Below are 46220 nucleotides of genomic sequence, written 5' to 3'. Positions count from 1 at the left end.
AGGAGGTGCACCTGGGCCTGGCCGACCCCACCACCCCGACATTCAAAACCAAGGAAATCCTGCCAACTACTTGACGCGGGACAAACGTACACCTTTAACCGCTCCGTTTCGCTGATCTGACCGCGACGACCATCGCCTGCCATATTCCGTCTCCTCACCAATCGACCACCGGTGAGGTTCGAGACTCCGCGGGGTACCTCTTCGCGCTGACGAACGCGCGATCTTGTCACCTAGCGTATCGAATAGGTCTGACGAAATCCGGGCTGCTGAAGTGTACTGGGTTTCGTTCCCCTCGGTTGTGAGAATGTTGGCTCTCTGACCAGAGAGTGCGCGACACTCTGCTGAACGGTTGGCGGACCTTCGGAAGTGATCGATCTGTCGGAGTCGGCAACTCTCCCGCCGTGATCTTCACCGCTCTAATGCATCGAACGCCACTGCGTCAGCCTCGCGCAGCACCCGCGCACTTTCCTCGAGCAGCGCCTGCTCCTCTTCGGTGAGTTCGGGCCGCAGGATGCGGACCACGCCTTCGCGTCCGAGCACCGTCGGCATCCCGACGAAGGTGTCGAACTCCTCGAGGTAGCTGGCCACGGGCATGATCGCGTGGCTGTTGCCGACGATCGCCTCTGCAATATCCGCGACGACCGAGCCGATCCCGTGCTGGCTGGCACCGATGCCCTCGATGATCGAGATGTTCGAGTACTTCACCGATTCCCGGATCCGTTCCTGCACCTCGACGACATCCGCGCCTGATTCCACGAGGAGATCGAGCACCCGCCGGCCGCCCACCCGGGCCGACGACCACGCGTAGACCGCTGAAGTCCCGTGTTCGCCGAGAACCACCGCATCGACCTCGCTGGCCGGCACGCCGAGCTCCCGGCCGATCCAGTAGCGGAACCGCAGCGAATCGATCGTCGTGCCCGAGGACAGCACCGTCATCTCCGGGGCGATCCGCCGCGCGAGCGACGCCAGCGGGTCCGGCGGGTCGGTGACCACGAGCACCGTCGCCTTCGGGTCGACCTCGCTCAGCTGCCCGATCATGTCGATGTACGCCCGGGCGTTCGCCGGGATGAGCTTCCGTCGTCCCTCGTCATCATTCCGGTCCGTGGCCCCGCCGTCCTTCTCGTTGACTCCAGCGGTGATGATGACGAGGTCGGCACCGGCGAGGTCCGCATACGACCCCGCCCGCACCGTTGCCCGCGACTCCGCGGCAGCCGCGTAGGTGAAGTCTTCGGCCAGGCCGACGGCTCGCTTGTGCGTGCGGTTGACGATGATAATCTCCGGGTCGATCCCGGCAGGCGCGATGAGCGACGAGACGGTGGCCGCCGTGACGGCTCCCGCGCCGATGATGCCGATGCGTTTCATGTAGTGCTCCCTCGGTGGGGGACAGGACGGTTCCACCCTATTCCGGATCCGGCTCGTGCTCCCCGGGTGTCCATCGCCGACTCACCTGCACAGAACACGCGCCAACGGGCCTGCGCATTCCGCTCGACGCCCGGGCCTGCGAGAATCGGGTTCACGACCAGCATTGACAGCACACGAAGGGACATCGGCATGACCACCGAGGCGAACCCCGAACCCACATCCGCACCGAGAACCATCACCCAACGCGGTCTCTGGTTCGACGAGATGGAGGTCGGCACGGTCTACAAGCACGCGCCGGGCCGCACCATCACCGAGGCCGACAACACGTGGTTCACCGCGGTGACCATGAACACCCAGGCGCTGCACCTCGACTCCGCCTTCGCGGAGACGGAGCCGTTCGGCCAGCGTCTGGTCAACTCGATGTTCACGCTCGCCACCCTCGTCGGGCTCTCCGTCTCCCAGCTCACCCAGGGCACGATCGTCGGCAACCTCGGCTTCTCCGAGGTGGCCTTCCCCAAGCCCGTGTTCCACGGCGACACCCTCTACGCGGAGACGACGATCCTCGACAAGCGCGAATCGAAGTCCCGCCCTAACCAGGGCATCGTCACCCTCGAGCACATCGGCCGCAACCAGCACGGCGAGGTCGTCGCCAAGGCTGTCCGTCAGACCATGGTCTTCACCTCCGCCCACGACCCGCAGAACCCGGAGATCACCGCATGAGCCCCGTCGACTCCGCCGGCACCGGCACCAACCCTGACAATGCGACCACGACGCAGCCCGCCGGCTTCGACTTTGGGCCGGCCTGGCTCTTCGTCCCCGCCGACCGCCCCGATCGCTACGCCAAGGCAGCCGAGCGCGCCGACATCGTCATCATCGATCTCGAGGATGCCGTCGCCCCCGCGGACAAGGCCGCCGCCCGCCAGTCAGTCGCGGAGAACCTCCTCGACCCGGCCCGTACCGTCATCCGCATCAACCCGCGCGACACCGAGGAATTCGCCGCCGACCTCGATCTCCTCGCCACCCTGCCCTACACCCACGTCATGCTCCCCAAGGCGGAATCCGCCGCGGACTCCGCACCGCTGTCCGACTACCGCGTCATCGCCCTCATCGAGACCGCACGCGGTGCCATCAACCTCCCCGAGATCGCCGCTGCACCCGAGGTCGTCGGCCTCATGTGGGGCTCCGAGGACCTCATCGCCGACCTCGGCGGCGGCTCCTCCCGCCTGCCCTCCGGCGGCTACCGCGACGTCGCGCTCCATGTCCGCTCGCAGACCCTGCTCACCGGCCGCGCCCACGGCACCTGGGTGCTCGACTCGATCTGGGCCGATATCCACGACCTCGACGGCCTCGCCGCCGAGGCGACCGACGCGGTGGAGAGCGGCTTCGACGGCAAGGTCTCCATCCACCCCAAGCACATCCCCGTCGTCCGCGACGCCTACCGGCCCACCCCGGAGCAGCTCGCCTGGGCGCGCGCCGTGCTCGAACTCGCCGAGACCTCGGCCGGGGCCTTCAGCTACGAGGGCAAGATGATCGATGCCCCGCTGCTCAAGCACGCCGGCCACATCGTCGCCCGCGACCGCTGACGCGCAGCCGCCCAGGTGCTGGCCGTCACCAACCCGGGCCGGCCGGCGCCTTGGCATCGCACTACCTAACCGCCACCCCACCACCCGAGGCCCCACGGAATAATCGCCGGGCCGCGGGTGTCCTACACGGTATGCAGACTCTCACTCTGGCCGCCGGGTGCTTCTGGTGCCTCGACGCGGTCTACCGCCGCACTCGCGGCGTGACCGACGTGATCTCCGGATACACCGGGGGAGAGGTCGAGAACCCGGACTACTACTCCGTGTGCGCGGGCATCACCGGCCACGCCGAGGCCCTCCAGGTCACCTTCGACGAATCGATCGTCCCCGCCGAGGTCATCCTCGGCCAGTTCTTCACCGGCCACGACCCCACCTCACTCAACCGGCAGGGCCACGACGTCGGCACCCAGTACCGCTCCGCGATGTTCTACCGCGACGAGCACGAGCGGCAGATGTTCCAGACCGCGATCGACCAGGCGCAGAAGCTCTTCGACAAGCCCATCGTCACCACCCTCGAACCCCTGGGCACCTTCTACCCCGCGGAGGAGGTCCACCAGGACTTCTACTCGCGCAATCCGTACAACGGTTACTGCACGTACATCATCGACCCCAAGCTCGCCCGGGCCCGCGCCGGCTTCGCGGAGTGGATGTCGTGAAGCACTTCGAGGACCCCGTCCTGCAGGCCATGGCCTCCCGCCGCTCGGTGTCGAAGGTCGGCCCCACAACCCCCACCGACGCGGAGATCGCCGACCTCCTCGCCGCCGTCACCCCGGTGGCCGATCACAAGGCGCTGCGCCCCTGGCGGCTCCTGCTGCTGCGCGGCGACGACCGCCTGCGCCTGGGCGAGGCCCTCGACACCGCCTCCGGCACCGAGCGCACCCCCGGCGAGGTCAACCCCAAGCCGCTGCGCGCCGAACTCCTCATCGCCGTCATCGCCTCACCCACCGAGCACCCCAAGGTCCCCACGTGGGAGCAGCATGCCACCGCCGCCGGTGCCGCCCACCTCCTCGAGCTCGCGCTGTGGCAGGCCGGCTGGGGCGTCATGTGGCGCTCCGGCGTCCAGGCGAACGCCCCGGCCGTCCGCGCCCTCCACGGGCTCGCCGAGGACGAGCTCCTCATGGGGTGGCTCTACGTCGGCGACATCGACCCCGCCTTCCGCGAGAAGCTCGCCGCCTCCAACCGCCCGCCGCTCGACCCGGCCCCGTTCCTCGGCCGCCTTCCCGGCGCCGAGGGCGTGCCGGATCCAGGTGCCGAGGCCGAGGCTGCCCCGGGTCCCGCTGCCGACCCGGATCCCGCTGCCGCACCAGGCCTCGATGGCGGTGCGGCGCCGACCACCGGCCCGGACGCGCCCCCGGGCGCGACGCCGAGGTGACCCGCACCCGCCCGGACTCCGCCGTCGACGAGACGAAGCTCCCCACCGACATCTGGGTGCTCGTCGCCGGGGCGTTCATCGTCGCGATCGGCTACGGGATCATCGCGCCCGTCCTCCCGCAGTTCGCCGAATCCTTCGGGCTCGGGGTGACCGCCGCGACGATCGTGGTGAGCTCCTTCGCGTTCTTCCGGCTTGTGTCCGCACCCGCCGGCGGCAGGCTCGTCAACCGGTTGGGCGAACGGCCCGTCTACGTCACCGGCCTCCTCATCGTCGCCGCCTCGACCTTCGCCGTCGCCCTCGCCCAGACGTACTGGCAGCTCCTCCTCTTCCGTGCCCTCGGCGGGCTCGGCTCGACGATGTTCACCGTGTCCGCGATGGCGCTCATCATCCGCCTCGCCCCGCCCACCGCCCGGGCCCGCGCCGCCGGCCGCTACGCCACTGCCTTCCTGCTCGGCAACATCTTCGGCCCCGTCGTCGGCGGCCTCATGGCCGGGTGGGGGATGCGCGTGCCGTTCCTCGTCTACGCGGTCGCCCTCGTCATCGCCGCCGCCGTCGTGTACTTCCGGCTCGGCCGCAATGAGCGACTCCTCGCCGCCGAGGCCAAAGCAGCCGAGGAGCGGGCGGCCGAGGACGGGGACCCGGAGCCGGATCCCGCGAACGGGACTGCCGCCGGGGAGTCCCCCGAACCCGACACGGTCGAGCCCGACCGCTCGACCATGCGCTTCCGCGAGGCATGGCAGGACTCCGCCTACCGCGCCGCCCTCGTGTCCGTCCTCGCCCACGGCTGGACGTCCATGGGCATCCGGGTCGCGATCTACCCGCTCTTCGCCCTCCACGTCCTCGGCGCGGGAGCTGGGGTGTCCGGACTCGCGCTCACCGTGTTCGCCCTCGGCAACACCGTCGCCGTCGCCGCGGTGGGCCGCTGGGCCGACCGCCTGGGCCGCCGCCCGTTCATCCTCACCGGCCTGCTCATCATGGGCGTGAGCACGATCGCCCTCGGCTTCTCCGGCAGCGTCGCGGTGTTCTTCGTCCTGTCCGCGATCGCCGGGATCGGCGCCGGCCTGCTCAACCCGTCCCAGCAGGCCGTGGTCGCCGACGTCGTCGGACCCCACCGCGCCGGCGGCGTCGTCCTCTCGCGCTACCAGATGGCGATGGACACCGGGGCGATCTTCGGGCCGATCATCGCCGGCCTCCTCGCCGAATCCCTCGGCTACTCCGCAGCCTTCGCGGTGTCCGGCGCGGTGGTCCTCCTCGCGTTCGTCGTCTGGCTCTCCGGACGGGAGACGCTGCCGTCCCGCGAGGACGGGTCCCAGCCGGCCCAGCGGTAAGAGCCCACCGCCTCGCGCCCGGCCCGCGAGAGCGCACCGTTGTCGGCCGAGCTGCGGGAGCCACCGCCTCGCGCCCGGCCCGCGCTCACGTCTCGCGACACCACGCCGCCGGGTGGGGAAACCCCGACCCGGATCCGGGGAGAACCCTGAGCGCCCCCGCGCGCACCGACTCCTAGAATGAGGGGGACCTGCCTCCCGGACGAAGGACCTCCCCCTGTGAACCAGCTGACGTTCATCAGCCTGAAGAACCGGGCGCTCATCGCGCTGATCTCCGTGTGCGCGGTGGTCTTCGGCGTCATCGGGGCCGGCGCCCTCAAGCAGGAGCTCTTCCCCTCCTTCGAGCTCCCGCAGTCGTTCATCTCCGCCCAGTACGAGGGCGCCTCGCCCGAGGCCGTGGAATCCGAGGTCGTCGAACCCCTCGAAGCTGCGCTGGGCGGCGTCGAAGAGGTCGAGTCGGTGTCCTCGGTGTCCTCGACCGGGTCGGCCCAGATCACCGTCGAGACCGCCTACGGCACGAGCTCCGACGACATCGTCCGCTCCCTCCAGCGCGCCGTGTCCCAGGTCGAGTCCCAGCTGCCCGACGGGGTCGAGCCCACGGTGATGTCCGGTGGGCTCGACGACTTCCCGATCATCGTCTTCTCCGTCACCGGCGGGGAGGACACCGACCAGCTCGCCGCCGACCTCGAGGACATCGCGGTCCCGGAGCTGCGCGACATCGAGGGCGTCCGGCAGGTCGAGGTCGCTGGTGACCTCCCGCAGGAGGTCGCGATCACCGTCCGCGAGGACGACCTCGAGGACGAGGGCGTGTCCGTCGACCAGCTCGCCTCGATCCTCCAGGCCAACGGCGTGCCCACCTCGGCCGGTGCGCTCGAGACCGGCGAGGGGTCCGCCCCCGTGGAGATCGGCACCCGGATCCGCAGCGTCGAGGCGATCGCCGACATCGCTCTCGCCGGCCCCGACGGCCCCGTGCTCGTCCGCGACGTCGCTGACGTCGAGCTCCGCGACGAGGAGGCCACCTCGATCTCCCGCACGAACGGCGAGCCCTCGCTCACCCTCTCGGTGTCGAAGAAGCCGGACGCGAACACCGTGGAGATCTCCAACGCCGTGATCGCCGCGCTGCCGGAGATCACCGACACCATGGGCGGCGACGTCGAGTTCGTCACGGTGTTCGACCAGGCGCCGTTCATCGAGCAGTCCATCGAGGACCTCATGACCGAGGGTCTGCTGGGCCTCGTGTTCGCCGTCGTCGTCATCCTCGTCTTCCTCTTCAGCGTCCGCGCGACGATCATCACCGCGATCTCCATCCCCCTCTCGTTGCTCGTCACCCTCATCGGCCTGTGGCTGGGCGGGTACACGCTCAACATGCTCACCCTCGGAGCGCTGACGATCTCGATCGGCCGCGTCGTCGACGACTCGATCGTCGTCATCGAATCGATCCGCCGCCGCCACTCCCTGGGCGGCTCGAAGTTCTCCAACATCCTCGCCGCCGTCGGCGAGGTCGCCGGCGCCATCACCGCCTCGACCCTCACCGCGGTCGCCGTGTTCCTCCCGCTCGTCTTCGTCTCCGGGCAGACCGGCGAGCTGTTCCGGCCGTTCGCGATGACCGCGACGATCGCGCTGCTGAGCTCGCTGCTCGTCGCGCTCACCATCGTCCCCGTCCTCGCCTACTGGTTCCTCCGGGCCCGCGAGAGCCGGGTCAGGCTCACCCGGGAGCAGAAGGCCCGCGTGAAGTCCGACCGGAAGTCCGCGCTCGCGGAATGGAAGGCCGAGCGGAAGGCCGCCCGCTCCCGTGAGGTCGACGTCGAGAACCCGTCGGGTCGGCACTCGACGTCCGAGCTGCCCATCGTCGGCCCGCGGACCGACGACGAGGCCGCCGAGGTCGACGAGCTCGCGAGCCTCAAGGCGCCGGTCACCCGTCTGCAGAAGACGTACCTCCCGGTCATCGGGTTCACCACCCGGCACCCGGTGATCACCGTCGTCGCCTCGCTCCTCGTCCTCGTCGCGACCTTCGCGATGACCCCGCTGCTCAAGACCGAGCTGTTCGGCGACACCGGAGAGGACAGCGTCCAGGTCATGCAGACCTTCGAGCCGGGCACCGAGCTCGAACAGGCGGGCAGGGACGCCGAACCGGTCGAGCAGGTCATCGCCGACCACCCCGACGTCGAGTCCTACCAGCTCTCGATCGGCGGCGACCTCGCGTTCGGCGGCGGTGCGACGACCGGCAACTACTTCGTCAACATCGCCCCCGGCACCGACACCGGTGCGTTCGGCACCGAGCTCCAGGAGCAGCTCGACGAGCTCACCGATGTGGGCGACGTCGAGGTGCTCGCCGGCGGCACCATGCCCGGTGGCTCGACGATCGACGTCACCCTCACCGCGAACGACCCCGACGAGCTCTCCGCGGCCGCCGAATCCCTCACCGGTGAGCTCGACGGGCTGACCGAGGTGCAGACGGTGACCACCGACCTCGAAGCGGTGCAGCCGGTCATCGAGGTCGACATCGACCGCGAGGAGGCCGCGGACAACGGCCTGTCCGAGGCCGAGGTCGGCAGCATCGTGTCCCGTGCGATGCGCGGACAGCAGCTCGGCTCCGTCGTGCTCGACAACGTCACCCACCGCGTGCTCCTCTACGACGGCAGCATCGAATCCGTGCAGGAGCTGCGCGAGCTCGAGATCACCGTGCCGGCGTCCGCCGCCGCTGCTCCCGCTCCCGAGGCGCCCGGCCCGGGTGCCGGACCGGGCACCGGTCCCGGCGGCGGTGCCGGAGCCCCGGGTGCGCCCGCCGCCCCGGCGCCGGAGCCGGAGACCATTGAGCTCGACGAGATCGCCGACGTCAACGAGATCATGACCCCGCCGACGATCACCCACTCCGACGGCCTGCGCTCCGTCACCGTGAGCGTCACGCCCGCCGGGGACGACCTCGGCGCGGCGAGCACGGCCGTCACCCAGGGGATCGAGGACGCGGACCTGCCGGCCGCGGTGAGTGCGGACATCGGCGGTGCCACGGCGGAGCAGAACGAGTCGTTCCGCCAGCTCGGGCTGGCGATGCTCGCCGCCGTGCTCATCGTGTTCATCATCCTCGTCGCGACCTTCAAGTCGCTGCTGCAGCCGGTCATCCTGCTCGTGTCGATCCCCTTCGCCGCGACCGGCTCGATCGGCCTGCTGCTGCTGACCGACACCCCGCTGGGCCTGACCGCGATGATCGGTCTGCTCATGCTCATCGGCATCGTCGTGACGAACGCGATCGTGCTCATCGACCTCATCAACCACTTCCGGGCGCGCGGGGTGCCGCTGCGCACGGCGGTGGTGCACGGCTCGCGGCTGCGCTATCGGCCGATCCTCATGACCGCGGCGGCGACGATCTTCGCGCTCGTCCCGATGGCGCTCGGACTCACCGGCGGCGGGGTGTTCATCTCCAAGCCGCTGGCGATCACCGTGATCGGCGGGCTCGTGAGCTCGACCCTGCTCACCCTCATCCTCGTGCCCGTGCTCTACCAGCTGCTCGAGGGCGTCAAGGAGCGCCGGTCGGAGAAGCGGGCGATCCGCGACCTCACCCGCGGGCAGGTCATCGACGAGGCCGAGGCCGCCGAGGACGCCCGCCGCGAGCAGGCGCGCTCCGAGCGGATCCGCGCCGAGGCCGCCGCGAGCGGGGACCGTGAGAGCGCCGGCAGCGGGAGCGCCGACAGCGCGAACGGTGACGCGGGCGGGACCGACTCGGCTGAGCCGGGTCCCGCCGCTGAACGGTGACGCGGATGGATGAGCGCCTCGGGCGGCCGCGCTGGGGGTGGGAGCTCACGCTCGTCGCCGCGCTCGCCCTCGGCCAGTCGGCGGTGTACGCGCTCGTCCGGCTCATCGACATCTCCACCCGCGGACCGCTCACCGAGGCCCAGGCCCGGCTCAACGTCGAGGCATCCCCGCGGCCGTGGTTCGACCTCGTGTACCAGCTCCTCGGCATCGGGTTCGCGCTCGTGCCGGTGCTCCTCGTCCTGTTCCTCCTCAACCGCGACCGGGTGTGGGCGGCCACCGGTGCCGACCTCGGCGGCGGGCCAGTTGCCCTGCGGGGGCTCGGCTTCCGAGGGAGCCGGAAGGCGGACGCCGTGCGCGGTGAAGGCGCGGCGGACATCCGGCCGGCGACCACCCGCATGGGATTCGATCTGCGGCGTCCCGGCTGGGACCTCGGGACGGGCACTGCGCTGTTCCTCGTCATCGGGATCGGCACCCTCGGCGTGTACGCGGCCGGCCGGGCGGCCGGGCTGACCGCGGAGATCCTCCCGAACAACCTCTCCGCCTACTGGTGGACGGTGCCGGTGCTCCTGCTGTCGGCGGCGAAGAACGGGATCCTCGAGGAGGTGCTCCTCCTGGGCTACGGCGTCGACCGGCTCGAGAAGCTGCGCGTGCGCCCGTGGACGATCATCGTCGGCCTCGCGCTGTTCCGCGCCTCCTACCACCTGTACCAGGGGGTGGGGCCGTTCGTCGGGAACGTCCTCATGGGGCTGCTGTTCGGCTGGCTCTACCTGCGGTGGCGGCGTGTCATGCCGTTCGTCGTCGCCCACACCCTCATCGACGCCGTGGGCTTCCTCGCGCCGGGCATCCTCGCCGCCGTCGACCCGCTCTGAGAGCGCCGGCCGCTCAGAGGGTGATGGGGCCCCGGGGGGTCTCGAAGGTCACCGACATCAGCCCCGGGGTGCCGTGCGGGGCGGTCCAGGCGATGCTGATCTCCGGGATCGGCTTGGGCTCGTCGGTTCCCAGCCACTCGCGCAGCCGGTCGCGGTCGCCGGCGATCTCGAGTGCGGAGATCGTCACGCCGGACTCCGCGCCACGCGCCGAGGGGTGCTGGGTTGCGGGGGAGAGCCAGTGGATGAAGAACGGCAGCTGAGGGTCGGCGATGAGGCCCTTGACGCCGATCTGCTTCCACAGCAGCTCGACCCCGTCGTCGGGGGTGCGGTTGCCGTCGACGGCCTTGCGCTCGAGGCGGTCCTCGACGGAGCCGAGGTCGTCCACGGAGACGCACCAGCCCATCCAGCCGCCGCCGAGCTCGCTGCGGGCGCGCACGGCCTGCCCGAACGGGGTGCTCAGCGCGGCGGGGTGCTCGAGGGCTTCGACGACCTCGAGGTAGTGCCCGTCGGCGAGCGGGAAGATGAGGTTGCGGGTGCCGAACCGCGGGTGGACGCCGCCGTCGTACGGTTCGATCCCGAGCTTCTCGGAGATCCGGGCCGCGGTGGCCTGCAGACCGTCGTGTTCGCTGGCGAAGGAGACGTGATCGAGATGCATGCCACGAGAATCCCATATCGCCGCCGCGTCTGTGAGTTAGGTCACCCTAACTTGCTTTCTGTGGCGCGCGTCACTCTCTCGTGCGCGCCCGGCCGAGCACCTGCGCCCGGCTGATCCCTGAATACGACTGAGGTGTCGATCCAGTGCGGATTCCCGTGCGGAACCGTACTGGATCGACACCTCAGCGGAGGAGCGGGAGCGCGGCAGGCGCCCGGCCGGAAACCCGACTCGACTCGCCGCTGCGCGCGGGGAGCTCAGCTCACTCGACGTCGCGGCCCTGGCGGCCTTCGCGGTCGTCGGGCTCGGAGGGCTCGCCGGCGGCCTGGAAGCGCTCGAGCGAGGCCTTGACCTCTGCCTCGGCCTCCTCGCGGCCCACCCAGTTCGAGCCCTTGACGAACTTGTTCGGCTCGAGGTCCTTGTAGTGGACGAAGAAGTGCTCGATCGCGTCGCGGGTGAAGGAGTCGACGTCGTCGATGTCCTGGATCGCGTCCCAGCGGGGATCGCCGGCGACCACGGCGAGGACCTTGTCGTCGCCCCCGGCCTCGTCGGTCATCTTGAACATGCCGATCGGGCGGACGTCCACGCCGCAGCCGGGGAACACCGATTCGGTGAGCAGCACCATGACGTCGAGCGGGTCGCCGTCGAGGCCGAGGGTGTCCTCGAAGTACCCGTAATCCGTGGGGTAGGCCATCGAGGTGTAGAGGTAGCGGTCGAGCTTGACGTGACCGGTCTCGTGGTCGACCTCGTACTTGTTGCGCGAACCCTTGGGGATTTCGACGGTGGCGAGCAGTTCCATGCGGACTCCTAGAAATGATGTGCGAACGGGGTGCACGACGTGCTGTGTGCGGCGCCACGAGCATTGTGCGACTCCACTAGCATAATGAAGGGCGAGCCGCGGCCCGCAATCGGTCCATGCGCCGCGCACCGCGTCATCACAGCGGCGCAGGGCCGGTACCGCTCCCCGAGGTGCCCGCCGGGACCGCCCGGCCCGCACCACCGCACAGCGCACCACTGCACACGACAGGACAGGACGGTCACGTGGAGGACACCCGAGGCAGCCGCCGCGACGCCCGGCGCCGCGACCGGCGCCGTTCGCGTGCCCTGCCGCTCACCGCCGGCGCGCTCGCCCTGGCGCTCGTGGGCTACGGGACCGCCGACGCCTTCGACGTCGCTCCCGGAATCCTCACCCTCGACCCGCCGATCACCGTCCAGGCGCTGCCGCAGCCCCGGGCTGCCGCGGTCCCCGCCGAACCGGTGAGCCCTCTGCCGGAGTCCGCCCCGATCCCGCAGGACCTCGCCTCGCGCATCGATCCGATCCTCGACCAGGACGGGATGACCGGCGGGCTGAGCATCGACATCCGCGACGCGATGACCGACGAGGTGCTCTACACGGCGGACGAGAACAGCGCCAAGACCCCGGCCTCCGTCACCAAGGTCCTCACCGCGGCCGCCGCGCTCGGCACGATCGGCGCCGACACCCGCTTCCGCACCGAGACCCGCCTCTCCGGCCAGTCCGACGCCGGCGCCACCGTGCACCTCGTGGGCGGGGGAGACGTGCTGCTGGGCACCGGGGAGTCGAAGCCCGACGGCGTCATGGGCCACGCCGGGCTCGGCACGCTCGCCGCGGACACCGCCGCCGCCCTCAGCGAGGCCGGTATCGACACCGTCACCGTCGCCGCCGACCTCTCCCGCTACTCCGGGCCCGCGTTCAACCCCGGCTGGGACCGCGCGGACATCGGCAACGGCTACATCTCACCCATCGAACCCCTCATGACCGATTCCGGGCTCACCTCCACCCAGCGCGGCACCCCCCGCCAGGAGGACCCGGCGCAGGTCGCGCTCGACGCCTTCGCCGCAGCCCTCGAAGGCCATGGCATCGCCGTCGACACCGCCGCACCCGCTCCTGCACCCGAGGGCGCCACGGACCTCGCGTTCGTCGAGTCCGCGCCCGTCGCCGGGGTGGTGCGCCACCTCATGCTCGCCAGCGACAACGTCGTGTCCGAGGCGATCGGCCGGGAGGTCGCGCTCGCCCTCGGCCGCCCCGGGGCCGCCGCCGAGGCGCCCGCCGCGGTCATCGACGCGCTCGCCGCCCAGCAGCTCGACACCGGCTCGATCGAGCTCTCCGACACCTCCGGACTCGACTACGCGAACCGGATCTCCGCGCACGACCTCACGACGATCCTCCAGGAGGCCGCCTCCACCGACGGCGACCTCTCCCTCCTCCTGCCGAGCATGCCGGTGGGCGGACTGTCCGGCACCCTGTTCGACCGCTACCTCGACGAGGACACCCGGGACGCCGCCGGGAAGGTGTCGGCGAAGACCGGCACCCTGCGCACCGTGACCTCGCTCGCCGGCTCCGTGCTCACCGCCGACGGCCGGCTCATCGTGTTCTCGATCCTCGCCGACGACCTCGACCCCGGCACCGCCGGCCGCGCCCGGCAGGTCGTCGACGAGGCGGTCACCGCGATCGCCGACTGCGGGTGCCCGTGAACCTCATCTCCGTCCCCGCCGTCACCGCTGCCGCCCGCGAGCTCATGCCGCCCGGCGCGCTGCCGGACCCCGCCGAGGCGCGCGCCCTCGTCCACGACCTCCGCGAGGCGGCCGAGACCTCGACCGACCTCGTCCTCGACGCGATGCGCCTGGCGCCCGCGGTGGAGGACGCCGCCCGGGCGCGCCTGGCCGCCGGGGAGACCCGCGTGGTCGACCGGCTCGGCTGGGTGCAGGCCAACGCGGAGACCTTCGCGAGCCTTCTCTCCGGCGCGCAGCCGGGCGAGTCCGGCGGGGCGCGGGAGCGCGGCACGGCGCACGGAGGAGTGCCCACGCCGGGCGGCACCGCCGGGACCGGACCCAGCGGCTCGCGTGGAACCGGGCCCGAGGGTTCGCGCGGGACCGTGCCCCAGGGTTCGCGCGGGACCGTGCCCCAGGGTTCGCGCGGCCCCGGCATGCTCCGGCGGCTGCGGGACCGCTCGGCGCGCACTACGGCCTCGGTGGAGCTCGGCGGGGCGCTCGCGCTCGTCGGCTCCCGGGTGCTCGGCCAGTTCGACCCCTTCGCCGGGGAAGCCGGGGTGCTCTACCTCGTCGCCCCGAGCGTGTGGGAGGTCGAGCACGCCCTCGACGTCCCGCCGCGCGACTTCCGGCTCTGGGTCGCCCTCCACGAGCGCACCCACCACGTCCAGTTCGCCGCCGCGCCCTGGCTCGCCGATCACCTGCGCTCCCGGATCGACGGACTGCTGAACCCGCTGCTCGGCGCCGAGGCCGGCGACGAGTTCCTCGACAGCCTGCGCGCCCTGCCCGATGCGCTGCGCGAGGGCGAGAGCCTCCTCGATGCGGTCGTCGGACCGGAGCAGGCCGCCGCGGTCGAGGAGATCGGCGCCCTCATGAGCCTCCTCGAAGGCCACGCCGACGTCCTCATGGACACCGTCGGCCGGAAGGTCATCCCGCGCGTGGGCCGGATCCGCCGGGCCTTCGACGCGCGGAGGCGTTCGGCCACCGGGATCCGCGCGATCGTCTCCACGCTGCTCGGCATCGACGAGAAGATCGCCCAGTACGCCCGCGGTGCCGCGTTCGTCCGCGCCGTCGTCCGCGATCGCGGCCACGACGGGCTCGCCGCCGTGTGGGAGGCCCCCGAGCTCCTGCCGAGCGCGGCGGAGATCGCCGAGCCCGCACTCTGGCTCGCCCGCGTGCCCCGCCCCGGCGACGCCTGAGGCTGCTCCGATGGCAGGACCACGGCCGAGGCGGCGGCGATGACGGGACCGGCAGGATGACCGGGTCGGCAGGAAGTCGACTGCCGCGCCTGGACAGGGCCACCGCGGAGATCCGCAACGCGGTGCGCGCCCTGCTCGCCGAGGCGCCCGCCGACTCACCGGACCACCCCGCCGTCGCGGCCCCGGCCCCGCAGCACGGGCAAGAGCCCGCGCCGCGGCCCGCGCCGGAGTTCGTCCTCGCGGTGTCCGGGGGAGCGGACTCGATGGCGCTCGCCGCCGCCTGCGCCCACCTCGGCACCCGCCCGGATCCGGGACCGAGCCTCCCCTCAGGAGCTGGCACCGCTGTCGGCACCCGCCCGGACCTGGCACAGAACTCCGCACCAGCAGCACCCGCTCCCCGCTTCCACGCCGTCGTCGTCGACCATGGCCTCCAGGACGGCTCCGCCGCGACCGCCGCCGCAGTCGTCGAGCGCCTCACCGGCCTCGGCCTGTCCGCCGAGTCCGTGCGCGTCGCCGTCGACCCCGCTCACGGCGGCATCGAGGCCGCCGCCCGCACCGCCCGCTACACCGCCTTCGAACGCATCCGCACCAGCCGCGGAGCGGCGGCGATCCTCACCGGGCACACCCGCGACGACCAGGCCGAGACCGTGCTCCTCGGGCTGCTGCGCGGCTCCGGCGCCCGGTCCCTGGCCGGCATGCGGCCCCGCTCCGGGCACCTGTGGCGGCCGCTCCTCGACGTCACCCGCGCACAGACACAGGCCTCCTGCGCCGCCTCCGGCATCCCCGTATGGGAGGACCCGATGAACGCCGACCCCCGGTTCGCGCGGGTCCGCGCCCGGACCCGCGTCCTGCCCGTGCTCGAGGCCGAACTCGGCCCCGGCGCCGCCCGCGCGCTCGCCCGCACCGCCGCCCTCCTCGCCGCCGACTCCGACGCCCTCGAGGCGCAGGCGGCGGCCGCCCGCCCGGCCCATACCTCGGGCCCGGAGGTGCACGCGAGCGCTGCCGGACTCCCGCAGGCGGTGCGCACCCGGGTGCTGCGCGACTGGCTGCGCGAGCACGCCGGCACCGCGCAGGAGGTCGGCGCCCACCACGTCGAGGCGGTCGACGATCTGCTCACCGGGCGGCGCCGCGGCGCGGTCTCGGTGCCCGGCGCCGCAGAGGTGCGGCGGGCTGCCGGCGGAGGGCTGATCTTCACCCCGCTCGGCCCGCCGGCCCCCACCGGTTCTGGGATACGCTGAGACCGGACCCCGAGCATCGCGCACAGCACCGAGGAGCTGACACAGTGGATCAGAACGACCTGGGCACCGACATCGAGAAGGTGCTGGTGACCGAAGCGCAGATCGCGCACCGCCTCACCGAGATGGCCTCCGACATCGACCGCGACTACCAGGGCAGGGACGTGCTCCTCGTCGGCGTGCTCAAGGGTGCCGTCATGGTCATGGCCGACCTCGCCCGCGCACTCCACTCCCCGGTCCGGATGGACTGGATGGCCGTGTCCTCCTACGGCTCGGGCACCAAGTCCTCCGGCGTCGTGCGGATCCTCAAGGACCTCGACACCGACCTCAAGGACCAGCACGTGCTCATCGTCGAGGACATCATCGACTCCGGCCTCACCCTGTCGTGGCTGCTGTCCAACCTCCGCTCCCGCGGCGCGGCCTCGGTGGAGATCTGCACGCTGCTGCGCAAGCCGGAGGCCGTCAAGGTCGAGCTCGACGTGCGCTACGTGGGCTTCGACGTGCCCAACGAGTTCGTCATCGGCTACGGCCTCGACTACGCCGAGCGCTACCGCAACGTCCCCTTCGTCGCGACGCTCGCCCCGCACGTCTACCAGTGACCCGCCGCGGCCGCGAGCCGCGGCACGAGGCCGAGGCGCGAGGCCGAGGCGCGGGCGCCTCGGCACCGGTGGCCCACCGGCGCTGCGGTCCGCTGCCACCTGGCGGCTCCAGCCCTTCCGCTCCGTCACAGGGATTCCCAACCCACTCGGGTAGGCTGACCGTGCTCCGAACCGATCCGTCTGCCTGAGAGGACCCATGGCCGAGACCAAGAAGAGCGGCACCGACGTCAAGAAGCTGGCGCGCGGGCCGCTGATATGGATCATCCTGGCCATCATCATCGTGTCCTTCGGCACCATGCTGCTGTCCGGTGGCGGGTTCCAGCGGATCGACACCGATCAGGGGCTCAAGCTGCTCTCCGACGGCAAGGTCGAGCAGGCGAAGATCGTCGACAACGACCAGCGCGTCGACCTCGTTCTCACCGAGGACTTCACCGTCGACGACCGCGAGTACGGCACGCAGGTGCAGTTCTACTACGTCGAACCCCGCGGCGAGGCCGTCGTCGAAGCCGTGGAGCAGGCCGCCCCGGAGCAGGGCTACACCGACGAGGTGCCCCGCCAGTCGTGGCTCACCACCCTGCTGCTCAACATCGTCCCCTTCATCATCATCATCGCGATCTTCTGGTTCCTCCTGTCCCAGATGGGCGGCGGCGGCAAGATCATGAGCTTCGGGAAGTCCCGCGCCAAGCTCGTCAACAAGGAGAACCCGGACGTCACCTTCGCCGACGTCGCCGGCGTCGACGAGGCCCTCGAGGAGCTCGAGGAGATCAAGGAGTTCCTCGCCGAGCCGAAGAAGTTCCAGGACGTCGGGGCGAAGATCCCCAAGGGCGTCCTCCTCTACGGCTCCCCGGGCACCGGCAAGACCCTGCTCGCGCGCGCCGTCGCCGGCGAGGCCGGGGTCCCGTTCTACTCGATCTCCGGCTCCGACTTCGTCGAGATGTACGTCGGTGTGGGCGCCTCCCGCGTGCGCGACCTGTTCGAGCAGGCGAAGAACAACTCGCCGTGCATCATCTTCATCGACGAGATCGACGCCGTCGGCCGCCAGCGCGGCGCCGGCATGGGCGGCGGGCACGACGAGCGCGAGCAGACCCTCAACCAGCTCCTCGTCGAGATGGACGGCTTCGACGCGACGAGCAACGTCATCCTCATCGCCGCGACCAACCGCCCCGACGTCCTCGACCCCGCGCTGCTGCGCCCGGGCCGCTTCGACCGCCAGATCTCCGTCGAGGCCCCGGACATGAAGGGCCGCCAGCACATCCTCGAGGTCCACTCCCGCGGCAAGCCGCTGGCCCCCGACGTCGACCTCGCGATGGTCGCCAAGCGCACGCCCGGGTTCTCCGGCGCGGACCTGGCCAACGTCCTCAACGAGGCCGCGCTGCTCACCGCGCGGATGAACAGGACCGTCATCGACAAGTACGCCGTCGACGAGGCGATCGACCGCGTCATCGCCGGCCCGCAGAAGCGCACCCGGCTGATGAACGACAAGGAGCGGCTCGTCACCGCCTACCACGAGGGCGGGCACGCGCTCGTCGCCGCGGCGATGAACCAGACCGACCCCGTCACCAAGGTCACGATCCTGCCGCGCGGCCGGGCCCTGGGCTACACCATGGTCATGCCGACGGAGGACAAGTACTCGACCACCCGCAACGAGCTGCTCGACCAGCTCGCCTACGCGATGGGCGGCCGGGTGGCCGAGGAGATCGTCTTCCACGACCCCACCACCGGGGCGAGCAACGACATCGAGAAGGCGACCGGGATCGCGCGGAAGATGGTCACGCAGTACGGCATGAGCGAGAAGGTCGGCATGGTCAAGGTCGGCGAGGACAACTCCGAGCCGTTCGCCGGCAAGGGCTACGGCCACGGCATCGACTACTCCGAGGACACCATCGGGGTCATCGACTCCGAGGTCCGCAGCCTCATCGACGAAGCCCACGCCGACGCCTACTGGGCGCTGACGACCAACCGCGACGTCCTCGACGCGCTCGCCCACGAGCTGCTCGAGAAGGAGACGCTCGACCAGCACGAGCTCGCCGCGATCTTCGCCCCCGTCACCAAGCGCCCCGTGCGCGAGGTGTGGCTCGCCAACGACGACCGCCCGGTGTCCGAGCGCGGCCCCATCCCGATCCCGGAGCGCCGCCTCAACCCCTTCGAGCCCGAGGTCATGGCCGGCGGCTCGCACGCGCCGGGTGCCGGAAGCCCGGGTGCCGGTGGCTCGCACGCGCCCGGTTCCGGTCCCGAGGGGCCGGGCGCCCCCGGTGCCGGCGGGCAGCCGCCGGTGCAGCCGGGCCCGACCCCGCCGGACGCCGGCCCGCAGCCCCCGCACGAGGGCCACGGCGGCGTGCCCCCGCAGGGCCCGACTCAGCCCCCGGAGAGCGGACCCCAGGGCCCGGTGCACTGACATGGTCGACCAGCCGCGCATCGAGGCCGCCGTGAGGGAGATCCTCGCCGCGATCGGCGAGGATCCCGACCGCGACGGCCTCAAGGGCACACCGGCCCGCGTCGCCCGCGCCTACGAGGAGATCTTCTCCGGCCTCGGCCGCGACGCCGCCGAGGTGCTCGGCGTGCACTTCGACGTCGGCTACGACGAGATGGTGCTCGTCCGCAACATCGAGATGTACTCCACCTGCGAGCACCACCTCGTGCCCTTCCACGGTGTGGCCCACATCGGCTACATCCCCGGCACCGACGGGTACGTCACCGGGCTGTCCAAGCTCGCCCGGCTCGTCGACATCTACGCCCGCCGCCCGCAGGTGCAGGAGCGGCTCACCGCGCAGATCGCCGACGCGATGGTCACCCACCTCAACCCCGCCGGTGTCATCGTCGTCGTCGAGGCCGAGCACCTGTGCATGTCGATGCGCGGCGTGCAGCGCCCCGGCGCCTCGACGATCACCTCCGCGGTGCGCGGCCAGCTGCGCGACGGGGCCTCCCGCGCCGAGGCCATGAGCCTGATCCTGGGGAAGTGAGCCGATGCGGACGCAGATCATGGGCGTGCTCAACGTCACCGCGGACTCGTTCTCCGACGGCGGCCGCTGGCTCGACTTCGACCAGGCGGTCGGCCACGGCATCGCGCTGCTCGAGGCCGGTGCGGACATCATCGACATCGGCGGGGAGTCCACCCGCCCCGGCTCCGTCCGGGTGCCCGAGGACGAGGAGCTCGCCCGCGTCGTCCCCGTCACCCGCGAGCTCGCCCGGCAGGGTGCGGTGATCAGCGTCGACACCATGCGCGCCGCCGTCGCCCGGGCCGCACTCGACACCGGCGCCCGCATCATCAACGACGTCTCCGCCGGGCTCGCCGACCCCGCGATGCTCGGCGTGGCCGCCGAATCCGGCGCCCCCATCGTCCTCATGCACTGGCGCGGCCTCCTCACCGACGCCCACGGGGAGTACACCTACGACGACGTCGTCGCCGAGGTGCGCACCGAGCTCAGCGAGCGGATCGACGCCGCGCTCGCCGCCGGGATCGCCGAATCCGACATCATCCTCGACCCCGGCCTGGGGTTCTCGAAGAACGCCGAGCACAACTGGCAGCTCCTCGCCGGCCTCGACGCCTTCACCCGGATGGGCTTCCGGCTGCTCGTCGCCGGCTCCCGCAAGCGCTTCCTCGCCTCCCTGCTCGACCCGCAGGACCCGGCCGGCGTGACGAACACCGACCGGGACTCAGCGACCGCCGCGATCAGCGCCTACTGCGCCCGCGCCGGGGCCTGGGCGGTGCGCGTCCACGAACCGCGCAGCTCCCTCATCGCCGTGCAGGTCGCCGAGGCGCTCGCCGAGCACGCCGCCCGCGCACCCGAGCTGCCGCTCGACCCGGCCGGGGCGGAGGACTCCCCGAGCCCGGAGGCGGCAGTCGGGCCGCAGACCTCCCGCCCGGCCCCCGGCACCCGACCGGACTCCGAGGTCCCCTGATGGACCGGATCCGGCTCACCGGGCTGCGCGCGTTCGGACACCACGGGGTGTTCGACCATGAGCGCACGGACGGGCAGGAGTTCCTCGTCGACCTCGAGGTGCCCGGAGACCTCTCCACGGCCGGGCGCGGCGACGCGCTCGCCGACACCGTCGACTACGGGGTGCTCGCCGAGGAGGCCGTCGCGGTGATCACCGGGGAGCCCTTCGACCTCATCGAGAGCGTGGCGGAGGAGATCGCCCGCCGCTGCCTGGCCCACTGCGCGCAGATCACCGTCACCGTCCACAAGCCGCAGGCCCCGATCCCGCACGCCTTCGCCGACGTGTCCGTCACCGTCACCCGCTCCCGAGGTGCGAGCAGCGCGGTCAGCCGGCCCGCCGGGACCGGTGAGGCGCAGGCCGGGATCGCGCGCGGCGGAGACGCGGCGGGGGAGGGATCGGCGCGCGCTGTCCTCGCCCTCGGGGCAAACCTCGGCGAGCCGCTCACCGCGCTCCGCACCGCGGTCGCTGCGCTCGAAAGACACCCGCACATCACCGTCACCGCGGCCTCCCACGTGTACCGCACCGCACCCGTCGGCGGGGTCGAGCAGCCCGACTTCCTCAATGCCGCCGTCCTCGTCGACACCGCACTCACCCCGCTCGAACTCCTCGGCGTCGCCCAGGGGATCGAGGTTGCCGCCCACCGCACCCGCGACGTCCGCTGGGGCCCGCGCACCCTCGACATCGACCTCATCCGGTATGCCGCACCGGGTGCCGAGCTCGACGACCCGGCGCAGCAGATGCGCCTCGCGCTGCCCCGCCTCGACCTGCCCCACCCGCGGGCCGCCGAGCGCGCCTTCGTCCTCGCCCCCTGGGAGGAGATCGCCCCGCACGCCCGGGTGGAGGTCGCCGGTGCGGCCGTCGGCCTCGCCGAGGCGATCGCCCGTGCCGCCGACGCCGGCGGGATCGAGCGCACCGCGGACACCCTGGGGCCTGCGGTTCCGGAACCGCCCACCTCCCCGGCACCGCAGCCGGCTCCCGGGAGTGAGGAGGCGCGATGAAGCAGACCACCTCCACGCAGCTCTTCAGCTGGGGGTTCGTCGGACTCCTCGCCTCGCTCGCGTTCCACTACGTGTGGGAGTCGCTCGGCCAGGCGCTGCCCGGCCTGCCGTGGCCGGCGATCCTCGGGATGATCGTGCTCTCCCTCGTCCTCCTCGTCCTCGGCTGGCCGATCAAGAAGTGGAACGACGGCGACCGCAGCCGCGACATCGACCACGTCGCCGCCGCTCGCACGGCGATGCTCGCCAAGGCCGCCTCGCTCACCGGGAGCCTGCTCACCGGCTGGTACCTCGGCGCCGCCGCCTACCTGTTCATCAGCGCCGGCGGGGTGCGGGCGAGCGCCGCACTCGGCATGCTGCTCGCCGTCGCCGCCTCGGCGATCCTCATGATCGTAGGGCTCATCGTTGAGTCCTACTGCACCCTGCCACCCGACGACACCGCAGGAGCCGATCCCGCATGACCGACATCGAGTTCGTCCCCGTCAGCCGCAAGCTCATCGGGGTCCACCTCCTGGGACTGCTCATCTGGATGGTCCCGCTTCTCATCCCGATGATCGTGCTCGGCGTGATCTTCGAAGCCGTGCGTCCCTGGATGTGGGCCGCCGCCGCGCTGTGGCTCGTCGTCGTCGTGTGGAGCGCGATCGTCCTCATCCGCCAGGTCGGGCGGCTCGGGTACGCCGAGCGCCCCGACGACCTGCTCATCCGCCGCGGCATCCTCTTCCGCTCGACCACCGTGGTGCCCTTCGGGCGGATGCAGTTCGTCGACGTCAAGTCCGGGCCGATCGAGCGGCTGTTCGGGCTCGCCACCGTCGAGCTCCACACCGCCTCCGCCGCCACCGACGCCTCGATCCCCGGACTGCCCGCGGCGGAGGCCGAGCGCCTCCGCGATGCGCTCGCCGCCCGCGGCGAGGCCCGGCTCGCAGGGCTGTGATCGCCGATGACCGGAATGCCTGAACCAGGAGCACCCGAGCCGTTGAACCCCGGACCGATGGAGCCCGGGCATGGGACGCCCGACACCGGGTCGACCACCTCCGACTTCACCGAATGGCGGCGGGTCCACCCGCTGACCCCGGCGCTCAAGAGCTGGCTCTTCATCCTCGCCGCGATCGGCGTGCTCCTGGCGCAGAGCCAGCAGTTCCTCCAGGAGCTCGTCACCGGCGGATTCACCGGCTCGGACGGGATCCTCGCCTGGCTGCTCGACCACCCGCTCGTCATCCTTGCGATCCTCGGCGGGCTCATCCTGCTCCTCGCCCTCATCGGGTTCCTCAACTGGCTCGTGTGGCGGCGCACCGGCTACCACATCGACGACGAGGCGATCTACCTGCGCAAGGGCCTGCTCAACCGGCAGCTGCGCACCGCCCGGCTCGACCGGGTGCAGGCGATCGACATCAACCAGCCGCTCGTGCCGCGCCTGTTCGGACTCGCGAAGCTGCGCTTCGACGTCGCCGGCGGCAAGGACTCCTCCGTCGATCTCGAGTTCCTCGGCCGCGACCGCGCCGAGGAGCTCCGTGAGGCGCTTCTCGACCGGGTGCGGGCACTCCGCGCGGCCGAGGACAGCCATCGGGCCGGCGACCCGGCCGGTGGATCCGGGTCGGCTCCCGGTGCCGGTCACGGTCCCGCCGGGACGCTTCCGGACAGTGCCGGCGATACGGGCGCCGGGAGCGGAGCCCCCGGCAGCGGCCCCGGAAGCCATCCCGGAGGTGCGGTCGGCCGTGCTGACGGACCGGCGGGCGGACGCGGCCGGGCGAGTGCCGCCTCGGCGCCGGGGGCGAACCTCGGCAGCCGCCTCATGGCACGGATCGAACCGACCGCGGCCGGGGTGATCGGCGACATCGGCGGCACCCTCACCGACGTGCTCCGGCCGTACACCGTGCGGGCGCGCGCCGACGACGACGGCCGGATCCTGCGCATCCCCGCCCACACCGTGCTGCTCTCCGGGCTGCTGTCGACCGGCACCCTCGTGACGCTCGCGTTCGTCCTCGCGGTGCTCGCCGGGTTCGTCGTCCTCGCCGTGATCGGCCGCTGGGAGGCGATCACCGGCAGCATCGTCGCGATCATCCCGCTCTTCGCCGCCGCGTACGGCGTCGTGAAGAAATCCTTCGACGAGTCGAACTTCTCCGTCACCATCACCCGCGATGGGCTCGCCGTGACGCACGGGCTCACCACGACCACGCGCCGCATCATCCCGCTCGACCGGATCCAGGCGGTGCGGCTCTCCCAGCCGCTGCTGTGGCGCTACCCGGACTGGTGGCGGGCCGAGTACACCATCGCCGGGCAGGAGGGGGAGAACACCTCGACGACTCTGCTGCCCGTCGGCTCGCTCGACCAGTGCCTCATGATGCTCGGACTCGTGCTCCCGCACCCGCAGGTGCCCGGCGGCCTGAGCGGCCGCGAGCTCATGGTCGAGGCGATGTACGCCGGCCCCGCGCCGGGCGCGGATGCCGAGCCGTCGGATGCTGAGCCGTCGGATGCCGGCGGTCCGGGTGCCGGCGGTCCTGGTGCCGATAGTCCGGATGCCGGCGGTCCGGGGGTCGAGCCGCTCTTCCACCACCAGGACCGGGCCTCGCGCTGGCTCGACCCGCTGACCTACCGACGCAACGGCTGGGTGCGCACCGGCAGCATGCTCGTCATCCGGTCCGGCCGCCTCGACCGGCGCGTCGACTGCGTGCCGCACGCCCGCGTGCAGTCGATGCGGGTGTTCGCCGGGCCGATCCAGCGTGCGCTCGGACTCGCGAGCGTCGACCTCCACTCCACCGCCGGCCCGGTCAAGCCGCAGGTGAGCCACCAGACGGCGGCGACGGCGGAGGAGTTCTTCTTCGAGCACGCGGAGATCACCCGGCAGGCTCGCGCCGCGCTCGACGCGCACACGGGCGGGCCGGATGTCATGGAGCCGCATAGCGGAGGGCCGGATCCGGTGGAGCCGCATAGCGGAGGGCCGGATCCGGTGGAGCACGGCCCGCTCCGTTAATTGGAGTTATAGACTCCGATTTAGGTACGGTGGACCCATGCAGGTATCCCGGTTCACCGACCTCGGCCTCCGCGCACTCATGATGCTCGCCACGGCCGAGTCCGGGACGCGCATGACCACCGCCGAGCTCGCCCTGCGACTCGAGGCCTCGGAGACGCACCTGGCGAAGGCGATCTCCCGACTGTCCGGGACCGGCGTCATCGCCTCACGGCGCGGGCGCACCGGAGGGCTCACACTCACCGAGGAGGGCCGCACCCGCCCGATCGGCTCGATCGTCCGCGAGCTCGAAGGGGTCGGCGCCGTCGTCGACTGCTCGACCTGCCCGCTGCGGGGGAACTGCCGGCTCAAGAGCGTGCTCGACCGCGCCGAGCAGGCGTTCCTCGCCGTCCTCGACGAGGTCTGCCTCAGCGATCTCGTCGACTCCCCGACCGGACCCGTGCTGCTGACCCTGCTCTCCGGCCCGCCGGGAGACCGCGGGCCTGCGGCGCCGCTGACCGAGCGCGCCGGCCCGGACTGCGGAAGACCGGCATCGGTGTCGTGATCCCGACCCTGCCCTGCCATGCCCGACCCGATGCCCGCGCACCGACCGCCTCGGGCCCGGCCCGGTCCGATGCCCGGGCACTGACCGCCTCGGGCCCGGTGCCCGCGCGCTCCCCACAGATGTTCCACCAGCTCAGGCATGCCGCCGGCGGCGGTGTGTGAATCCGCAACAGTTCAGGAGAATCCATGAGCACGTCCGACCTCTACCTCGACGAGAAGGAACTCGACTCCATCGGCCTCACCCCGGAGCACGAGGAGATCATCAAGGCGACCCTGCCGCTCGTCGGGTCGAAGATCAACGAGATCACCCCGATCTTCTACTCCCGCATGTTCGAGGCCCACCCCGAGCTCATCGCCGACACCTTCAACCGCGGCAACCAGAAGCAGGGTGCCCAGCAGCGTGCGCTCGCCGCCTCCGTGGCGACCTTCGCCACCATGCTCGTCGACCCCGAGGCCCCGGCCCCGGTCAACCTGCTCTCGCGGATCGGGCACAAGCACGTGTCCCTGGGCATCACCAAGGACCAGTACCAGATCGTCCACGACAACCTCTTCGCCGCGATCGTCGAGGTGCTCGGCGAGGACGTCGTCACCCCGGACGTCGCCGCCGCCTGGGACTCCGTGTACTGGCTCATGGCCGACGTCCTCACCGACTTCGAGTACGACCTCTACCGCTCGGCCCGGGTGGAGCCCGGCGACGTGTTCCGTGCGACCACTGTGGTCGATCGCCGGGACCTGCCCGGCGACATCGTCCACTTCACCGTGCGCGCCGCCGAGGGCTCGGCGGACCTGCCCGGGCACCTCCCGGGCCAGTACGTGTCCGTCGGCGCACGCCTGCCCGACGGTGCCCGCCAGCTGCGCCAGTACTCCCTGGTGCGCGGCGGCAGCGCGGCCGGCGAGCTGTCCTTCGCCTTCAAGCGGATCCGTGCCACGGAGAGCGCCCCCGAGGGCGAGGTGTCCAACTGGCTCGGCGAGAACGTCCAGGTGGGCGACTCCCTCGAGGTCACCCTGCCCTCCGGCGACCTCGTGCTCGACACGCAGGCGACGAACCCGGTCGTGCTGATCTCCGCCGGGATCGGCGTGACCCCGATGCTCGGGATGCTCGACAGCCTGGCCGCGAGCGGTTCCGCCCGCACCGTGGTCGCGCTCCACGCCGACGACTCCGCCGAGGTCGACGCGTTCGGTGCCGCCCGCACCGGGTACGCCGCCGGTCTGGCCGAGGGCTCCGCGATCACCTGGTACGGCACCGGGACCCCCGACGCCGAGCTCCAGGGCGAGGTCCGCGAAGGCCTCATGGACCTCAGTGCGGTCGAGCTGCCGGAGGGCGCGAGCGTCTACATCTGCGGCTCCAACGGGTTCCTCCAGTTCATCAGGACGCAGCTGGACGATCGCGGCGTCGCCGCCGCCGACGTCCACTACGAGCTGTTCGCTCCGAACGACTGGCTGCTCGACGCCTGAGTCGCACCACGGCGACTGCGTCCGTCGGCGCCCGGTAGCCTGTGTGGACTGGGCCCGGCGGACGCTCCGGGCAGGGGAGGGAGTGCGATGAATCTCGAGGATCAGACCCGGCTCGGGGTCGGCATCGTCGGCTGCGGGAAGGTCGGTGCGGTCATCGGCCGGGCGCTGCGGGCCGCCGGTCACGCCGTCGTCGGCGTCACCGCCACCTCCGAGGCGAGCCGCGACCGCGCCGAGGCGATGCTCCCCGGGGTGCCCGTCCTCGACATCGAGACCGTCGTCGAGCGCGCCGAGCTCGTCCTCTTCACCGTCTCCGACGACGTGCTCGGCGAGCTCGTGTCCGGGCTCGCCGCGCTCGGCCGCTTCAAGCCCGGGCAGATCATCATGCACTGCGCCGGCCGGTTCGGCACCGAGGTGCTCAAGCCCGCCGCCCGGGCCGGTGCCATCACCATCGCCCTGCACCCCTCGCTGTCCTTCACCGGTACGAGCATGGACCTGCCGCGACTGCAGGAGGCGACGATCGCCGTCACCGCCGCCCGCACCGTGCTGCCGATCGGGCAGGCGCTCGTCGTCGAGATGGGCGCGGAGCCGATCGTCGTCGCCGAGGCCGACCGCCCGCTCTACCACGCCGCGATCGCGCACGCCTCGAACCACACCGTCGCGGTCGTCGGCCAGGCGCTCGAGGTGCTCGCCGGGCTCGGCATCGACGACGCCCCGCGGGTGCTCGCATCGCTGCTCCGCGCGAGCGTCGACAACACGCTGCAGTCCGGGCCGGGTGCGCTCACCGGGCCCGTGAGCCGCGGCGACGTCGACACCGTGCGCGCCCACCTCGAGGCGCTCTCCGAGCAGGCCGTCGAGGCCGGCTCCACCGAGGTGGCGGACACGTACCGGGCGCTCGCCCGGGCGACTGTGGCCCGTGCCCTGCGCAATGGCACGATCGACGACGCCAAGGCCCTGCAGATCATCGAGCTCCTCGAGGGCTGAGGAGCTCTGATTCCTGCCGGGCGGCCGGGACCGTGCATGGTCTGCCGGGCCGGCGGGTGCCTCGGGAACCGCGGATTCCTGCCGGGGCCGGCGGGCGCCTCGGGAACCGCGGATTCCTGCCGGGCGCACCGCACGCGGTAGCCTTGGAGCCATGCCAGAACTTGATCCCGCCCAGGCCGGTGCTGCCCCGGCCGACGCCCCGGACCACCTCGACCCCGAACAGCTGCGGATCCGCAAGGACAAGCGCGTCCGGCTGCTCGAGGAGGGGCAGGAGCCCTACCCGGTCCACGTGCCCCGCACCCACACCCTGGCCGAGGTGCGCGAGGCCTACCCCGCGCTCGAGGACGGGGAGGAGACCGAGGACGTCGTCGCCGTCGCAGGACGCGTCGTGTTCTTCCGCAATACCGGCAAGCTCTGCTTCGTCACCCTGCAGGCCGGGGACGGCACCCGCCTCCAGGGCATGCTGTCGCAGAAGGAGGTCGGCAAGGAGCGGCTCGACGCCTGGAAGTCCGACGTCGACCTCGGCGACCACGTGTTCCTCCGCGGCCGGGTCATCAAGTCCAAGCGCGGCGAGCTCTCCGTCATGGCTTCGGAATGGCAGCTCGCGGCCAAGGCCCTGCGTCCGCTGCCCGCGCTCCACACCGAGCTCACCGACGAGACCCGGGTGCGCCAGCGCTACATCGACCTCATCACCCGCGACGCCGCGCGCCAGGCGGTCAAGCTCCGCTCCGACGTCATGATCTCCCTGCGCCGCACCTTCGCGGAGACCGGCTTCATGGAGATCGAGACGCCCATGCTCCAGACCCTCCACGGCGGCGCCGCCGCCCGGCCGTTCTCCACCCACATGAACGCCTACGACATGGAGCTGTTCCTGCGGATCGCCCCGGAGCTGTTCCTCAAGCGGGCGGTGGTCGGCGGCCTCGACAACGTGTTCGAGATCAACCGCAATTTCCGCAATGAGGGCGCGGATTCCACGCATTCCCCGGAATTCGCGATGCTCGAGGCCTATCAGGCATATGGCGATTATCATTCGATCGCGGATCTCACCAAGACGCTCATCCAGAATGCCGCCCGCGATGCCACCGGTTCGCTCCAGGTCACCCTGTCCGATGGCACGGAATACGATTTCGGCGGCGAATGGGCCGTCGTGAGCATGTATGATTCGCTGTCCGAGGAGGTCGGTGAGAAGATCACCGCGGAGACCAGCGTGGAGCGGCTCGCGGAGATTGCGCAGAAATACGATATCGATCTCGAAGGAGTGTTCCGCAGCCACGGCAAATACGTCGAGGAGATGTGGGAGCACTTCTATTCCGACCGGCTGTGGGCGCCGACATTCGTCGTCGATTTCCCGCTCGACACCTCGCCGCTCACCCGTGAGCACCGCTCGAAGCCGGGCGTGGTGGAGAAATGGGATCTCTATGTGCGCGGATTCGAGCTCGCCACCGGCTATTCGGAGCTCATCGACCCGGTGACCCAGCGCGAGCGCTTCGAATCGCAGGCCCGCGACGCCGCGCGCGGCGACGACGAGGCGATGGCGGTGGACGAGGAGTTCCTCATGGCCATGGAGTACGGCATGCCGCCCAGCGGCGGCATGGGCATGGGGATCGACCGTCTGCTCATGGCGCTCACCGGGCTGGGGATCCGGGAGACGGTGCTCTTCCCGCTCGTCAAGCCGCTCGAGAAGTGAGCGGACTCCGCTTCATCGTCAGATGGATCGCCCTGTGGTCAGCGACACTGCGAATTCCGGTTATCCGGTTCTGCGTTCTGCGGTGACCCGCACAACTGCGAGGTGATCGATGGTGGCGGCCGATATCCCGCGCAGAGTGCATTCGCCTCAGGTGCGGTTTATCGGCGCGATCCGGGCCGGATGCGGCGTTCCATGATATGCACATTCGAGCATATGCGGCGCGCGGTCACATGAAGTGCTCATCACGCGGTGGGAGAATAACCGTGTTGTCCAGATCATATTTCAGCTCTCTATTCGCCGCGGCGGTATTCGTCGGTTAGGATTCATTATGGAATACGTCAAAGTCCTCCTTCCTTCGATCTGTGTCGGACTGCTCTTCTGGTACGTCATCCGTTCCGTGGTCCGCGCCGACAGCATCGAACGGAGGGAGATGGACCGTTTCTATTCGGAGAACGAAGATTCCGCGGGTGAGTCCCCGGAATCCACGGGTGATCCGAATGATCTCCGTTCGTCCGGAGCGGATCCGACTCACGACGCACTGAATGCATCCGATTCGCCTGCGCACGACTCCACCGTGCCGGTCGAATCGACCTCCCGAAAGGACCCCGAACATGGCTCGTGAAATGAAACTCATGCTGACTGACGACATCGATGGCAGCGAGGCCGCGGAGACCGTGAGCTTCTCGCTCGACCAGCACAGCTACGAGATCGAACTCTCCAGCGCCAACGCCGCCAAGCTGCGCGAGGCCCTCGCCCCGTACATCGAGAAGGCGCGCCGCGTGGCCTCCCGCCAGCGTTCCACCGGTCGTCGCCGCACCGGCGGCGGTGCAGGTGCCTCCTCGCGCACCGGCGCGGACACCTCGACGGTGCGCGCCTGGGCCAAGGCCAACGGCCACGACGTCTCCGACCGCGGCCGCATCCCGGCTGAGGTGTTCGAGGCCTACGACGCCGCGCACTGAATTACGCGCAGTACTTGAACCGCAGCGCCACCGCGGACGGTTCATCGAACGGGTCGGTCCTCCTCGCGAGGGCCGGCCCGTTCGTCGCCCCTCCCTGCGCAGTGCCTCGTCGAACTGCGGAGTATCCGAAACGGAACGCGCAATTGCGCGTCGATCCTCGGATACCCCGCAGTACGGCGGGTTGCGGTCTGTGCCCAAGCCGGCCCGCGCCTCGGGAACGGCGGATCACCCACGCCCACTCCGCGCTCATCCCACGATCACCCCGCGCGGTCATGCGGATTCCCGCCGCCGCACCCGGCGATTACGCCGTGAGCCGAATCCCTTTCGGCTGACCGCGAAACCGCAATAAATCGCCGCGAGCGGTGGTTAGAGTCGAAGGAATCAACAGACCGAGGAGGGGCAAATGTTCGAACGGTTCACAGATCGTGCCCGTCGCGTAGTGGTCTTGGCGCAGGAAGAGGCCAAGCTGCTCAAACACAACTACATCGGTACCGAGCACATCCTGCTCGGCCTCATCCACGAGGGCGAGGGCGTCGCCGCCAAGGCGCTCGAAGGCATGGGCATCTCGCTCGACCAGGTCCGTGAACAGGTCACCGAGATCATCGGCCAGGGACAGCAGGCCCCGAGCGGCCACATCCCGTTCACCCCGCGTGCCAAGAAGGTGCTCGAGCTCAGCCTCCGCGAGGCACTCCAGCTCGGCCACACCTACATCGGCACCGAGCACATCCTCCTCGGCCTCATCCGCGAGGGCGAGGGCGTCGCCGCCCAGGTGCTCGTCAAGCTCGGCGCGGACCTCGGGCGCGTGCGCCAGGAGGTCATCAAGCTGATCTCCGGCTACCAGGGCAAGGAGCCCGTGGCCGCCGGCGGTCGCGAGGAGGGCACGCCCTCGGGCTCGCTCGTCCTCGACCAGTTCGGCCGCAACCTCACCGCCGCCGCCCGCGAGGGCAAGCTCGACCCGGTCATCGGCCGCAAGGAGCAGATGCAGCGGGTCATGCAGGTGCTGTCGCGCCGGACCAAGAACAACCCGGTGCTCATCGGCGAGCCCGGCGTCGGCAAGACCGCCGTCGTCGAAGGCCTCGCTGCCGCGATCGTCAACGACGAGGTGCCGGAGACGCTCAAGGACAAGCAGCTCTACACGCTCGACCTGGGCTCGCTCGTCGCCGGATCCCGCTACCGCGGTGACTTCGAGGAGCGCCTGAAGAAGGTCCTCAAGGAGATCCGCACCCGCGGCGACATCATCCTGTTCATCGACGAGATCCACACCCTCGTGGGTGCCGGCGCGGCCGAGGGCGCGATCGACGCCGCCTCGATCCTCAAGCCGATGCTCGCCCGCGGTGAGCTCCAGACGATCGGTGCGACCACCCTCGACGAGTACCGGAAGAACATCGAGAAGGACGCCGCGCTCGAGCGCCGGTTCCAGCCGATCCAGGTCCCGGAGCCCTCGCTGTCGGACGCGATCAAGATCCTCGAGGGTCTGCGCGACCGCTACGAGTCGCACCACAAGGTGACGATCACCGACGGTGCGCTCGCCGCAGCCGTCAACCTCTCCGACCGCTACGTCAACGACCGGTTCCTGCCGGACAAGGCCATCGATCTCATCGACGAGGCCGGCGCGAAGCTGCGGATCTCGCGGCTGTCGACCCCGCCGGAGATCAAGGAGCTCGAGGAGCAGATCGTCGAGGCCCGCCATCGCAAGGAGGCGGCGATCGACGCGCAGGACTTCGAGCTCGCCGCCAACGAGCGCGATGCGGAGATGAAGCTCCAGACCAAGCACGACGAGGCGGAGAAGGAATGGCGCTCCGGCGCCAAGAACGGCTCCGCGATCGTCGACGAGGAGCTCATCGCCGACGTGCTCGCCTCGGCGACCGGGATCCCGATCTTCAAGCTCACCGAGGAGGAGTCCGCGCGGCTGCTCCGCATGGAGGACGAGCTGCACAAGCGGATCATCGGTCAGCAGGACGCCATCAAGTCGGTGTCCCGGGCGATCCGCCGTACCCGCGCCGGCCTCAAGGACCCCAAGCGGCCTTCGGGCTCGTTCATCTTCGCCGGGCCCACGGGCGTCGGCAAGACCGAGCTCGCCAAGGCGCTCGCGGAGTTCCTGTTCGGCGACGAGTCCTCGCTGATCTCGCTCGACATGAGCGAGTTCTCGGAGAAGCACACGGTGTCGCGGCTGTTCGGCTCGCCTCCCGGCTACGTGGGCTACGAGGAGGGCGGGCAGCTCACCGAGAAGGTGCGGCGCAAGCCGTTCTCCGTGGTCCTGTTCGACGAGGTCGAGAAGGCGCACGCGGACATCTTCAACTCGCTGCTCCAGATCCTCGAGGACGGGCGTCTGACGGATTCGCAGGGTCGTGAGGTGGACTTCAAGAACACCATCATCATCATGACCACGAACCTCGGCACGCGCGACATCGCCAAGGGTCAGCAGCTGGGCTTCCAGATCGAGGGGGACACCTCCACTTCGTACGAGCGGATGAAGCAGCGCGTCAACGACGAGCTCAAGCAGCACTTCCGGCCGGAGTTCCTCAACCGCGTGGACGACACCATCGTGTTCCCGCAGCTGAGCAAGCCGGAGATCGTGCGGATCGTCGACCTGTTCCTCGCCCGCCTGGACGAGCGCCTGGCGGACAAGGGCATGAAGGTCGAGGTCACCCAGGAGGCCAAGAACCTGCTGGCCGAACGCGGCTACGATCCGGTGCTCGGTGCGCGCCCGCTGCGCCGCACCATCCAGTCGGAGATCGAGGACCAGCTCTCGGAGCGGATCCTGTTCGACGAGCTGCACTCGGGCCAGACGGTGTTCGTCGATGTCGAGGGCGAGGGCGCGGACGCCAAGTTCACGTTCGACGGCCGCGACACCGAGCGGGTGCCGGTGACCGTGGGCGCGGACGAGTCCGAGGACGTGAGCGGGGCCATCCCGGAGGCCGGTGTCGCGAACGCGGCGGCCACCTCGCACGCGGACCCGGATGCGGATGACTCCTCCGAGGGTCCCGCCGGAGGGGCCGCGGCCGGAGGCGCCGAGCGCACCCTCTGAGCCGGCCCACTGAGGTCCGTCGGCTGAGTCCGGCCGATTGAGTCTGGTCGGTTGAGCTCGGCCCGCTGAGCCCGGTCGGCCCGCGGTTCATACAGCAGAATCCTGCGGTTCCTGAGAACGGAACCGCAGGATTCTGCTGTGTCAGGACGGCGTTGGGGCGTCGGTGCTGCGTATCGGGTGGGTCTACTGAGTGCCGGGTACGGCGTCGGTGCTGTGTCGAGGGCGATTCGGTGGGTGCTGCAGCGGGTGGTGCGTCCGCGCTGTGTTCGGTGCGCGCGGTGGATGCGGCAGCGGGTGCGGCCGATCCATCACCGTCCGACTGCGGAGTATCTCGAATGGATCGCGCAATTGAGCGTTGATCATCGGATACCGCGCAGTCGGCGGTGCCGGCACGGCAGCGACGCCCCGGGGTCGGCGTGCCGTCGTTGCTCGCCGGCCCGGGGTCAGGCCCCGTGACCTTGCGCTATTTGGCGGATCCGCTCTCAGGAACCTTGGGAAATTGCAGTCTCGGGTGTTGAATGGAGGAATGCCTGCCGACCCCGCGACGCCACCGATCTCCGGTCCCGAGCGGACCACCGTGCCCGAGGCGACCACGGCACCCCAGGCGACCACCGCCACCGAGGCGCCCACCGTGTCCGAGGCGACCACCACGCATGAGCGGGCCACCGCCTCCCAGGTGACCGCTGCGGCCGGGTCCGACCCCGGGACGCCGCCGTTGCCCGAGGCCCGGGAACTGCCGAGCGGACTGTTCATCCGCCGCGCGCGCACCCCGGACGTCAAGGCGATCCGCGGGCTGGTCGAACCGCTCGCCGAGGCGCGGATCCTCGTCGCGAAGGACCCGGTCAACTACTTCGAGTCGCTCCAGGAGTTCCGCCTCGTCGTCGACCGCTCCGGGCCGCACGAGGTCGTCGTCGGCTGCGCGGCCCTCCACGTGCTGTGGGACGACCTCGCCGAGGCGCGCACCGTCGCCACCCACCCCGACTACCGGGGGCGCGGCATCGGCCGCTCGCTCATGGAGCAGATCCTCGCCGACGCCCGGGACATCGGGGTCTCCCGCGTGTTCTGCCTGACCTTCGAGACCCGCTTCTTCCAGTCGCTCGGCTTCGAGGAGATCTCCGGCACCCCCGTGTCGCCCGAGGTCTACGTCGAGCTCCTCCACTCCCACGACGAGGGCACCGCCGAGTTCCTCGACCTCGCCCGCGTCAAGCCGAACACCCTGGGCAACTCACGGATGCTCAAGCACCTCTGACAAGGACGCGCCTGCCCGCCCGCCTGCCCACGCGCCTGCCCGCACTGCTACTGCGGGAGGTGGAGGACGCCGCCGGACTCCGCGGCCAGCCCGTCGGCGACGAGCGCGCGCACCAGCCGGTCCACCCGCTCGGAGTCCCCGAGCTCCCGCACGCGCAGCACCGCCGCCTCGACCCGGTCGGGCAGCGCGGCGAGCGCCTCGGCGTCGAGGTCCGCAGTGCCCGCGGTGAGGAGCGCCCGCGCCACGCCGCTCACCTGGCCCGCCCCGGCCGGTGCAGTTTCACTCGCGGCTGCTGCATCAGATCCCGCCGCCTCGTTCGCGCCGGCTGCGGCGACCGCCTCGGCCGGCGCGCCTGAACCGTCAGCGCCTGGCGGCCCGGCGGCGCGGAGCACGGCCATGATCGCCCCGCGCAGCTGCCGGTCCGTGCCGTGCCAGGCCTGGATCGTGGGCTTCCGCCCGGCGTCCGCCGGCCGCCCGGCGGCGAACCACCGGCACTCGGCCTGCAACGGGCACTCTTCGCACGCGGGGTTCCGCGAGGTGCACACGAGCGCCCCGAACTCCATGAGCCCGGCGTTCCACTCGACGTGCTCGTCAGTCGGCACAAGGGCCGCGGCCCAGTCGCGCTCGGCCCGGGTGGGTGCGGGAGTCGGGTGCGAGCGGCCGGCGAACACCCGGCCGAGCACCCGCCGGATGTTGACGTCGAGCACGGTTGCAGGCTGTCGGTGCGCGAACGCGGTGACCGCCGCGGCGGTGTAGTCGCCGACCCCGGGCAGTGCACGCAGCGCCGCCTCACCCACCGGAACCGCGTTGTCGTGGTCGTCGGCGATCGCCCGCGCGGTGTCGCGCAGCCGCAGGGCGCGCCGCGGGTAGCCGAGCGAGTCCCAGGCGAGGAGCACCTCGGCGGGGGAGGCGTCCGCGAGGTCCGCCGGGGTGGGCCAGCGCCGCATCCACTCCGCCCAGCGCGGCGCGACCCGGACCATCGGTGTCTGCTGGGACATCACCTCGCTCACGAGGATGCCCCATGCCGAGGTGCCCTCCGCCCGCCACGGCAGGTCGCGGGCGTGCGCGGCGAACCAGTCGACGACGGTGCGCCGGACCCGTGCGAGCTGGGATTCGTGCGGGATCCGGAGTGTCTGGGCGGTGTTCGCGGCCCGGCGTTCTACTCTCGAGATGATGTCTCCTTCGACCCGTGGTCCTGGTTCCGAACCCCCGCGCTCATCCGGCTCCTCCGGCGCCCGGCGCCGCGGGGGTCAGTCCGCTGCCGGCGGATCGCGCCGCGGCACCGGGAAGGCGAGCGGCACCGGCCGGAGCAGCGGCTCGGCAGGCGGGCGCTCCGCCTCAGCGCAGTCTAGTGGCCGCACGTCCACCGGCCCCCGTTCGTCCGGCGCCGGACCGGCCGCGAACCGGGCCCGAGGTGCGCGCACCTCGGCGACCGGAGGCGGCTCGGGCAGTGGGCGCGGAGGCGGTGGCCAGGGCATGGATGCCGTGTACCGTCGCCGCCGGATGACCGTGGCCGTGCTCGGTCTGATCATCCTCGCCGTCATCGTCGGTGCGACCATCGTCATCGTCCAGGCGCTGCGGTCCCCGTCCGAGGATCCCGCCCCCGTCGCGGAGCCGACGGAGACCGCGGAGCCCACCGCGCCCATGCCCACCGGCGACGACGCGAGCGGAGCCTGCCCGACGGAGGCGGTGACCGTGGGGGCGGCGACCAATGAGGAGTCCTACGACCCCGGGGCGAGCGCCACCCTCGAGCTCATCGTCACGAACACCCACGACGCCGCCTGCCGGATCGCGGTCGGCACGAGCGAGCAGACCTTCACCGTCCGCAAGGACGGGGAGACGGTGTGGAGCTCGGAGTATTGCGCGGACCCCGAGGCCGACGGCGACGCCGCCGAGGCCGAGGTCGTGTTCGCCGCCGGGTCGGAGAAGCGCGCGGCGCTCAAGTGGACCGTGGAGCCCGTGGACAAGAACTGCAACCGCATGGCCGAGGGCTTCGAGGGCGGGAAGTACGAGCTCGTGACCTCGCTGGGGGAGACGGAGAGCGAACCCGTCGAGTTCGAGATCACCGCCCCGGAGCCCACCGAGGAGCCGTCCGAGGAATCCGTCGAGGAGGACTCCGGCGAGGAGGACTCCGGCGAGTGACCGGAGCCGCGCCGGGCCTCAGCTCTCGGTCGCCTCTTCCACGATCCGGTTGAGGCCCTCGCGCACGATCCGTGCCCGGTGCTCGCCCACGCCCTCGACCGATTTGAGCTCGGTGACGTCGGCGGCGAGGAGCTCGGTGAAGCGACCGAAGTGCTCGGCCAGCCGCTCGACGACGAGCGAGGGGACGCGTCGCATCGAGGACAGCACCCGGTAGCCGAGCGGGTAGACGTGGCGGTCGAGCGATTCGCTCGCCGCCGAGGAGCCGATCGAGCGGGCGACGACGTCGATGTCGACGAGCTCGCTGCCGGACAGGCGGGAGAGGTTGCGCATGACGTCGTCGATCTCCCCGTGCTCGGGGATCGCATCGATGTAGTCGCGCAGCAGGTTGAACTGGACGTTGCCGAACGAACCCATGAGCTCCTCGTGCTGGAGCGTGACGAGCCGTCCGTCCTGCCCGAGCTCGAGGATGTAGGTGGAGATCTCCGCGGAGATCCGGCGCACCATCTCCTGGCGCTGGAGGACGACGAGGACGTCGGCGAGCGTGGCGCGGTCGACGACTTCGAGGTAGGTCAGCGTGCCGGTGACCTCGTCGAGCCGCGCCTTGTAGCGCTCGAGCGTGTCGAGGGCCTGGTTGGCGTGGGACAGGATCCGGTCGGACACCTGGAGGACGTGCCGGGAGTTGTGGACGTAGATCTGCACGATCTGCATCGACTGGCTCACCGAGATCACCGGGAACCCGGTCTGCTTGGCCACGCGCTCGGCGGTGCGGTGGCGGGTCCCGGACTCGCTCGTGTCGATCGCCGGGTCGGGGAGCAGCTGGACGCCGGCGGAGTGGATGCGCGAGGCGCCGCGGTCGAGGACGATCGCCCCGTCCATCTTCGCGAGCTCGCGCAGCCGGGTGGCGGAGAACTTGATGTCGATGGGGAAGCCGCCGGTGGAGATCGACTCCACGGTGCGCGAGCTGCCGAGCACGATGAGCGCACCGGTGCGCCCGCGCAGGATCCGCTCGAGGCCGTCGCGGAGCTCCGTCCCGGGGGCGGCCGCGGCGAGGGTGGAGAGGAGCAGATCGCCGCTCGCCCGGTCCTCCTCCGACTGGGGGTCGAGGATGTGCGGATTGGAATGGGTGCGCACCGGCAAGGCCTTTCGGAGCAAGGGGGAGGACCCCTCCAGCCTATCGATCAGGGGTGCGGTACGACCGGTGCTGCAGGTAACGAATGGGGTTCGAAACTGTATCGATACCGACAACCCGGCTTGCGGTCGGCGGCGGCACGCGAGCGACCACCCCGCTGGGGTCGGGGTCGGAACTCAAGCGCGTACCCACGACTTCTGCGCCCGGCGCCACGCCTGCGCTCACACCTCCTGCGCCTGCGCCCACCTACACTGCGCCCACCTACACCACGCCCACCTACACTGGTGCCTCCTGTCCCGGCGCTCGGCTGCCCTTCCACACCGGCCGGGTCTCCTCGGCGCCGGTGAGCACGACGTCGATCGCATCGATGACCGTCTCGCACTCCTTGACCCGCATCCCCGCCGGGACCGCGACGTTCTCCAGCGCCCCGCGCGCCACGACGGCGTTCGTCACCCCGAGTCGGGCGGCCTCGGCCAGCCGGAGTCCGACGTTCGGGACATTGCGGATCTCCCCGGACAGGCTGATCTCACCGATCGCCACGAGTCGCGAGTACAGCGGGCGGTCGACGGCGGCGGACACGAGCGCCAGGCACACCGCGAGGTCCGCTGCCGGTTCGCTCACCCGCACTCCGCCGACGGTCGCGACGAACACGTCGTGCTTGCCGAGCTTGGTGTACTTCGAGGTCACCGCGATGTTCATCGCCACCCGGTTGCCGTCGACCCCGCTCACGGTGCGCCGCGGATTGCCCGCCGCGGACTCCTCGACGAGCGCCTGCACCTCGACGACCATCGGCCGGCGGCCCTCCTGGCTCACCGCCAGGCACGTGCCCGGCGCACGCGTGTTCGACCGCGACAGGAACAGCCCGGAGGGATCGGCGAGGCTCTCGATCCCGGTCTCCGTCATGTCGAAGCAGCCGACCTCGTCCGCGGGGCCGAACCGGTTCTTCGTGGTCCGCAGCAGGCGCAGCCGCGAATGCCGGTCGCCCTCGAAGGAGCACACGACGTCGACGAGGTGCTCGAGCAGGCGGGGCCCGGCGACCGTGCCCTCCTTGGTGATGTGGCCGACGAGGATCGTCGGGATGCCGTGGTCCTTGGCCGCGCGGATGACCCCGGCGGCGACCTCGCGCACCTGGGTGACACCGCCGGGCACGCCCTCGACATCGCTCGAGGCGAGAGTCTGCACCGAGTCGATGACGAGGAGGTCGGGCTTCTCCGAATCGATCATCCCGAGCACGACGCCGAGGTCGGTCTCCGCGGCGAGGAGGAGCGAGTCCTCGAGTGCGCCGATCCGCTCCGCGCGCAGTCGCACCTGCCCGGCGGACTCCTCGCCGGACACGTAGAGCGCCCGGGCCGAGGCGCGCGCCGCCCGGGCGGCCACGTCGAGCAGCAGGGTCGACTTGCCGACCCCGGGCTCGCCGGCGAGCAGGATCACCGCGCCGGGCACGAGGCCGCCGCCGAGCACCCGGTCGAACTCGCCGACCCCGGTGGGCCGGGCACGGGCCAAGGTGCCGTCGACCCCGGTGATGGGGGCGGCGCGACGGCCGGCCGGGGCGGCCTTCGCCTTCGTGCGCACGGACGTGGCGGCCGGGCCGGTCTCCTCGAGGGTGCCCCAGGCCTGGCACTGGGGGCAGCGGCCGAGCCACTTGGGGTTCGAATGACCGCATTCGGTGCAGGTGTATGCCATGGCCCTCAGTCTGGCACGCACCCCGGACACGGCACCTCGGCTCGGGCCCGGCGACCACCTTGCAGCGACCCGCCGCGGGCGAGGCGACCACCTCGGACCCGGCGATCCGCCTCGGGGACGGGGGTCAACGAACTCGGTGGTCCACCTCGGACTCGACAGCGCACCCGGACACGACGATGCCGCCGCTCCCGGACGGAGCGGCGGCATCGGTGGGCCGTAGAACGCAGCGGCGTCAGGTGTTCCGGAGTCGGTTCAGTGCGCTTACCGGCGAGTATCCGCACTGGAATGACTCGGGAATCGTGGAACCGCACTGGAGTGACCCAGTAACCGGGGAACCGCACTGGAGTGACCCTGGAATCGTGGAACCGCACTGGTGTGGCCCGGGAACCGGGAAACCGCAGTGGAACGACCCGCGAACCGGGGAACCGCACTGGAATGCCCCGGAAGCCCCCCCTACCTGGGAACGGGGCAACCGCGCCCGCCTGCCCGGGAGCCCCGGCTCAGAGGAACTCGACGCCCTGGGCCAGCGGCAGCTCACCGGAGTAGTTGACGGTGTTCGTCGCCTGGCGCATGTACGCCTGCCAGGAGTCGGTGCCGGACTCGCGCCCGCCGCCGGTCTCCTTGTTGCCGCCGAACGCCCCGCCGATCTCCGCACCCGAGGTGCCGATGTTGACGTTCGCGATCCCCGTGTCCGAGCGGGCGATGAATCGCTCCGCCTCGGACAGGTCGGAGGTGAACACCGCCGAGGACAGCCCCTGCGGCACCGCGTTGTTGAGCTCGATCGCGGCATCGAAATCGGTGTACTCCATGACGTAGAGGATCGGCGCGAAGGTCTCGTCCTCGACGATCTCCGTCTGACCCGGCATCCGCACGACGGCGGGCTCGACGTAGTAGGCGTCGGCCGCGGCATCGGCGAGCACGCGGGTGCCGCCGCACAGCACCTCGCCGCCCTGCGCCTGTGCGGCTTCGAGCGAGGCCTGCATCTTCTCGTAGGACGCCTGGTTGACGAGCGGTCCGACGAGCACGCCCTCGGCGGTCGGGGAGCCGATGCTCAGCGTGCCGTAGGCGGCGACGATCTTGTCGACGAGCTCGCCGGCGATGTCGGAGTGGACGATGAGGCGGCGCAGCGTCGTGCAGCGCTGCCCGGCGGTGCCGGCTGCGGCGAACACGACGCCGCGCAGCGCCAGATCGATGTCCGCGCTCGGGGTGACGATCGCGGCGTTGTTGCCGCCGAGCTCGAGAAGCGAGCGGCCGAACCGCTGCGCCACCCGCGGGCCGACCTCGCGGCCCATCCGCACCGAGCCGGTCGCCGACAGGAGCTCGACGCGCGGGTCATCGACGAGCGCCTCGCCGATCGCGCGCTCGCCGACGAGCAGCCCGTTGAGGCCGGCCGGGCCGCCCTTCTCCTCGATCGCGCGGGTCAGCAGCGCGTTCGCCCCGACCGCCGACAGCGTGGACACCTCCGAGGGCTTCCACACCACGGAGTCGCCGCAGATCAGGGCGAGCGCGGTGTTCCACGAGTAGACGGCGACGGGGAAGTTGAAGGCGGAGATGATGCCGACCACGCCGAGCGGGTGCCAGGTCTCCATGAGCCGGTGGCCGGGCCGCTCGCTCGGCAGGGTCTTGCCGAACAGCTGCCGGGACTGGCCGACGGCGAGCTCGCAGATGTCGATCATCTCCTGCACCTCGCCCGCGGCCTCGGAGGGGGTCTTCCCGGCCTCGAGGGTGACGAGCTTGGCGAGGTCCTCCTTGTGCTCGGTGAGAAGCTGGCCCCAGCGCTGCACGACCATGCCGCGCACCGGGGCGGGCACGTCGCGCCAGGCGAGGAACGCCTCGTGCGCCTTCCCGATCGTGTCAGCCGCGGACTCCGCGGTGTCCGCGGCCATCTGCCCGAGCACCTGGCCGGTGATCGGGGAGCGGAGCGTGATCGTGGACGACGCCTCGGCGCCGCCGGCGAGCAGCGCGTCGAGGTCGGCGCCGCACGCGGACAGGCCGCTGCGGGCAAGGTCGATGATCGCGTCCTCGGTGGGGAGGGCGGTCGTCGTGGAGTCGGGAGCGGTCATGGTGTGTCCTCTCTGGAGCGGTGTGCTCACGGTCGTGGAGCGGTCTGCTGTCATCGTGTCATGGCTCACAGGGAGCCGGTTCGGGGTGCGGGATCACCGGCGCCGAGGTGCCCTGCCGGTGGGGCCGGGCCGGCGCCGAGGTGCCCCGCGGCTCGGCCGACCCGGGCGCTCAGACGATGTTGAGCTCGACGCGGAGCTCATCGGTGCTGAAGCGGCCGACGCCCATCGGGCTGACGTCGACGAAGGGCTGTCGGCCCAGGTAGAGGTCGCGCATGACCTCGCCGACGGCCGGGCCCTGGAGGAAGCCGTGGCCGGAGAACCCGCAGGCGTAGAGGAAGCCGCTGATCTCCTCGGCCGAGCCGATGAGTGCGTTGTGGTCCGGGGTGCACTCGTAGAGCCCGGCCCAGCCGCTGCGCACGCACACGTCCTCGAGCGCGGGGGCGCGGCGGCTGATGAGCCCGGACAGGTGCTCCGCCCACTCGGGATCGCGGTGCATGTCGAACTCGCGCACGTCAGCGACCTCGGGCGCGCCCATGAGCAGTCCGTCGCCCTCGGAGTGGAAGTAGAACGAGGTGGAGAAGTCGATGGTGAACGGCAGCGACCGGGCGTCGAAGTCGACCGGCTCGGTGACCATGATCTGGCGACGCAGCGGCGTCACCGGCAGCTCGACGCCGGCCATCGCCCCGAGTGCCTGCGACCACACGCCGGCGGCGCACACCACGGTGTCCGTGGCGATCGGCCCGCGGCTCGTCTCCACCCCGGTGACCGCGCCGTCCTCCACGACGATGTCGGTGACCTCGGTGTGCTTGCACACGGTGACCCCGCGACGGCGGGCGGCGCGGGCGAACCCGGCGACGGCCGCCTCGGGCGTGCAGTGGGCGTCCTCCGGGTTGAAGGCCCCGGCGACCAGGCCGGTGGTGCTGATGATCGGGGACAGGGCGGCCGCCTCGGCGACGGAGACCATCCGCGAGGCCTGACCGAGCGACTGCTGGAGCGCGACATTGCGCTCGAAGGCGGCCGCGTCCTCGTCATTGTCGAGGAGGAACAGGTAGCCGCTCGTGACGAGGTCGATGTCGTGGTCGAAGTCGGTGGTGAATCGGCGGAACGTCTCGAGGCTGCGTGCCCCGAGGGCGATGTTGACCTCGTCGGAGAACTGCGAGCGGAGCCCGCCGGCCGCCTTCGAGGTCGAGCCGCTGCCGAGCTCGTCGCGTTCGACGAGGACGACGTCCTCGACTCCGGCCTCGGCGAGGTAGTGCGCTGTGGCCGCGCCCATGATGCCGCCGCCGATGACGACGACGGAGGCATGGGACGGGGCCACCTGGGGTGTCGATCCCGTGGTCATCGGTCCTCCCGCTGTGAAGGGAACTGTGCGCGGCGACCGGGTGCGGTCGTGCGCTGCTCGGATCCCGTGCGGTGACGGAGATCCGTGGTGCACAGCGATCCATGCCGCCCGGAGCCGTCTCCTGTGACGGAGATCACTGTTCCTTCATCGTGCGGTCTCGGCGAGGTTCAGACAAGCGATAGAACGTCAACAGTGCTATCAGTGATACTGAATCGCGCATAGGATTGATGCAGGGTCGGCTGGTGGGCGGTGGCCGGTGCGAGGTGCCGACGCTTGATGGATAGGGTGCCGCCCCCGGGGTGGTCAGGAGGAGCGGGGATGGCGCAGAGCGCGATGCAGGGTTCGATGAACTGGACTCTCGGCCAGCTGCGGACCTTCGTCGCGGTGGCCGACCACGGCACGATGACCGCCGCCGCCCGGGTGCTCGGCTACACGCCCGGGGCGGTGAGCCAGCACATGAGTGCCCTGCGACGGGTCGTCGGCACCGACCTCGTCGTGCAGTCCGGCCGCGGGCTCGCGCTCACCGAGACCGGGCAGCTGCTGCTCGGCCGGGCGCGCGCCGTGCTCGCCGCCGAGGAGCAGGCGGCCCAGGCGGTGCGCGGACGGGTGGAGGGCAGTCTCCACGGGGTGACGCTCGGGGTGTTCGGCTCCGCCTCGGTCGTGGCTTTCGGCCCGGCGGCCGCCAAGCTCTCCGGCTCCGGCATCAGCCTGCAGGCGCGCGAGGTCGACGTCGAGGTCATGCAGTCGGCCGTGCTCGAGGGCCGGATCGACGTGGGCATCGGGATCGACTACCCGTCCTCCCCGCTCGCCCCGCAGCGCGGACTCCTCATGCACACCATGCGCTCCGAGCGGTTCGGCGTCGTGGCCGCCGCCCACCTCCCCGACCCCACCGTGGAGGAGCTCGCCGCCGCGTCCTGGATCCTGCCGCGCAACGAGTCGACCTTCGGCCGCGCGATGCGCTTCGCGTGTGCGGAGCTCGGTTTCGCGCCGCGCGAATCCCACATCGTCGTCGACTCCGCGGTGGCGCTCGCGATGGTCGGCAGCGGCATGGGCTACACGCTCGCGACCCCGGTGATGATGTCGCTCGCGCCGAGCACCGCGCGGCTGGTCCCGGGGATCGCCGCCGGCGGCCGGCGGATCGTCATCATGGTGCACGAGCGGATGGCCGAGCAGCCGGCGATCGCCCACGTCGTCGACGTGCTCGGCGAGGTCTTCACCGAGCTCAGCCTCGCCGCCGACTGACCCGCCGCGCTCACCCGGCCCGAGGCGAGGGCAGGTTGGGCCTGGGTCGCGTGCGGCCTGGGTTGCCTGGGTTGAGGTCAACCCGAGGTGAGGGCGGCCTGGGTTGAGGGCGGGAAAGGGCGAGGGCAGGACGGGGCGCCGTGCGCAGCCGGCCCGCACGTCCCTCGGCGGTGTCCGCGGGAGTCCGTAGGATGGCGCCATGAGCTACACGCACAGGTGGGACGAGATGCGGGAGCGGGACCCGGAGCACTCCGCGCGCTACGTCCAGCGCTGGCGGGACCTCGCCGCCCAGGGGCTCGACCTCGACGGGGAGGCGCGGTTCGTCGACGCGCTCGCCGAGCGCGGCAGTCGGATCCTCGACGCCGGCTGCGGCACCGGCCGGGTGGGCGGATACCTCGCCGAGCGCGGTCACGAGGTCGTCGGCGTCGACCTCGACGACTACCTCATCGCCGAGGCGCAGGAGACCTATCCCGGCGCGGACTGGTACGTCGGGGACCTCGCCCGCTTCGATTTCGCCGCGCTCGACGAGGGGCGGGACATGCGGGACCTCGGTGCACATGCCTCCACCGACCTCCTCGGACGACCGGAGGCCGCCCCGGAGAGCGACCGGCCCGGCTTCGACGTCATCGTCTCCGCCGGCAACGTCATGACCTTCCTCGACCAGACCAGCCGCTCGGCGGTGATGGGCAATCTCGCCGGTGCGCTGCGCCCCGACGGCAGGCTCGTGTGCGGGTTCGGGGCCGGCCGCGGCTACGACTTCGACGACTTCGACGCCGACCTCGCCGCCGCCGGGCTCACGCTGATCCAGCGCTTCTCGACATGGACGCTGCGCCCCTTCACCGACCCGGGCGACTTCCTCGTCGCGATCGCCACCCCCGGACGTTGAGCGCGCCGGAAGCCCGCACGAGCAGCCGCCGCGCCTGCTGGGCGGCTCCCGCGGCTCCTGCACCGCAGCCTGCAGCATCCCGACCCGCAGTGCCCATCCCGGGGCGCCCGTCCCCCGGCTCCCAGCGCCCGACCCACAGTGTCCGTCCCACGACGCCTCTCCCACTCCACGGAGGACCGCACGCCATGACCACCCGGCCCGGCAGCACCGCCGCCATCGAATCCGCCACCGGCCTGCCGTGGTCGGAGATCAGCGCCGCCCTCGATGCCGCCGGCGGTGCGGACACCGATCACGCCGGGCTCGCCGCGGCCGCCCACACGCTGTTCCGGGGGAAGGTCGACAACGCCGGCTGGTGGGCGCAGAGCGCCGCCGTCGCCTTTGAGCAGCAGATCGGCCGCCGCCTCCCGGGCCAGGTGAGCGACGGCACCTTCCAGGTCAGCGTGTCGAAGACACTGCCCGGCGACCCCGCACAGGTGCTCGCCGCCGTCGAAACCCTCATGGCCGGCCGCACCGGGCTGGGTGGGGTCGACTTCGCGGAGGAGCCCACCACCTCGGGCACGGAGAAGTGGCAGTACTGGCGGGCGAAGCTCGCCGACGGCACCCGCGTGACCGCGACGATCGGCGCCAAGGCCCCGACCCGCGATCGGAAGCAGGCCGAGGGCGCAGCGGGCGAATCCGGCCGGGAGGCTGTCCGCAGTGCGGATGTGCGGAGCACTGCGGCCTTCCAGATCAGCAGACTGGGCAGCGCAGGCGCCGTCGAGGAATGGCGGGCCTGGTTCAAGGACCTGCTGAAGGAGCTGCGATGAGCGCACAGCCGAAGTACACCCACGGGTACGAGGAGTCGGTGATCCGTTCCCACTCGTGGCGCACCGCGCAGCGCTGCGCACCGGACCTGCTCGCACGCCTCGAGCCCGGGATGCGGATCCTCGACATCGGCTCCGGCGCCGGCACGATCACCTGGGACCTCGCCGGGCACGTGGCGCACGTGACCGCGGTGGAGCGGGCCGAGGAGAGCGCCGCCCTCACCCGTGCGGAGGCGCAGCGGCGCGGCGTCGACATGATCGACGTCGTCGTCGCCGACTGCCATGAGCTGCCCTTCGAGGACGCCTTCTTCGATGCCGTCCACATCCACCAGGTGCTCCAGCACGTCGCGGATCCGGTGACCGCACTCGCCGAGGCGATCCGCGTGGTCCGCCCGGGCGGCACCGTGTCCGTCACGGAATCCGACTACGCCGGCTTCCGCTGGCACCCCGAGTCCCCGGAGATCAGCCGCTGGCTCGAGCTCTACCGGGAGACGGCCCGGCGCAACGGCGGCGAGCCCGATGCCGGGGTGTTCCTCCGCGCCTGGACGAACGCCGCGGCCCCGCGGGTGCTCGGCCACGGGCCGGCCGCGGTCGACTACCTGTCCCGGCCGTGGGTGTTCGCGAACCCGGAGGACTGCGGCTGGTGGTCGCAGACCTGGGCCGACCGCGTCTCACGCA

The 46220-nt window shown here is 71.3% G+C and carries 38 protein-coding genes (1 of these 38 running past the window's edge); 30 read left to right on the top strand and 8 right to left on the bottom strand.

Annotated features, from left to right (window positions below; translation table 11 throughout):
• Window positions 1-408: 408 nt before the first annotated feature.
• Window positions 409-1362, bottom strand: a complete 954-nt coding sequence (locus ABD883_RS04265; protein ID WP_345030126.1) for a malate dehydrogenase — start codon at window positions 1360-1362, stop codon at window positions 409-411.
• Between the two features lie 189 nt (window positions 1363-1551).
• On the opposite strand from ABD883_RS04265, the gene ABD883_RS04260 reads away from it, so the two are divergent.
• From ABD883_RS04260 to ABD883_RS04230, 7 genes are all read left to right on the top strand, one after another.
• Window positions 1552-2082, top strand: a complete 531-nt coding sequence (locus ABD883_RS04260; protein ID WP_345030124.1) for a MaoC family dehydratase — start codon at window positions 1552-1554, stop codon at window positions 2080-2082.
• On the top strand, window positions 2079-2945 hold the full coding sequence (locus tag ABD883_RS04255) for an HpcH/HpaI aldolase/citrate lyase family protein (protein ID WP_345030121.1): 867 nt from the start codon (window positions 2079-2081) through the stop codon (window positions 2943-2945). Before ABD883_RS04260 ends, ABD883_RS04255 begins: the two co-directional genes overlap by 4 nt.
• A 131-nt stretch (window positions 2946-3076) precedes the next feature.
• The gene (gene msrA, locus ABD883_RS04250) at window positions 3077-3598 is read left to right on the top strand and encodes a peptide-methionine (S)-S-oxide reductase MsrA (RefSeq protein ID WP_345030118.1); all 522 of its coding nucleotides are present in this window, start codon (window positions 3077-3079) and stop codon (window positions 3596-3598) included.
• Window positions 3595-4314 (top strand): nitroreductase family protein, encoded by a 720-nt coding sequence (locus ABD883_RS04245; protein WP_345030115.1) that lies wholly within the window; start codon window positions 3595-3597, stop codon window positions 4312-4314. Before msrA ends, ABD883_RS04245 begins: the two co-directional genes overlap by 4 nt.
• Complete coding sequence (locus ABD883_RS04240) at window positions 4311-5642, top strand: MFS transporter (protein ID WP_345030112.1); 1332 nt, start codon at window positions 4311-4313, stop codon at window positions 5640-5642. The genes ABD883_RS04245 and ABD883_RS04240 overlap by 4 nt, the downstream gene beginning before the upstream one ends.
• Before the next feature lie 216 nt (window positions 5643-5858).
• Complete coding sequence (locus ABD883_RS04235) at window positions 5859-9389, top strand: efflux RND transporter permease subunit (RefSeq protein WP_345030109.1); 3531 nt, start codon at window positions 5859-5861, stop codon at window positions 9387-9389.
• A 5-nt stretch (window positions 9390-9394) separates the two neighbouring features.
• A complete protein-coding gene (locus tag ABD883_RS04230) occupies window positions 9395-10258 on the top strand; it encodes a CPBP family intramembrane glutamic endopeptidase (RefSeq protein ID WP_345030106.1) in 864 nt (287 codons plus the stop codon).
• Window positions 10259-10271: 13 nt separating this feature from the next.
• Here ABD883_RS04230 and ABD883_RS04225 read toward each other — a convergent pair whose 3' ends face one another.
• A complete protein-coding gene (locus tag ABD883_RS04225) occupies window positions 10272-10913 on the bottom strand; it encodes a VOC family protein (RefSeq protein ID WP_345030103.1) in 642 nt (213 codons plus the stop codon).
• A gap of 259 nt (window positions 10914-11172) precedes the next feature.
• The gene (locus ABD883_RS04220) at window positions 11173-11709 is read right to left on the bottom strand and encodes an inorganic diphosphatase (protein WP_137318066.1); all 537 of its coding nucleotides are present in this window, start codon (window positions 11707-11709) and stop codon (window positions 11173-11175) included.
• A 242-nt stretch (window positions 11710-11951) separates the two neighbouring features.
• On the opposite strand from ABD883_RS04220, the gene dacB reads away from it, so the two are divergent.
• The 18 genes from dacB (at window position 11952) to ABD883_RS04130 (ending at window position 34252) form a co-directional block, all read left to right on the top strand.
• Window positions 11952-13403, top strand: coding sequence for a D-alanyl-D-alanine carboxypeptidase/D-alanyl-D-alanine endopeptidase (dacB, locus tag ABD883_RS04215; RefSeq protein WP_345030099.1), 1452 nt, complete (start codon window positions 11952-11954; stop codon window positions 13401-13403).
• Window positions 13400-14617: a zinc-dependent metalloprotease gene (locus ABD883_RS04210; RefSeq protein WP_345030096.1), complete on the top strand. Its 1218-nt coding sequence runs from the start codon at window positions 13400-13402 to the stop codon at window positions 14615-14617. The genes dacB and ABD883_RS04210 overlap by 4 nt, the downstream gene beginning before the upstream one ends.
• A gap of 56 nt (window positions 14618-14673) precedes the next feature.
• Window positions 14674-15855, top strand: coding sequence for a tRNA lysidine(34) synthetase TilS (tilS, locus tag ABD883_RS04205; protein ID WP_345030093.1), 1182 nt, complete (start codon window positions 14674-14676; stop codon window positions 15853-15855).
• Between the two features lie 44 nt (window positions 15856-15899).
• Window positions 15900-16451: a hypoxanthine phosphoribosyltransferase gene (hpt, locus tag ABD883_RS04200; RefSeq protein WP_247618241.1), complete on the top strand. Its 552-nt coding sequence runs from the start codon at window positions 15900-15902 to the stop codon at window positions 16449-16451.
• A 196-nt stretch (window positions 16452-16647) separates the two neighbouring features.
• Complete coding sequence (gene ftsH, locus ABD883_RS04195) at window positions 16648-18846, top strand: ATP-dependent zinc metalloprotease FtsH (protein WP_345030090.1); 2199 nt, start codon at window positions 16648-16650, stop codon at window positions 18844-18846.
• A gap of 1 nt (window position 18847) precedes the next feature.
• The gene (gene folE, locus ABD883_RS04190; protein ID WP_265809142.1) at window positions 18848-19411 is read left to right on the top strand and encodes a GTP cyclohydrolase I FolE; all 564 of its coding nucleotides are present in this window, start codon (window positions 18848-18850) and stop codon (window positions 19409-19411) included.
• A 4-nt stretch (window positions 19412-19415) separates the two neighbouring features.
• A complete protein-coding gene (gene folP / locus ABD883_RS04185) occupies window positions 19416-20351 on the top strand; it encodes a dihydropteroate synthase (protein WP_345030087.1) in 936 nt (311 codons plus the stop codon).
• The gene (folK, locus tag ABD883_RS04180; RefSeq protein ID WP_345030084.1) at window positions 20351-21388 is read left to right on the top strand and encodes a 2-amino-4-hydroxy-6-hydroxymethyldihydropteridine diphosphokinase; all 1038 of its coding nucleotides are present in this window, start codon (window positions 20351-20353) and stop codon (window positions 21386-21388) included. Before folP ends, folK begins: the two co-directional genes overlap by 1 nt.
• Window positions 21385-21846: a DUF3180 domain-containing protein gene (locus tag ABD883_RS04175; protein WP_295688830.1), complete on the top strand. Its 462-nt coding sequence runs from the start codon at window positions 21385-21387 to the stop codon at window positions 21844-21846. Before folK ends, ABD883_RS04175 begins: the two co-directional genes overlap by 4 nt.
• Window positions 21843-22316 carry a PH domain-containing protein gene (locus tag ABD883_RS04170; protein WP_345030080.1) on the top strand — a complete coding sequence of 158 codons (474 nt, stop codon included), beginning with the start codon at window positions 21843-21845 and terminating at the stop codon, window positions 22314-22316. Before ABD883_RS04175 ends, ABD883_RS04170 begins: the two co-directional genes overlap by 4 nt.
• Before the next feature lie 42 nt (window positions 22317-22358).
• Window positions 22359-24353 carry a PH domain-containing protein gene (locus ABD883_RS04165; protein WP_345030077.1) on the top strand — a complete coding sequence of 665 codons (1995 nt, stop codon included), beginning with the start codon at window positions 22359-22361 and terminating at the stop codon, window positions 24351-24353.
• A gap of 37 nt (window positions 24354-24390) precedes the next feature.
• Window positions 24391-24894: an RrF2 family transcriptional regulator gene (locus ABD883_RS04160; protein WP_345030075.1), complete on the top strand. Its 504-nt coding sequence runs from the start codon at window positions 24391-24393 to the stop codon at window positions 24892-24894.
• 185 nt (window positions 24895-25079) lie between these two features.
• Window positions 25080-26348: a globin domain-containing protein gene (locus ABD883_RS04155; RefSeq protein ID WP_345030073.1), complete on the top strand. Its 1269-nt coding sequence runs from the start codon at window positions 25080-25082 to the stop codon at window positions 26346-26348.
• A gap of 87 nt (window positions 26349-26435) precedes the next feature.
• Window positions 26436-27329, top strand: coding sequence for a Rossmann-like and DUF2520 domain-containing protein (locus ABD883_RS04150; protein ID WP_345030071.1), 894 nt, complete (start codon window positions 26436-26438; stop codon window positions 27327-27329).
• A gap of 151 nt (window positions 27330-27480) precedes the next feature.
• Window positions 27481-29016 carry a lysine--tRNA ligase gene (lysS, locus tag ABD883_RS04145; protein WP_345030069.1) on the top strand — a complete coding sequence of 512 codons (1536 nt, stop codon included), beginning with the start codon at window positions 27481-27483 and terminating at the stop codon, window positions 29014-29016.
• A gap of 611 nt (window positions 29017-29627) precedes the next feature.
• Window positions 29628-29975 (top strand): histone-like nucleoid-structuring protein Lsr2, encoded by a 348-nt coding sequence (locus tag ABD883_RS04140; RefSeq protein ID WP_265809134.1) that lies wholly within the window; start codon window positions 29628-29630, stop codon window positions 29973-29975.
• Window positions 29976-30378: 403 nt separating this feature from the next.
• Window positions 30379-33003 (top strand): ATP-dependent Clp protease ATP-binding subunit, encoded by a 2625-nt coding sequence (locus ABD883_RS04135; protein WP_137318049.1) that lies wholly within the window; start codon window positions 30379-30381, stop codon window positions 33001-33003.
• A gap of 715 nt (window positions 33004-33718) precedes the next feature.
• Entirely contained in the window at window positions 33719-34252 is a 534-nt protein-coding gene (locus tag ABD883_RS04130; RefSeq protein ID WP_265809182.1) for an amino-acid N-acetyltransferase, read from the top strand.
• Between the two features lie 47 nt (window positions 34253-34299).
• Here ABD883_RS04130 and ABD883_RS04125 read toward each other — a convergent pair whose 3' ends face one another.
• Window positions 34300-35250 (bottom strand): HhH-GPD family protein, encoded by a 951-nt coding sequence (locus tag ABD883_RS04125; RefSeq protein WP_345030065.1) that lies wholly within the window; start codon window positions 35248-35250, stop codon window positions 34300-34302.
• 478 nt (window positions 35251-35728) lie between these two features.
• Here ABD883_RS04125 and ABD883_RS04120 point away from each other — a divergent pair, with 478 nt between their 5' ends.
• Window positions 35729-36394, top strand: a complete 666-nt coding sequence (locus ABD883_RS04120; protein WP_345030063.1) for a hypothetical protein — start codon at window positions 35729-35731, stop codon at window positions 36392-36394.
• 18 nt (window positions 36395-36412) lie between these two features.
• On the opposite strand, the gene disA is transcribed toward ABD883_RS04120, so the two are convergent.
• The 4 genes from disA to ABD883_RS04100 form a co-directional block, all read right to left on the bottom strand.
• Window positions 36413-37525 carry a DNA integrity scanning diadenylate cyclase DisA gene (gene disA / locus ABD883_RS04115; RefSeq protein ID WP_345030061.1) on the bottom strand — a complete coding sequence of 371 codons (1113 nt, stop codon included), beginning with the start codon at window positions 37523-37525 and terminating at the stop codon, window positions 36413-36415.
• 274 nt (window positions 37526-37799) lie between these two features.
• A complete protein-coding gene (radA, locus tag ABD883_RS04110) occupies window positions 37800-39206 on the bottom strand; it encodes a DNA repair protein RadA (RefSeq protein ID WP_247618254.1) in 1407 nt (468 codons plus the stop codon).
• A 500-nt stretch (window positions 39207-39706) separates the two neighbouring features.
• The gene (amaB, locus tag ABD883_RS04105) at window positions 39707-41269 is read right to left on the bottom strand and encodes an L-piperidine-6-carboxylate dehydrogenase (RefSeq protein WP_345030058.1); all 1563 of its coding nucleotides are present in this window, start codon (window positions 41267-41269) and stop codon (window positions 39707-39709) included.
• 169 nt (window positions 41270-41438) lie between these two features.
• Window positions 41439-42611 carry an NAD(P)/FAD-dependent oxidoreductase gene (locus tag ABD883_RS04100; RefSeq protein WP_345030056.1) on the bottom strand — a complete coding sequence of 391 codons (1173 nt, stop codon included), beginning with the start codon at window positions 42609-42611 and terminating at the stop codon, window positions 41439-41441.
• A gap of 318 nt (window positions 42612-42929) precedes the next feature.
• Here ABD883_RS04100 and ABD883_RS04095 point away from each other — a divergent pair, with 318 nt between their 5' ends.
• The 4 genes from ABD883_RS04095 to ABD883_RS04080 form a co-directional block, all read left to right on the top strand.
• On the top strand, window positions 42930-43853 hold the full coding sequence (locus ABD883_RS04095; RefSeq protein WP_345030053.1) for a LysR family transcriptional regulator: 924 nt from the start codon (window positions 42930-42932) through the stop codon (window positions 43851-43853).
• Between the two features lie 199 nt (window positions 43854-44052).
• Window positions 44053-44739: a class I SAM-dependent methyltransferase gene (locus tag ABD883_RS04090; protein WP_345030051.1), complete on the top strand. Its 687-nt coding sequence runs from the start codon at window positions 44053-44055 to the stop codon at window positions 44737-44739.
• A gap of 185 nt (window positions 44740-44924) precedes the next feature.
• Window positions 44925-45545: a hypothetical protein gene (locus tag ABD883_RS04085; protein WP_247618259.1), complete on the top strand. Its 621-nt coding sequence runs from the start codon at window positions 44925-44927 to the stop codon at window positions 45543-45545.
• Window positions 45542-46220, top strand: the 5' portion of a protein-coding gene (locus tag ABD883_RS04080; RefSeq protein ID WP_345030048.1) for a class I SAM-dependent methyltransferase. The gene runs 143 nt beyond the window's last position; 679 of the gene's 822 nt are visible here — the first part of the coding sequence; its start codon is at window positions 45542-45544; its stop codon lies beyond the right edge, outside the window. The genes ABD883_RS04085 and ABD883_RS04080 overlap by 4 nt, the downstream gene beginning before the upstream one ends.

It is taken from the genome of Brevibacterium pityocampae (assembly GCF_039541555.1).
Classification (GTDB): domain Bacteria; phylum Actinomycetota; class Actinomycetes; order Actinomycetales; family Brevibacteriaceae; genus Brevibacterium; species Brevibacterium pityocampae.
Note: the sequence above shows the minus strand (reverse complement) of the source record. Positions and strands in the feature narration are given on the sequence as shown.

Excerpts from the sequence above, each read along its gene's own strand:
- tilS (WP_345030093.1), top strand. The coding sequence starts at position 14,674 with ATGACCGGGTCGGCAGGAAGTCGACTGCCGCGCCTGGACAGGGCCACC.
- ABD883_RS04085 (WP_247618259.1), top strand. The coding sequence starts at position 44,925 with ATGACCACCCGGCCCGGCAGCACCGCCGCCATCGAATCCGCCACCGGC.
- ABD883_RS04100 (WP_345030056.1), bottom strand. The coding sequence starts at position 42,611 with ATGACCACGGGATCGACACCCCAGGTGGCCCCGTCCCATGCCTCCGTC.
- ABD883_RS04175 (WP_295688830.1), top strand. The coding sequence starts at position 21,385 with ATGAAGCAGACCACCTCCACGCAGCTCTTCAGCTGGGGGTTCGTCGGA.
- lysS (WP_345030069.1), top strand. The coding sequence starts at position 27,481 with ATGCCAGAACTTGATCCCGCCCAGGCCGGTGCTGCCCCGGCCGACGCC.
- folE (WP_265809142.1), top strand. The coding sequence starts at position 18,848 with ATGGTCGACCAGCCGCGCATCGAGGCCGCCGTGAGGGAGATCCTCGCC.
- ABD883_RS04225 (WP_345030103.1), bottom strand. The coding sequence starts at position 10,913 with ATGCATCTCGATCACGTCTCCTTCGCCAGCGAACACGACGGTCTGCAG.
- ABD883_RS04120 (WP_345030063.1), top strand. The coding sequence starts at position 35,729 with ATGGATGCCGTGTACCGTCGCCGCCGGATGACCGTGGCCGTGCTCGGT.
- folP (WP_345030087.1), top strand. The coding sequence starts at position 19,416 with ATGCGGACGCAGATCATGGGCGTGCTCAACGTCACCGCGGACTCGTTC.
- ABD883_RS04220 (WP_137318066.1), bottom strand. The coding sequence starts at position 11,709 with ATGGAACTGCTCGCCACCGTCGAAATCCCCAAGGGTTCGCGCAACAAG.
- radA (WP_247618254.1), bottom strand. The coding sequence starts at position 39,206 with ATGGCATACACCTGCACCGAATGCGGTCATTCGAACCCCAAGTGGCTC.
- ABD883_RS04255 (WP_345030121.1), top strand. The coding sequence starts at position 2,079 with ATGAGCCCCGTCGACTCCGCCGGCACCGGCACCAACCCTGACAATGCG.
- ABD883_RS04265 (WP_345030126.1), bottom strand. The coding sequence starts at position 1,362 with ATGAAACGCATCGGCATCATCGGCGCGGGAGCCGTCACGGCGGCCACC.
- folK (WP_345030084.1), top strand. The coding sequence starts at position 20,351 with ATGGACCGGATCCGGCTCACCGGGCTGCGCGCGTTCGGACACCACGGG.
- ftsH (WP_345030090.1), top strand. The coding sequence starts at position 16,648 with ATGGCCGAGACCAAGAAGAGCGGCACCGACGTCAAGAAGCTGGCGCGC.
- ABD883_RS04260 (WP_345030124.1), top strand. The coding sequence starts at position 1,552 with ATGACCACCGAGGCGAACCCCGAACCCACATCCGCACCGAGAACCATC.
- ABD883_RS04170 (WP_345030080.1), top strand. The coding sequence starts at position 21,843 with ATGACCGACATCGAGTTCGTCCCCGTCAGCCGCAAGCTCATCGGGGTC.
- ABD883_RS04095 (WP_345030053.1), top strand. The coding sequence starts at position 42,930 with ATGGCGCAGAGCGCGATGCAGGGTTCGATGAACTGGACTCTCGGCCAG.
- ABD883_RS04140 (WP_265809134.1), top strand. The coding sequence starts at position 29,628 with ATGGCTCGTGAAATGAAACTCATGCTGACTGACGACATCGATGGCAGC.
- ABD883_RS04150 (WP_345030071.1), top strand. The coding sequence starts at position 26,436 with ATGAATCTCGAGGATCAGACCCGGCTCGGGGTCGGCATCGTCGGCTGC.
- msrA (WP_345030118.1), top strand. The coding sequence starts at position 3,077 with ATGCAGACTCTCACTCTGGCCGCCGGGTGCTTCTGGTGCCTCGACGCG.
- ABD883_RS04155 (WP_345030073.1), top strand. The coding sequence starts at position 25,080 with ATGAGCACGTCCGACCTCTACCTCGACGAGAAGGAACTCGACTCCATC.
- ABD883_RS04230 (WP_345030106.1), top strand. The coding sequence starts at position 9,395 with ATGGATGAGCGCCTCGGGCGGCCGCGCTGGGGGTGGGAGCTCACGCTC.
- ABD883_RS04160 (WP_345030075.1), top strand. The coding sequence starts at position 24,391 with ATGCAGGTATCCCGGTTCACCGACCTCGGCCTCCGCGCACTCATGATG.
- ABD883_RS04090 (WP_345030051.1), top strand. The coding sequence starts at position 44,053 with ATGAGCTACACGCACAGGTGGGACGAGATGCGGGAGCGGGACCCGGAG.
- ABD883_RS04125 (WP_345030065.1), bottom strand. The coding sequence starts at position 35,250 with ATGTCCCAGCAGACACCGATGGTCCGGGTCGCGCCGCGCTGGGCGGAG.
- amaB (WP_345030058.1), bottom strand. The coding sequence starts at position 41,269 with ATGACCGCTCCCGACTCCACGACGACCGCCCTCCCCACCGAGGACGCG.
- ABD883_RS04135 (WP_137318049.1), top strand. The coding sequence starts at position 30,379 with ATGTTCGAACGGTTCACAGATCGTGCCCGTCGCGTAGTGGTCTTGGCG.